This is a genomic window from Streptomyces sp. NPDC090106, from assembly GCF_044747265.1.
GTDB lineage: Bacteria > Actinomycetota > Actinomycetes > Streptomycetales > Streptomycetaceae > Streptomyces.
In genome coordinates, this window is the sequence record NZ_JBIVDS010000004.1 from 224818 (window position 1) to 279356 (window position 54539).

Annotated in this window: 60 protein-coding genes (2 of these 60 only partly in view); 13 read left to right on the forward strand and 47 right to left on the reverse strand. The window is 71.1% G+C overall.

The window, feature by feature from the left end:
* From ACIPSE_RS14705 to ACIPSE_RS14745, 9 genes are all read right to left on the reverse strand, one after another.
* Window positions 1-479 carry the 5' portion of a tryptophan 2,3-dioxygenase family protein gene (locus ACIPSE_RS14705; RefSeq protein WP_401662249.1) on the reverse strand. Its footprint begins 361 nt before the window's first position, so only the first 479 of its 840 coding nucleotides appear in the window; its start codon is at window positions 477-479; its stop codon lies beyond the left edge, outside the window.
* Between the two features lie 158 nt (window positions 480-637).
* Window positions 638-1051 carry a DUF3151 domain-containing protein gene (locus tag ACIPSE_RS14710; protein WP_401662252.1) on the reverse strand — a complete coding sequence of 138 codons (414 nt, stop codon included), beginning with the start codon at window positions 1049-1051 and terminating at the stop codon, window positions 638-640.
* 249 nt (window positions 1052-1300) lie between these two features.
* Window positions 1301-2749: an MFS transporter gene (locus tag ACIPSE_RS14715; RefSeq protein ID WP_401662254.1), complete on the reverse strand. Its 1449-nt coding sequence runs from the start codon at window positions 2747-2749 to the stop codon at window positions 1301-1303.
* 82 nt (window positions 2750-2831) lie between these two features.
* Window positions 2832-3854: a class II fructose-bisphosphate aldolase gene (gene fbaA, locus ACIPSE_RS14720; protein ID WP_401662257.1), complete on the reverse strand. Its 1023-nt coding sequence runs from the start codon at window positions 3852-3854 to the stop codon at window positions 2832-2834.
* Between the two features lie 165 nt (window positions 3855-4019).
* Entirely contained in the window at window positions 4020-4568 is a 549-nt protein-coding gene (pyrE, locus tag ACIPSE_RS14725) for an orotate phosphoribosyltransferase (RefSeq protein ID WP_401662259.1), read from the reverse strand.
* A gap of 10 nt (window positions 4569-4578) precedes the next feature.
* Window positions 4579-5367, reverse strand: a complete 789-nt coding sequence (locus ACIPSE_RS14730) for an aldose 1-epimerase (RefSeq protein WP_401662262.1) — start codon at window positions 5365-5367, stop codon at window positions 4579-4581.
* A 68-nt stretch (window positions 5368-5435) separates the two neighbouring features.
* A complete protein-coding gene (locus ACIPSE_RS14735; RefSeq protein ID WP_401662265.1) occupies window positions 5436-6383 on the reverse strand; it encodes an SRPBCC domain-containing protein in 948 nt (315 codons plus the stop codon).
* 79 nt (window positions 6384-6462) lie between these two features.
* The gene (locus ACIPSE_RS14740) at window positions 6463-7155 is read right to left on the reverse strand and encodes a response regulator (protein ID WP_401662268.1); all 693 of its coding nucleotides are present in this window, start codon (window positions 7153-7155) and stop codon (window positions 6463-6465) included.
* Complete coding sequence (locus ACIPSE_RS14745; protein WP_401662270.1) at window positions 7152-8348, reverse strand: sensor histidine kinase; 1197 nt, start codon at window positions 8346-8348, stop codon at window positions 7152-7154. The genes ACIPSE_RS14740 and ACIPSE_RS14745 overlap by 4 nt, the downstream gene beginning before the upstream one ends.
* A gap of 211 nt (window positions 8349-8559) precedes the next feature.
* On the opposite strand from ACIPSE_RS14745, the gene ACIPSE_RS14750 reads away from it, so the two are divergent.
* Window positions 8560-9114 (forward strand): peptidoglycan-binding protein, encoded by a 555-nt coding sequence (locus ACIPSE_RS14750; protein WP_401662273.1) that lies wholly within the window; start codon window positions 8560-8562, stop codon window positions 9112-9114.
* A gap of 93 nt (window positions 9115-9207) precedes the next feature.
* Here ACIPSE_RS14750 and ACIPSE_RS14755 read toward each other — a convergent pair whose 3' ends face one another.
* The 3 genes from ACIPSE_RS14755 to ACIPSE_RS14765 all read right to left on the reverse strand — a co-directional run bounded on the left by ACIPSE_RS14755 (window position 9208) and on the right by ACIPSE_RS14765 (window position 12260).
* On the reverse strand, window positions 9208-10851 hold the full coding sequence (locus ACIPSE_RS14755) for a polyamine aminopropyltransferase (RefSeq protein WP_401662276.1): 1644 nt from the start codon (window positions 10849-10851) through the stop codon (window positions 9208-9210).
* Between the two features lie 128 nt (window positions 10852-10979).
* Complete coding sequence (locus tag ACIPSE_RS14760; RefSeq protein ID WP_401662279.1) at window positions 10980-11498, reverse strand: DUF2617 family protein; 519 nt, start codon at window positions 11496-11498, stop codon at window positions 10980-10982.
* A 486-nt stretch (window positions 11499-11984) separates the two neighbouring features.
* On the reverse strand, window positions 11985-12260 hold the full coding sequence (locus ACIPSE_RS14765; protein ID WP_401662283.1) for a hypothetical protein: 276 nt from the start codon (window positions 12258-12260) through the stop codon (window positions 11985-11987).
* 128 nt (window positions 12261-12388) lie between these two features.
* Here ACIPSE_RS14765 and ACIPSE_RS14770 point away from each other — a divergent pair, with 128 nt between their 5' ends.
* Window positions 12389-13579, forward strand: coding sequence for a pyridoxal phosphate-dependent aminotransferase (locus ACIPSE_RS14770; protein WP_401662285.1), 1191 nt, complete (start codon window positions 12389-12391; stop codon window positions 13577-13579).
* Window positions 13580-13654: 75 nt separating this feature from the next.
* Here ACIPSE_RS14770 and ACIPSE_RS14775 read toward each other — a convergent pair whose 3' ends face one another.
* Entirely contained in the window at window positions 13655-14185 is a 531-nt protein-coding gene (locus tag ACIPSE_RS14775) for a YbjN domain-containing protein (RefSeq protein ID WP_401662287.1), read from the reverse strand.
* 127 nt (window positions 14186-14312) lie between these two features.
* Window positions 14313-16922 carry an ATP-dependent chaperone ClpB gene (gene clpB, locus ACIPSE_RS14780; protein WP_401662289.1) on the reverse strand — a complete coding sequence of 870 codons (2610 nt, stop codon included), beginning with the start codon at window positions 16920-16922 and terminating at the stop codon, window positions 14313-14315.
* 146 nt (window positions 16923-17068) lie between these two features.
* On the opposite strand from clpB, the gene ACIPSE_RS14785 reads away from it, so the two are divergent.
* Window positions 17069-17482 carry a pyridoxamine 5'-phosphate oxidase family protein gene (locus ACIPSE_RS14785; protein ID WP_401662291.1) on the forward strand — a complete coding sequence of 138 codons (414 nt, stop codon included), beginning with the start codon at window positions 17069-17071 and terminating at the stop codon, window positions 17480-17482.
* A gap of 185 nt (window positions 17483-17667) precedes the next feature.
* Here the strand turns inward: ACIPSE_RS14785 and ACIPSE_RS14790 are convergent, their stop codons facing one another.
* Both ACIPSE_RS14790 and ACIPSE_RS14795 read right to left on the reverse strand, forming a co-directional pair.
* Window positions 17668-18003 (reverse strand): hypothetical protein, encoded by a 336-nt coding sequence (locus ACIPSE_RS14790; RefSeq protein ID WP_401662294.1) that lies wholly within the window; start codon window positions 18001-18003, stop codon window positions 17668-17670.
* A gap of 1 nt (window position 18004) precedes the next feature.
* The gene (locus ACIPSE_RS14795) at window positions 18005-18208 is read right to left on the reverse strand and encodes a hypothetical protein (protein WP_401662296.1); all 204 of its coding nucleotides are present in this window, start codon (window positions 18206-18208) and stop codon (window positions 18005-18007) included.
* A gap of 177 nt (window positions 18209-18385) precedes the next feature.
* On the opposite strand from ACIPSE_RS14795, the gene ACIPSE_RS14800 reads away from it, so the two are divergent.
* Window positions 18386-19357, forward strand: a complete 972-nt coding sequence (locus ACIPSE_RS14800; protein ID WP_401663097.1) for a helix-turn-helix transcriptional regulator — start codon at window positions 18386-18388, stop codon at window positions 19355-19357.
* A gap of 22 nt (window positions 19358-19379) precedes the next feature.
* On the opposite strand, the gene ACIPSE_RS14805 is transcribed toward ACIPSE_RS14800, so the two are convergent.
* Entirely contained in the window at window positions 19380-20408 is a 1029-nt protein-coding gene (locus ACIPSE_RS14805) for a LuxR C-terminal-related transcriptional regulator (RefSeq protein ID WP_401663099.1), read from the reverse strand.
* 314 nt (window positions 20409-20722) lie between these two features.
* On the opposite strand from ACIPSE_RS14805, the gene ACIPSE_RS14810 reads away from it, so the two are divergent.
* Genes ACIPSE_RS14810 through ACIPSE_RS14820 form a run of 3 tightly spaced genes read left to right on the forward strand, consistent with a single transcriptional unit; the run spans window position 20723 to window position 24045 of the window.
* Window positions 20723-22270, forward strand: coding sequence for a circularly permuted type 2 ATP-grasp protein (locus ACIPSE_RS14810; protein WP_401662298.1), 1548 nt, complete (start codon window positions 20723-20725; stop codon window positions 22268-22270).
* Window positions 22267-23199 (forward strand): alpha-E domain-containing protein, encoded by a 933-nt coding sequence (locus ACIPSE_RS14815; protein ID WP_401662301.1) that lies wholly within the window; start codon window positions 22267-22269, stop codon window positions 23197-23199. Before ACIPSE_RS14810 ends, ACIPSE_RS14815 begins: the two co-directional genes overlap by 4 nt.
* Before the next feature lie 3 nt (window positions 23200-23202).
* Entirely contained in the window at window positions 23203-24045 is an 843-nt protein-coding gene (locus ACIPSE_RS14820) for a transglutaminase N-terminal domain-containing protein (protein WP_401662304.1), read from the forward strand.
* 89 nt (window positions 24046-24134) lie between these two features.
* On the opposite strand, the gene ACIPSE_RS14825 is transcribed toward ACIPSE_RS14820, so the two are convergent.
* Complete coding sequence (locus tag ACIPSE_RS14825; protein ID WP_401662306.1) at window positions 24135-25244, reverse strand: substrate-binding domain-containing protein; 1110 nt, start codon at window positions 25242-25244, stop codon at window positions 24135-24137.
* A 298-nt stretch (window positions 25245-25542) separates the two neighbouring features.
* Here ACIPSE_RS14825 and ACIPSE_RS14830 point away from each other — a divergent pair, with 298 nt between their 5' ends.
* The gene (locus ACIPSE_RS14830; RefSeq protein WP_401662308.1) at window positions 25543-27948 is read left to right on the forward strand and encodes a PA14 domain-containing protein; all 2406 of its coding nucleotides are present in this window, start codon (window positions 25543-25545) and stop codon (window positions 27946-27948) included.
* Between the two features lie 87 nt (window positions 27949-28035).
* On the opposite strand, the gene ACIPSE_RS14835 is transcribed toward ACIPSE_RS14830, so the two are convergent.
* From ACIPSE_RS14835 to ACIPSE_RS14855, 5 genes are all read right to left on the reverse strand, one after another.
* Window positions 28036-28497 carry a heat shock protein transcriptional repressor HspR gene (locus ACIPSE_RS14835; RefSeq protein WP_401662309.1) on the reverse strand — a complete coding sequence of 154 codons (462 nt, stop codon included), beginning with the start codon at window positions 28495-28497 and terminating at the stop codon, window positions 28036-28038.
* A 5-nt stretch (window positions 28498-28502) separates the two neighbouring features.
* Window positions 28503-29690 (reverse strand): molecular chaperone DnaJ, encoded by a 1188-nt coding sequence (gene dnaJ / locus ACIPSE_RS14840; protein ID WP_401662311.1) that lies wholly within the window; start codon window positions 29688-29690, stop codon window positions 28503-28505.
* 45 nt (window positions 29691-29735) lie between these two features.
* Window positions 29736-30395 carry a nucleotide exchange factor GrpE gene (gene grpE, locus ACIPSE_RS14845; RefSeq protein WP_401662313.1) on the reverse strand — a complete coding sequence of 220 codons (660 nt, stop codon included), beginning with the start codon at window positions 30393-30395 and terminating at the stop codon, window positions 29736-29738.
* Complete coding sequence (gene dnaK, locus ACIPSE_RS14850; protein WP_401662315.1) at window positions 30392-32227, reverse strand: molecular chaperone DnaK; 1836 nt, start codon at window positions 32225-32227, stop codon at window positions 30392-30394. The genes grpE and dnaK overlap by 4 nt, the downstream gene beginning before the upstream one ends.
* Window positions 32228-32321: 94 nt before the next feature.
* Window positions 32322-33263 (reverse strand): undecaprenyl/decaprenyl-phosphate alpha-N-acetylglucosaminyl 1-phosphate transferase, encoded by a 942-nt coding sequence (locus ACIPSE_RS14855; RefSeq protein ID WP_401662317.1) that lies wholly within the window; start codon window positions 33261-33263, stop codon window positions 32322-32324.
* A 201-nt stretch (window positions 33264-33464) separates the two neighbouring features.
* Between ACIPSE_RS14855 and ACIPSE_RS14860 the strand changes: the two genes are divergently transcribed.
* On the forward strand, window positions 33465-35747 hold the full coding sequence (locus ACIPSE_RS14860; protein ID WP_401662319.1) for a (Fe-S)-binding protein: 2283 nt from the start codon (window positions 33465-33467) through the stop codon (window positions 35745-35747).
* A gap of 119 nt (window positions 35748-35866) precedes the next feature.
* Here ACIPSE_RS14860 and ACIPSE_RS14865 read toward each other — a convergent pair whose 3' ends face one another.
* Window positions 35867-37129 (reverse strand): FG-GAP repeat domain-containing protein, encoded by a 1263-nt coding sequence (locus ACIPSE_RS14865; protein WP_401663101.1) that lies wholly within the window; start codon window positions 37127-37129, stop codon window positions 35867-35869.
* Between the two features lie 181 nt (window positions 37130-37310).
* On the opposite strand from ACIPSE_RS14865, the gene ACIPSE_RS14870 reads away from it, so the two are divergent.
* Together ACIPSE_RS14870 and ACIPSE_RS14875 are read left to right on the forward strand one after the other, a co-directional pair.
* Window positions 37311-38306 carry a phosphotransferase gene (locus tag ACIPSE_RS14870; protein WP_401662321.1) on the forward strand — a complete coding sequence of 332 codons (996 nt, stop codon included), beginning with the start codon at window positions 37311-37313 and terminating at the stop codon, window positions 38304-38306.
* Between the two features lie 64 nt (window positions 38307-38370).
* Window positions 38371-39342 carry a Yip1 family protein gene (locus tag ACIPSE_RS14875; RefSeq protein ID WP_401662323.1) on the forward strand — a complete coding sequence of 324 codons (972 nt, stop codon included), beginning with the start codon at window positions 38371-38373 and terminating at the stop codon, window positions 39340-39342.
* A 168-nt stretch (window positions 39343-39510) separates the two neighbouring features.
* On the opposite strand, the gene ACIPSE_RS14880 is transcribed toward ACIPSE_RS14875, so the two are convergent.
* The 5 genes from ACIPSE_RS14880 to ACIPSE_RS14900 form a co-directional block, all read right to left on the reverse strand.
* Window positions 39511-40098 (reverse strand): hypothetical protein, encoded by a 588-nt coding sequence (locus tag ACIPSE_RS14880; protein WP_401662325.1) that lies wholly within the window; start codon window positions 40096-40098, stop codon window positions 39511-39513.
* Window positions 40095-40274, reverse strand: a complete 180-nt coding sequence (locus ACIPSE_RS14885) for a hypothetical protein (RefSeq protein WP_401662327.1) — start codon at window positions 40272-40274, stop codon at window positions 40095-40097. The genes ACIPSE_RS14880 and ACIPSE_RS14885 overlap by 4 nt, the downstream gene beginning before the upstream one ends.
* A gap of 111 nt (window positions 40275-40385) precedes the next feature.
* Window positions 40386-40757, reverse strand: a complete 372-nt coding sequence (locus ACIPSE_RS14890) for a molybdenum ABC transporter substrate-binding protein (protein WP_401662329.1) — start codon at window positions 40755-40757, stop codon at window positions 40386-40388.
* Window positions 40754-41542: an adenylate/guanylate cyclase gene (locus ACIPSE_RS14895; protein WP_401662331.1), complete on the reverse strand. Its 789-nt coding sequence runs from the start codon at window positions 41540-41542 to the stop codon at window positions 40754-40756. Before ACIPSE_RS14895 ends, ACIPSE_RS14890 begins: the two co-directional genes overlap by 4 nt.
* Window positions 41543-41665: 123 nt before the next feature.
* Entirely contained in the window at window positions 41666-42313 is a 648-nt protein-coding gene (locus tag ACIPSE_RS14900; protein WP_401662333.1) for a hypothetical protein, read from the reverse strand.
* A gap of 185 nt (window positions 42314-42498) precedes the next feature.
* Here ACIPSE_RS14900 and ACIPSE_RS14905 point away from each other — a divergent pair, with 185 nt between their 5' ends.
* A complete protein-coding gene (locus ACIPSE_RS14905) occupies window positions 42499-43188 on the forward strand; it encodes a Crp/Fnr family transcriptional regulator (protein ID WP_401662335.1) in 690 nt (229 codons plus the stop codon).
* Between the two features lie 61 nt (window positions 43189-43249).
* Here the strand turns inward: ACIPSE_RS14905 and ACIPSE_RS14910 are convergent, their stop codons facing one another.
* The 18 genes from ACIPSE_RS14910 to ACIPSE_RS14995 form a co-directional block, all read right to left on the reverse strand.
* Window positions 43250-44038 (reverse strand): calcium-binding protein, encoded by a 789-nt coding sequence (locus ACIPSE_RS14910; RefSeq protein WP_401662337.1) that lies wholly within the window; start codon window positions 44036-44038, stop codon window positions 43250-43252.
* A gap of 298 nt (window positions 44039-44336) precedes the next feature.
* Window positions 44337-45758: a recombinase family protein gene (locus ACIPSE_RS14915; protein WP_401662339.1), complete on the reverse strand. Its 1422-nt coding sequence runs from the start codon at window positions 45756-45758 to the stop codon at window positions 44337-44339.
* A gap of 123 nt (window positions 45759-45881) precedes the next feature.
* A complete protein-coding gene (repSA, locus tag ACIPSE_RS14920) occupies window positions 45882-47309 on the reverse strand; it encodes a replication initiator protein RepSA (RefSeq protein WP_401662341.1) in 1428 nt (475 codons plus the stop codon).
* A complete protein-coding gene (locus tag ACIPSE_RS14925) occupies window positions 47306-48001 on the reverse strand; it encodes a DNA methylase (RefSeq protein ID WP_401662343.1) in 696 nt (231 codons plus the stop codon). The genes repSA and ACIPSE_RS14925 overlap by 4 nt, the downstream gene beginning before the upstream one ends.
* The gene (locus ACIPSE_RS14930; RefSeq protein ID WP_401662345.1) at window positions 47998-48252 is read right to left on the reverse strand and encodes a hypothetical protein; all 255 of its coding nucleotides are present in this window, start codon (window positions 48250-48252) and stop codon (window positions 47998-48000) included. Before ACIPSE_RS14930 ends, ACIPSE_RS14925 begins: the two co-directional genes overlap by 4 nt.
* Entirely contained in the window at window positions 48249-48587 is a 339-nt protein-coding gene (locus ACIPSE_RS14935; RefSeq protein WP_401662347.1) for a hypothetical protein, read from the reverse strand. The genes ACIPSE_RS14930 and ACIPSE_RS14935 overlap by 4 nt, the downstream gene beginning before the upstream one ends.
* A gap of 5 nt (window positions 48588-48592) precedes the next feature.
* Window positions 48593-48775: a hypothetical protein gene (locus ACIPSE_RS14940; RefSeq protein ID WP_401662349.1), complete on the reverse strand. Its 183-nt coding sequence runs from the start codon at window positions 48773-48775 to the stop codon at window positions 48593-48595.
* A gap of 94 nt (window positions 48776-48869) precedes the next feature.
* Window positions 48870-49088 carry a hypothetical protein gene (locus ACIPSE_RS14945; protein ID WP_401662351.1) on the reverse strand — a complete coding sequence of 73 codons (219 nt, stop codon included), beginning with the start codon at window positions 49086-49088 and terminating at the stop codon, window positions 48870-48872.
* A gap of 1 nt (window position 49089) precedes the next feature.
* Window positions 49090-49389, reverse strand: coding sequence for a SpdD protein (locus ACIPSE_RS14950; protein ID WP_401662353.1), 300 nt, complete (start codon window positions 49387-49389; stop codon window positions 49090-49092).
* Between the two features lie 14 nt (window positions 49390-49403).
* Window positions 49404-49559, reverse strand: a complete 156-nt coding sequence (locus ACIPSE_RS14955; RefSeq protein WP_401662355.1) for a hypothetical protein — start codon at window positions 49557-49559, stop codon at window positions 49404-49406.
* 16 nt (window positions 49560-49575) lie between these two features.
* Window positions 49576-49764 (reverse strand): mobile element transfer protein, encoded by a 189-nt coding sequence (locus ACIPSE_RS14960; protein ID WP_401662357.1) that lies wholly within the window; start codon window positions 49762-49764, stop codon window positions 49576-49578.
* Window positions 49765-49783: 19 nt separating this feature from the next.
* Window positions 49784-50455 (reverse strand): DUF2637 domain-containing protein, encoded by a 672-nt coding sequence (locus ACIPSE_RS14965; RefSeq protein ID WP_401662359.1) that lies wholly within the window; start codon window positions 50453-50455, stop codon window positions 49784-49786.
* A gap of 73 nt (window positions 50456-50528) precedes the next feature.
* The gene (locus ACIPSE_RS14970) at window positions 50529-50696 is read right to left on the reverse strand and encodes a hypothetical protein (RefSeq protein WP_401662361.1); all 168 of its coding nucleotides are present in this window, start codon (window positions 50694-50696) and stop codon (window positions 50529-50531) included.
* Between the two features lie 5 nt (window positions 50697-50701).
* Window positions 50702-52018: an FtsK/SpoIIIE domain-containing protein gene (locus tag ACIPSE_RS14975; RefSeq protein WP_401662363.1), complete on the reverse strand. Its 1317-nt coding sequence runs from the start codon at window positions 52016-52018 to the stop codon at window positions 50702-50704.
* Between the two features lie 2 nt (window positions 52019-52020).
* Window positions 52021-52353 carry a hypothetical protein gene (locus ACIPSE_RS14980; RefSeq protein WP_401662365.1) on the reverse strand — a complete coding sequence of 111 codons (333 nt, stop codon included), beginning with the start codon at window positions 52351-52353 and terminating at the stop codon, window positions 52021-52023.
* 181 nt (window positions 52354-52534) lie between these two features.
* Window positions 52535-53272, reverse strand: coding sequence for a GntR family transcriptional regulator (locus ACIPSE_RS14985; protein WP_401662367.1), 738 nt, complete (start codon window positions 53270-53272; stop codon window positions 52535-52537).
* 556 nt (window positions 53273-53828) lie between these two features.
* Window positions 53829-54101 carry a DUF3892 domain-containing protein gene (locus tag ACIPSE_RS14990; protein WP_401662369.1) on the reverse strand — a complete coding sequence of 91 codons (273 nt, stop codon included), beginning with the start codon at window positions 54099-54101 and terminating at the stop codon, window positions 53829-53831.
* Between the two features lie 46 nt (window positions 54102-54147).
* A complete protein-coding gene (locus tag ACIPSE_RS14995) occupies window positions 54148-54312 on the reverse strand; it encodes a hypothetical protein (RefSeq protein ID WP_401662371.1) in 165 nt (54 codons plus the stop codon).
* 159 nt (window positions 54313-54471) lie between these two features.
* Between ACIPSE_RS14995 and ACIPSE_RS15000 the strand changes: the two genes are divergently transcribed.
* Window positions 54472-54539: the start of a helix-turn-helix domain-containing protein gene (locus ACIPSE_RS15000; RefSeq protein WP_401662373.1), read on the forward strand. It continues 304 nt past the right edge of the window; the window shows 68 of its 372 coding nt (coding positions 1-68); it begins with the start codon at window positions 54472-54474; its stop codon lies beyond the right edge, outside the window.

Sequence of the window (54539 nt, forward strand, 5' to 3'; positions counted from 1 at the left end):
GCCTTCTCCAGCTCGGCGTGGACCCGGGGGGCACCGCGGTGGGGCACCAGCATGGAGGCGGACTTGTCGCCGAGCAGGAACTCCATGCGCCGGTACATCGCCGACTGGAAGCCGGAGCCCTCGCCGAGGGCGGCCCGGTAGGAGTTGAACTGGGCCGGGGTGAGCTGGCCGAGCGGCCTCCAGGAGGCGTTCAGCGCCTCCAGCTCCCGTACGGAACGCTTCAGGGCGTCGATCGCGACGGGCACGTCGTCGGAGCGCAGCGCGCGGGCCGCGGTCTCCCACTCATGGACGATGACGGTGAACCACAGCTCCATGACCTGGGTCGTGACCAGGAAGACCATCTCTCCGGGGTCCTCGGAGAGGGTGTGCTGGAGGTGGGTGAGCACATCCGCCTTGACGTAGTCCTCGTAGGGCGTCGTACCGGCGAAGTCGAGATGCGGGGTCTCGGGCTCCTGTATCTCATGAGCCGACTGGGACATCGCTGTCTCCTGTTGTGTATCCGGGTAGCGGTCCGCCCCTGCCGTTACCGACACGGGGGCCCCGGTCCCCACCGGCATCCTCGGCCGAGACCCCGAAGCGGCGCAAGCCCGGCCGGATCACACCGATCACGGCCGGGCCCGCACACGGAGCGTGCGCCCTAGCCCAGGGTCTGGGCCGCCACCGGCGAGGAGTCCTTCAGGAACTGCGAGCAGCGCTCGTACTCCGCCTGCTCGCCGATCGCGCCGGCGGCCCGGGCGAGGGCGTGCAGCGCGCGCAGGAAGCCGCGGTTCGGCTCGTGCTCCCACGGCACCGGCCCGTGGCCCTTCCAGCCGCTGCGGCGCAGCGCGTCCAGACCCCGGTGGTAGCCGGTGCGGGCGTAGGCGTACGACTCGACGACGCTGCCCCGCTCGAAGGCCTCGTCGGCGAGCTGGGCCCAGGCCAGCGAGGAGGTCGGGTACTTCGCGGCGACGTCGGCGGGCGCGGTGCCGCCGGCCAGCAGTTCGCGGGGCTCGGGGTCGTCGGGCAGGTGGGTCGGGGGCGGTCCCCCGAGGAGGTTCTCGTGAATCGACATGCCCCAAGTCTCCTCCATGCGCGGACGCCGTCCGGCGGATCGGGCCGCAGGGGGTGCGTGGGGACGCGGGTGAACCGGGGTCCGGTGCGTGCGGCAGCACTGCCGCAGGGGGCGGGGCCGATCAGTTGCTGTCGCGCCCGCGCGACGCGGTGGGGCGCCTCCCGGCCGAAGGCGCGGGAACGTCGGCGACCGACGGCAACGCCGCAGACGCACGCACCGGCGCCCGCCGCGCTGTCCGCCGGGCCGGGCCTACGCCAGTTTCCCCCGGGTCGGGCGGCCCTCCAGCGGCGGTGCCGTGACCGAGCCGTGGTGCAGGCACTCGGGGCGGGCGCAGTCCGGTGGGAGGGAGCGGACGGTCGCGAAGGCAAGGACTCCGCCCACCGTCAGCAGGCCGGCGCAGACGAGCATGGCCCGCCCGAAGGCGTCGTCGAAGGCGCCCGGGGTGCGGTACGCCTCCTCGCCCATCCCGACGACCAGGGGCAGCGCGGCCACCGCGATCAGTCCCGCCGCGCGGGCCGCCGCGTTGTTGATGCCGCTGGCCAGGCCCGCCCGCGCCACGTCCACCGAGGCCAGGACCGTCGAGGTGAGCGGGGCCACCAGGGTGACCATGCCGAGGCCGAGGACCAGCAGGGCGGGCAGGACGTCGGTGAGGTAGTCCGCGTCCGGGCCCACCCGCAGCATCAGCAGCATCCCGCCCGCGCACAGCAGCGGACCGGCGGTGAGCGGGACGCGCGGCCCGATCCGGTCGGCGAGCTCGCCGGAGCGGGCGGAGAACAGCAGCATCATGACGGTGGTGGGCAGCAGGGCCGTGCCCGCGCCGAGCGCGGAGTAGCCGGCCACCACCTGGAGCTGGAGCGCGGCCAGGAAGAAGAACCCGCTGAACGCCGCGTACACGCACAGGGTGACCAGGTTGACGGCCGTGAACTGGCGGGACGCGAAGATCCCGAGCGGCATCATCGGGTCGGGCCGCCGCTTCTCGACGTACACGAAGGCGACGCCGGCGGCCACGCCGGCGACGGCCGCGACCCACTCCGCCTCGATCAGCGCGTACGTCACGAGCGCGAGCGCCGCGGCCCCCAGGAAGGCCCCGAGGACGTCGAACCCGGCGTGCGCGCGCCCGTCGCCGGACTCCGGGACGTGCCGTACGGCGATGGGGGCGCAGAGCAGGGCGAGGGGGACGTTCAGCAGGAACACCCAGCGCCAGCCGGGCCCGTCCACGAGCCAGCCGCCCAGGAAGGGCCCCACGGCGGCCCCGATCCCGCCGAAGCCGGACCACAGGCCGACGGCCCTGCCCCGGTCGTCGGGGTGGAAGGAGGCCTGGATGAGGGCGAGGGAGCCGGGCGTCAGGAGCGCGCCGCCCACGCCCTGCAACGCGCGCGCGGCGATCAGCACCCCGGAGTTCGGGGCGAGCCCGCACAGCAGGGAGGCCGCGGCGAACCAGACGACCCCGACGACGAAGACCTTCCGCCGCCCGTACCGGTCCCCCAGCGATCCGCCGAGCAGGATCAGACCGGCGAGGGTCAGCATGTACGCGTTGACGGTCCACTGGAGCGCGCCGAGGTCGGCGTCGAGGTCACGGCCGATGCGCGGGAGCGCCACATTGACGACGGTCGAGTCCAGCATCGCCATGCTGGAGCCGAGGACGGTGGTGAGCAGGATCCACTTGCCCTGCGGTGAGGCCAGCCGGACGTCGGGCATGACCCCAGTAAACAGCGCCCCGGCGCAAACGGTGAGCCCGGTGCCGAGAGGCACCGGGCTCACCGCCGAGGAACGTGTACGGCTACTTCAGGCGGGTGCCCGCGGAGCGCAGGTGGGTGCAGGCCTCCGTGACCCGGGCGGCCATGCTCGCCTCGGCCAGCTTGCCCCAGGTGCGCGGGTCGTAGGTCTTCTTGTTGCCGACCTCGCCGTCGACCTTCAGGACGCCGTCGTAGTTCTGGAACATGTGGGCCGCGACCGGACGCGTGAAGGCGTACTGGGTGTCGGTGTCGATGTTCATCTTGACGACGCCGTTGTCCAGCGCGGTCGCGATCTCCTCGGCGGTGGAGCCGGAGCCGCCGTGGAAGACGAAGTCGAACGGGGCGGCCTTGCCGTACTTGGCGCCGACGCCCTCGTTCAGGTCCTTGAGCAGCTCGGGCCGCAGGACGACGTTGCCCGGCTTGTAGACGCCGTGGACGTTGCCGAAGGAGGCGGCGAGCAGGTAGCGGCCCTTCTCGCCGAGGCCGAGGGCCTCCGCCGTGCGCAGGGCGTCGTCGACGGTGGTGTAGAGGGAGTCGTTGATCTCGTGCGAGACGCCGTCCTCCTCGCCGCCGGTCGGGGTGATCTCGACCTCGAGGATGATCTTCGCGGCGTGGGCGCGCGCGAGGAGCTCCTGGGCGATGGAGAGGTTGTCGGCCAGGGTCTCGGCGGAGCCGTCCCACATGTGCGACTGGAAGAGCGGGTTCTCGCCGCGCGCGACGCGCTCCTCGGAGATCGCCAGCAGCGGGCGCACGTACCCGTCGAGCTTGTCCTTGGGGCAGTGGTCCGTGTGCAGGGCGACGGTGATGTCGTACTTCTGGGCGACGATGTGGGCGAACTCGGCCAGGGCCGTCGCGCCGATCACCATCTCCTTGCTGTGCTGACCGCCCAGGAACTCGGCGCCACCGGTCGAGATCTGGATGATGCCGTCGCTCTCGGCCTCGGCGAAGCCACGCAGTGCCGCGTGCAGGGTCTGGGACGAGGTGACGTTGATGGCCGGGTAGGCGAACTTGCCTGCCTTCGCCCGGTCGAGCATCTCGTTGTAGACCTCGGGGGTTGCGATGGGCATCTGTCCGCTCCTTGAAGTGTGCGGGTTGGCGTGACTACGTGCTCGGCCCTGACCTAGACCTTGTGTGGGGGTGTGTGACGTCGTCGTCGCGCCCCATCTTTCCAGACGAACCGGGATGGTCGGAGCGGCCGTGCGTCCCGGTTCTCCGGTGCTCGCGTACGGGCCTCAGTCGAGGCCGAGTTCGTCCTTGGAGTACGCGAACAGGTACGGAACGCCCGCGCCCTCCTGGATCTTCACGTCGGCGCCCGTGGCCCGGTCGACGATGGTCGCCACGGCCACGACCTCGGCGCCCGCCTCCCGTACCGCCTCGACGGCCGTCAGCGGGGAGCCGCCGGTGGTGGAGGTGTCCTCGACGACCAGGACACGGCGGCCCGCGATGTCCGGGCCCTCCACGCGCCGCTGCATGCCGTGGGCCTTGGCGGCCTTGCGCACGACGAACGCGTCGAGCCGACGGCCCCGGGCCGCGGCGGCGTGCAGCATCGCCCCGGCGACGGGGTCGGCGCCCATGGTCAGCCCGCCGACGGCGTCGAACTCCAGCCCTTCGGTGAGGTCGAGCAGCACCTGCCCGACCAGCGGGGCGGCCTCCCCGTCCAGCGTGACCCGCCGCAGGTCGATGTAGTAGTCGGCCTCGAGCCCCGACGACAGGGTCACCTTGCCGTGCACCACGGCCTTGTCCTTGATCTGCTGCAGCAGCGCGCCGCGTACGTCCGTCATGCGGGTCAGCTTAGATGTGCCGCCAGGTCCAGGTCGTGGCGGCTTCGAGGGGTTCGAGGGGCGTGACCAGCCGGGGCAGGGTGTTCAGTCCGTTCGGCGGCCCGGTCTGCGGCTCCACGCACACGGCCGCGGCCTGCTCGTCGTAGAGGACCACCCACTCCTCGCGGGAGGCGACCTTCAGCTCCAGTTGTCCCGGCCAGGTCAGGGTCACGTCGACACCGCCGGGCATGCCGAAGCAGTCGTCCCAGGGCCCGGGCTTCGGATCGACGCGCCGCCCGGTGGGCAGGTGGTCGTCGCCGCGCTCCTCCTGCCACGCGGCCTCGAAGGCCATTCGCACGTCCTCGCCGCCGAGGTTCCGGTTGAACCACGGGTGCCAGCCGATCTGGGCCGGGAACGACGAGCCGTACGCCTCGACGGCCATGGTCAGCGTGAGCGAGTCCGGCGTGAGCGCCACGCTCTGGGTGACCCGGCCGGGGTGCGGCCACGGCTCGACGAGGTCGTAGGTGATCACGGCCTCGTCGGCGGTGACCCGCGCGGTGCGCCACGCGGCGTCGCGGGCGGTGCCGTGGATCGCGTGCGGCGGGGAGTTCAGCGGCATCTGCCGCACGGTGGCCCCGTCCAGGAACCGTCCGTCCCTGGTCCGGCCGCACCACGGCACCATGGGGAAGCAGCCGAACCGCTCGCCCTGCCGCAGCAGTTCGGTCCCGCCGATCCGCAGCCCACCCACCCGGCCGCCGTTGCCCGGCAGCACGGTCACCTCCGCGTCACCCGCGGCCAGCACAATCGCTTCGTCACTCACGGGACGACCCTAGTCTTCCGGCCCGCCCGGCGTCCGTCCGGTGTCCTTCCGGCCCGGACGCGACACGCTCAGCGCCGTCGGCGCAGTGCCCGCCCCACCACGATCACCGAGGCCACCGCGAGGGCCGCCGCCGGGGCCGCCCAGCGCAGCGGGATGCCGGACGCGACGGTCTGCGGCGCGGGCACGGGGGCGTACCGGCCGCGCGGCGGGGCGTGGTCGACCTCCTCGGCACTGCGCCCGATCATCGTGCGGCGCGCGTGCGCGGCCTCGACGGGGAGTTCGGGCGCGTTCTGCGGCGCGGAGGCCACCGGCTCCTCGGGCTCCTCGGGCTCCACCGGCTCCTCGGGCACCTCCGGGGCCTCCCCGGGCATCTGAGCCGGGGCCTCCCCCGGCTCAGCGGGAGCTTCGCCGGGCGCCTGACCCGGAAACTCCTCGGGCACCACCGGAACCTCGCCGGGCGCCGCCGGGGATTCCCCGGGCATCTCCTCAGGGGACTCCCCGGGTGCTGCCGGGGATTCTCCAGAGGGCTCCGGGGCCGTGTCACGGGTGTCGGCGGGGGCCGCAGGGGTGTCGGCAGGGGCGGCAGAGGTGTCGGCGGGTGCCGCTCCCAGATTCTCCGCGAACCGTTCCAGCAACCGGGCGACGGCGGAGGCGACCGCGTCGGCGGGCAGCTCCGCGAGACGGCCGTCCACGGAACCGGTCCCCTCGACGGCGAGCGTGGACCCGCCCTCCGCGTCCCTCACCCGCAGGGTGAGCGCGACCTTGACCGCGCCGCTGCCCCGGGCCTCGGTGCCGTCGCCCTCGACCGCGAACGCGTCGCCGTCGCGCCGGGTGACCCGCAGGGACCCCCGGTACGTCACGGAGTGGCTGCCGACGCGGACCTTGAGCCGTCCGGAGACGGGCTCCGCGCCGGCGTCCTGCTGGAGTCCGGGCACCGCCCGGGCCACCCTCGCGGGGTCGGCGAGGGCGTCCCTCAACCGCGAGGCCGGAACCGGAACGAACACGTCATGCTCCATGTCGGCCGAGCCTACCCAGGCCGCCGGTTCCCGCACCCGCGTTGGAGGAAAGTGACGCGGCCCGTTCAGCCCCCCGGCTTCAGCCCCCCGGCGTGACGAGCCCCGTCTCGTAGGCGACCACCACCACCTGGGCCCGGCTGGCGAGCCCCAGCTTGGTCATGGTCCGGTTGAGGTGGGTCTTGACCGTGGCCTCGCTGATGAAGAGACGGTCGGCCGCCTCGGAGTTGGTCAGCCCCCGGGCGACCAGCTTGAGGACCTCCACCTCGCGCCCGGTCAGCGCCTCCAGCCCGGCGGGACGCCCGGGGGCGTCGGTGGCACGGGTGAAGGCCTCGACCAGACGCCGGGTGACGGCGGGCGCGAACAGGGAGTCGCCGCCGTGGACGGCGGTCACCGCGGCGAGGAGGCGTTCGGGCCCCGCGTCCTTGAGGAGGAACCCGGAGGCCCCGGCGCGCAGGGCGCCGTACACGTACTCGTCCAGGTCGAAGGTGGTCAGGACGAGGACGCGCGGCGGCGGGTCGCCGGCCTGGGCGAGGATGCGTTCCGTCGCCTCGATGCCGGTGGTGCCGGGCATGCGGATGTCCATCAGGACGACGTCGGGGCGGGTGCGCGCGGCGAGGGCGACGGCCTCCTCGCCGTCCGCGGCCTCGCCGGCCACCTCCATGCCGGGCGCGGCGCGCAGCAGGGCGACCAGTCCGCCGCGGACGAGGAACTGGTCGTCGACGACCAGGACCCTGATGGGCGCCGGGCCGTTGCCGGTGTCGGTGTCGGTCATTCCGCGACGGTGTCTCCCCGGCGTGCGGTCCGTACCGACGTCGGCAGGGTCAGGTGCACGCCGTAACCTCCCTCACCGCGCGGGCCGACGACGATCGTCCCGCCGTAGAGCTTGGCCCGCTCGCGCATCCCGATCAAGCCGTGGCCGCCGCGCTCCTGCCTTCTGGCCGGATCCGCCCCCTTGTTCACCCCCTTCCCGCCGTGGGGGACGCCGCCGGGGGCGCCGTCGTCGGTGACCGAGGCCGTCATCTCCCCGGCCCGGTAGGCGAGTTCGACGGTGGCGTGGGCGCCGGGCGCGTGCTTGAGGACGTTGGTGAGGGCTTCCTGGACGACGCGGTAGAGGCAGAGCTGGACCCCGGAGGGCAGGGGGCGCGGGTCGCCGCTGACGGTGAGGGTGACGGGGACGCCGCCGGCCCGGACGCGCTCGACCATGCCGGCGAGCTGGTCGAGTCCGGGGGCGGGGCCGCCGTCGGGGGCGCCCTGGACGCCGTCGGCCCGCAACAGGCCCAGCATGCGGCGCAGTTCGGCGAGGGCCTCGGCGCTCGCGCCCTCGATGGCGTCGAGGGCGCCGCGCGCGGTGGGGGCGTCGGAGGTGAAGACGAAACGGGCGAGGCCGGCCTGGACGTTGATGACGGCCATGTGGTGGGCGACCACGTCGTGCAGTTCGCGGGCGATGCGGACCCTTTCCCCGGCGACCTCGCGGCGGGCCCGTTCGGCCTGTTCGGCTCTCAACTGCCTGGTCAGGTCGGCCGTTCGGCGGGCGGTGTGGCCGAACCACCACAGGACCATGGGGTAGGCGACGGACTGGGCGAGCACCGAGGCCATGGAACTGCCCTCGGTGACCAGTCCCGCGTAGATCCAGCTGCCGGCCATCAGCGCGGCGCACGACGCGGTGGTGCGGGCGGGGCGCAGGGAGGCGACGGTGTAGAACGCGAGCATCGGGCCGAGGGAGTTGACCACGGGCCAGTAGCCGAGGCCGGCGTAGACGGTGGAGGCGCCGATGACGAACCCGCAGACGGGGACCGGGAACCGGGTGCGCAGCAGGGTCGGGAGGTTGGCGAGGGCGACGAGTGTCCAGCCGAGGGTGTCGAGCGCGGGCCGGCCCTGGTGGAGGGACTCCCTGCCGAGCAGGACGGCCACGGTCGTCTGCGCCGCGGTGATCAACCCGTCGACGACGAGGGGGTGGATCCGCATCGCCGCAGCGTAGCCCCCGTGCGCGGGGCGGGGCGTCCCCTTTCCGCGGTACCGCGGAAGTCGTAGAAACCGCCCGGCTGCCACGGGAGTTGGCGCCCGGATCAAACCGGTGGCGGATTCGGCGGGACGGCCGGCGCCCGTACGTTTTCGACCGCGGGGCACACGGGGCCCGACGGGGGGACCCCGGCCCGCGACCGAAAGGGGACACCTGATGTCACAGAGGACCTGGCACCGCAAGGCTGTCGCCGTCACCGTGGCCGTGGCCGCGCTGGGCGGGGGCGCGCTCACGTTCGCCGGACCGGCCTCCGCCACCGTCGCCCAGGGGTACGTTTCGGGCACGAACAGCCCGACGAACGACTGGGGCGACGAGGGCACCCTCTCCTCGACCAGCCACGCGAACAGCAACGCGACCGCGCTGGTGCAGATGGCGCTGTGGGCGGACGGCGCCAAGGAGAAGAACGGCACCACGTTCGACTGGGCGGACATCGACGGCCGGTACGGCTCCAACACCACGGCCGCGGTCAAGTCCTTGCAGAAGCTGTACAACAGCAGGCTGGGCGCCGGTCTGGTGGTCGACGGCAAGGCCGGAAAGCTCACCCTGGGGGTTGCCGACGATTCGCTGCTGGCCCACTCCGACGGGACCGTCACGTACTACGGGTGGAAGCACAACTTCACGCTCAAGCGCACCGCCGCCGGCAAGTACTACCTGAAGGTCGGCAGCAGGGGCTGGAAGCTCGCCTCGTACACCACGCTGAACGTCGTCTGAGCCACACCGCACCGCCGCGGGGGCGGCGGGGGAAGAACGGCGGTCCGTCCTCCACGGGGAAGGGGGCGGGCCGCCGCTCCGTGCGCGCGGCGGTCAGTCGGCGTACCGGGGGTGCACGAGGGTCGAGGGGGGCAGGCCGGTGAGGCGGTGGCGGCGGGCGTCGCGGGCGTCCGCGGCGAGGGTCGCCGCGGTCAGGGTGCGGGGGCGGGGCGCGTGCGGGTCCAGGCCGAGGGGCGGGGCGGCGCGGGCGGCGGCCAGGACGAAACCCCAGTCCTGCGGGGCCCGGCTGGCGTCGGTCGTGCGGTCGGGGCCCGCGGCGAAGGCGCCGTCCCGGCCGCCGACGCGGTAGGGGACGGTGCGCAGGCCGGCCGCGCGCAGGGTCGTCTCGACGGTCCAGAAGACCCGGGACCGGGTGCGGACCGGGCCGGCGTGGACGGCCAGCCGTCCGCCCGGGGCGAGCGCGCGCCGGGCGAGGCCGTAGAACTCCTGGGAGTACAGCTTCGTGCTCGCGGTGATGCCGGGGTCGGGCAGGTCGGTGACGACCACGTCGTACGCCGCGGGCCGTACCCCGCGCAGCCACTGGAAGGCGTCGCCGGTGACGACATGCACGCGGGGGTCGTCGTACACATGGCCGTTCAGGGCGGCGAGGGCCGGGTCGCGGCGGGCCAGGTCCACGAGGCCGGCGTCGAGTTCGACGACGTCGACCCGGTGCACGTCCCGGTGGCGCAGGACCTCGCGGGCGGCGAGTCCGTCGCCGCCGCCGAGGACGAGCACGCGCGCGTGGGGGCCGTTCATCACGGGGTGGACGAGGGCCTCGTGGTAGCGGCGTTCGTCGCGTCCGCTGACCCGGAGCCGGCCGTCGAGGAAGAGGTCGAGGGGCCGGCCGGCGGTGCCGCCGGTCAGCACGACCTCCTGGACGTCGGTCTGCACGGCGACCCGGATGTCGTCGCCGTAGACGGCGTGCCGGGCGGCGCGTTCGAAGTCGTCGGCGAGGACGGCGGCGGAGGCGAGGAGGCCGAGCACGACGAGGTTGGCGGCCAGCAGGCTCCAGCGGGCGCGGCGGGTGAGGTCGCCGCGGAACAGGCCGAGGACGAGGGCGCCGCCGACGACGACGTTGACCGTGCCGGTGATGAGCGCGCCGGTGAGCTGGCCGAGGAGCGGCAGCAGCAGGAAGGGGAAGGCGAGCCCGCCGACCAGGGCGCCCACGTAGTCGGCGGCGAAGAGGTCGGCCACGGCGCCGCCCGCGTCCTGGCGGCGGATCCGCTGGATCAGCTCCATCAGCAGGGGTACCTCGGCGCCGATGAGCAGGCCGATGGCCAGCGAGAACGCCACGAGCAGCCAGCGGGGCCCGGCCGCCCACAGTCCGCCCCAGCCGCCGGTCCAGGCGAAGACGGCGTACAGCGCGAGGGCGCTGCACCCGCCGACCAGGGCGAGCGCCGCCTCGATCGCGCCGAACCCGGCCGCCGCGTGCCAGCGCAGCCGCTTGGCCAGCAGCGAGCCGACACCCATCGCGAAGACCATGACCGACAGGACCACGGACGCCTGGGTGACGGAGTCGCCGATCAGGTACGAGGCGAGGGCGACCAGTTCCAGTTCGTACACCAGTCCGCACGCGGCGCAGACGAAGACGCCCGCGAGGACGAGGAACCGGCCGATCGACGGCCGCACGGGCAGCCGCGCGGGACCGGCCCAGGGCGGCGGTGCGCCGGGTGGGGCGGGCGCGTGCGGATCGATCACGTTGCGACCGTACGTCACTGGATCGGCACGCTTCGTCACCCACACGTGTGGAACTGACGCCCCTTGAGGCGACCCGGGTTTACGCCGGCCCGGGGTCCCGCGGCCGGGTCCCCAGGTGCGGGCCCGCCTCAAAGCGCCGCGGGCACCCGTACGCCGACGCGGGTTCTCGTGGCCACCAGCTGGCCGTCCTGCGGGTAGGCGTGCCAGGTCCGCCACAGGACCTGGCCCTCCTGACGCTGGGCGAGCAGCGCGGTGAACGCGTGGGGGCTGCCGGGGAAGACCCCGGCCAGGCCGTGCGGGTGGTCGCAGACGAGGGCCAGCAGTTCCTGGGCGCGGCCGGCGAACTGGCCCGGGGTCAGCACCTCGACCCGGGCCGCGAACTCGTACTCCCAGTCGCCGACCCGTTTGGCGACGCCGAGCGGCAACGGGGTGCTGCTGCCGGGGATGCAGGCGACCGTCTCCGAACAGGTGCCCCGCTCCTCCTCCAAGAGCACCTGGTGGGAGGCGCCGAGCAGCCTCAGCTGGAGTTCCGCCCCCGCCAGCTCCAGATCGAGGGTGGCCAGAGCGGGCAGCGGCTCACGCCCCAGGGCCCAGGCGAGGTCGGCCGCGCGCGTGTCGGTGTAGGAGGTTGTCAGGGTCGTGAGCATGGATCGGCTCCGCTAGCACGCAGAAGAAAAGGGGCTGTGTGGGGTCCGGCGCACCCGGGTCGACACCGGGGAACACGGTCCGGTCGGCCCAGTCGGGGGGTCACGGCTCGGGGTCACGGCAAGGAGTTTCCGATGGCACGTCCGAGGGGCCGCCTGGTGATTTAGAGGGAATCATGAACCATGGCGCCGCCACAGCGTTTTTACCCAACTTCGTGGGGTTTCCATCCCTCAGAGGGCTGCACAGTTCAACTGTTCAACCACGGCGTACGCCGGTCTCGCGACAGCGCGCGTCTCGGCCTCGCACATACGTGGGGACACCTCCCCGGAACAGGGGACATCGCGGCGGACGGCCGCGGACAGCCCAGGGGCCGGACCCCGTCGGTGCGGGCCCGGCCCCTCGGTCGCGCCGGACGCGTGCCGCACGGCTCGGCTGCCCCGTGTCAGCCGTCTCCGCCGCCGCGTCCGCCCCCGGTCTCCCGGTGCGGCTCAGTTGCCGCCCCCGCAGCCGCCGCCCCCGCCGCACGAGGACCCGCCGCCGCACGACGAGCTGCTGCCGCAGGAGGAACTGCTCCCGCAGGACGAGCCGCCGCCGCACGAGGTGCCGCTGTCGCCCCCGCCGCCGGCCCACCAGCTGCCGCCGCCACTGCTGTACGCGCCCCGGCGTCCGCGCCTGCGGCGGGCGGAGCTCCTGCTGGTCGCGGCAACGATGACCGCGATCACGAAGACGATGAAGACGAGAGCCAGGATGATGGCAATGGTCATGCGTCATCCTCCTTCCGTGTCCCCCGGAACGACCCCCCGTGGGCGTCCCGGGTCCTGCGTGCGAGGGAGATGCCCCGTCGTCTCACCTGCCAAAGCAGAGTTGAGGAAGTCCAGAGCTTCGGCGCAGGATGACCGGCATGACCTCCACCGCACGACCGCACCTCAACCGCCGGCTCGCCGAGTTCGGGACGACGATCTTCGCCGAGATGTCCGCCCTGGCCGTGCGGACCGGTTCGATCAACCTCGGCCAGGGCTTTCCCGACACGGACGGCCCCGAGGAGATCAGGGAGGCGGCCGTGCGGGCCCTGCGCGAGGGCCACGGCAACCAGTACCCGCCCGGTCCCGGCGTGCCCGAGCTGCGCACCGCGATCGCCGCGCACCAGCAGCGCCGGTACGGGCTGTCGTACGACCCGGACACCCAGGTCCTGGTGACGGCGGGCGCCACCGAGGCCATCGCCGCGACCCTGCTGGCGCTCCTGGAGCCGGGCGACGAGGTCGTCGCCTTCGAGCCGTACTACGACTCCTACGCGGCGTGCGTCGCGATGGCGGGCGGCACCCGGGTGCCGGTGACGCTGCGCCCGCACGAGGGGCGGTTCCGCCTCGACCTCGACGAGCTGCGCGACGCGGTCACCGACCGCACCCGGCTGCTGCTCGTCAACACCCCGCACAACCCGACCGGCACGGTCCTGACCCGCGAGGAGCTGACCGCGATCGCGGAACTCGCCGTCGAGCGGGACCTGCTGGTCGTCACCGACGAGGTCTACGAGCACCTGGTCTTCGACGACGCCGAGCATCTGCCGCTGGCGTCCTTCCCGGGGATGGCGGAGCGCACGGTCTCGATCGGCTCGGCCGGCAAGACCTTCTCCTTCACCGGCTGGAAGGTCGGCTGGGTCACCGGCAGCCCCTCCCTGGTCAGCGCGGTCCGCTCGGCGAAGCAGTTCCTGACGTACGTCTCCTCGGGCCCCTTCCAGTACGCCGTGGCCAAGGCCCTCGCCCTGCCGGACTCGTATTTCGACGACTTCCGCGCGGACATGCTGGCCAAGCGGGACCTGCTGGCGACGGGTCTCACGGAGGCGGGCTTCGAGGTCTACCGGCCGGCCGGCACCTATTTCGTCACCACCGACATCCGCCCCCTCGGCGAGAGCGACGGCTTCGCGTTCTGCCGCGCCCTGCCGGAACGCGCGGGGGTCGTCGCCATCCCGAACGCGGTCTTCTACGACCACCGCGAGGCGGGCGCCCCGTTCGTACGGTTCGCGTTCTGCAAGCGCACGGAGGTGCTGGAGGAGGCGGTGGGGCGGCTCAAGACGCTCGCGGGCTGAGCCGGCGGCGCAACGACGAGAGCCCGGCCCCCGTCTTCCGGGGCCGGGCTCTCGCTGTGGGGCGACCGGGGTCGGCTACTCCTCGTCGTCCTCGGGCTTCTCGGCGTCGTTGACGTCGTCCTCCAGGCCGAGCTGCTCCACGAGCCACTTGTCGAACTCGATCGCGGCCCGCACCCAGCTCACCGTGGAGGAGACGAAGTGCTCCAGGCTGACCCCGGTGCCGATCAGCATCTGCGCCTCACCGATGAGACGGACGGTGCCGTCGTCGTGGGTGTGCGTGTAGAGCTTGGGCCACAGGGTGCGCCGGTTCCAGTCGTCGATGGACTCCAGCAGCGCCGGCTTCTCCTCGATCTGGTGCGGCCGGTCGTAGAACGTCCGCACCGAGAAGACCTGCTGGTCGCCCTCACCGCGGAACATGAAATACGTACGGAACTGCTCCCACGGCGCCGCGAGGTCACCCTCGTCGTCGACGACGTACTTCAGCTCCATCTGCTCCAGGAGCTGCTTCACAAGGTCCTGATCCGGGACCACGGGGCCCGCAGGCCCTTGCGGCTGCGGCTCGGGCTGGCCCCCGAAGTTCGGAATCGAGGACGGGTCGATGCTCACCGTGTTTTTCCCTTCGTACGGATTCCGCCATCCTCTCCCATCCGGGGAGGGGGGTGGCAACCCCCGACGGGGCCTGTCAGCCGTGAGCTGACTCGATCCCGCCGCCGGGGGCCGCCGGGGCACCCGCTCAGAGGGTCTTGCCGGTCGCCGGGCCCACGATCAGGCCGTCGCCGAAGGCGTCGACGCGGACCGTGTCCCCGTCCTTGACCTCGCCCGCGAGGATCTCCCGGGCGAGCCGGTCGCCGATGGCGGTCTGCACCAGGCGGCGCAGCGGGCGGGCGCCGTAGGCCGGGTCGTTGCCCTCCTCGGCGAGCCAGGCCAGGGCCTCGTCGGTGATCTCCAGGGTGAGCCGGCGCTCGGCGAGGCGCCTGGCGAGCCGGTCGATCTGGAGCCGGGCGATCCGGCCCAGCTCCTCCTGGTTCAGCGCGGAGAAGACGACGAGGTCGTCCAGCCGGTTGACGAACTCCGGCTTGAAGGCGGTGCGGACCACCTCCAGGACCTGCTGCTTCTTCTCCGCCTCGGTGGTCACCGGGTCCACCAGGTACTGGCTGCCCAGGTTGGAGGTGAGGACGAGGATCGTGTTGCGGAAGTCGACCGTGCGGCCCTGCCCGTCGGTGAGGCGGCCGTCGTCCAGCACCTGGAGCAGGACGTCGAAGACCTCCGGGTGCGCCTTCTCCACCTCGTCGAGCAGGACGACGCTGTACGGGCGGCGCCGGACCGCCTCGGTGAGCTGGCCGCCCTCCTCGTACCCGACATAGCCGGGAGGGGCGCCCACGAGCCGGGCGACGCTGTGCTTCTCGCCGTACTCGCTCATGTCGATGCGGATCATCGCCCGCTCGTCGTCGAAGAGGAAGTCCGCGAGCGCCTTGGCCAGTTCCGTCTTGCCGACGCCGGTCGGGCCGAGGAAGAGGAAGGAGCCGGTGGGCCGGTCCGGGTCGGCGATGCCGGCGCGGGTGCGGCGCACGGCGTCGGAGACGGCCTGCACGGCTTCCGCCTGTCCGATGAGCCGGCGGCCCAGCTCCTCCTCCATGCGCAGCAGCTTCTGCGTCTCGCCCTCCAGGAGCCGGCCGGCCGGGATGCCGGTCCAGGCGGCGACGACGTCGGCGATGTCGTCGGAGCCGACCTCCTCCTTGACCATGGTGTCCGAGGCGGCCTCCACCTCGGCGGCGGACGCCTCCTCCAGGTCCCGCTCAAGGGTCGGGATCTCGCCGTAGAGCAGCTTGCTGGCGGTGTCGAAGTCGCCGTCGCGCTGGGCGCGTTCGGCCTGGCCGCGCCGTTCGTCGAGCTTCTCCTTCAGCTCGCCGACCCGGTTGAGGGACTGCTTCTCCTTCTCCCAGCGGGCGGTCAGGCCCCGCAACTCCTCCTCGCGGTCGGCGAGATCGCGGCGCAGCTTGTCCAGGCGCTGCCGGGAGGCGGGGTCCGTCTCCTTCTCCAGCGCCAGCTCCTCCATCTTCAACCGGTCGACGGAGCGCTGGAGTTCGTCGATCTCGACGGGAGAGGAGTCGATCTCCATGCGGAGCCGGGACGCCGCCTCGTCGACCAGGTCGATGGCCTTGTCGGGGAGGAAGCGGGAGGTGATGTACCGGTCGGAGAGGGTGGCCGCGGCGACGAGCGCGCTGTCGGCGATGACGACCTTGTGGTGCGCCTCGTAGCGTCCCTTGAGGCCGCGCAGGATCGCGATGGTGTCCTCGACGGACGGCTCCGCGACCAGCACCTGCTGGAAGCGGCGCTCCAGTGCCGGGTCCTTCTCGATCCGCTCGCGGTACTCGTCGAGGGTGGTGGCGCCGACCATGCGCAGTTCGCCGCGGGCCAGCATGGGCTTGAGCATGTTGCCCGCGTCCATGGCGGAGTCGCCGCCCGCCCCGGCGCCGACGACGGTGTGCAGTTCGTCGATGAAGGTGACGATCTGGCCGTCGGACTCCTTGATCTCGGCGAGGACGGTCTTGAGCCGCTCCTCGAACTCGCCCCGGTACTTGGCCCCGGCGACCATCGCCCCGAGGTCGAGGGAGACGAGCCGCTTGTTCTTCAGGGACTCGGGCACATCGCCCTTGACGATCCGCTGGGCGAGCCCCTCGACGACGGCGGTCTTGCCGACGCCGGGCTCGCCGATGAGGACGGGGTTGTTCTTGGTGCGGCGGCTGAGCACCTGCACGACCCGCCGGATCTCCTGGTCCCGTCCGATGACGGGATCGAGCTTGCCCTCCCGCGCGGCTGCCGTGAAGTCGGTGCCGAACTTCTCCAGGGCCTTGTACGAGCCCTCCGGGTCGGGTGTGGTCACCCGGCGTCCTCCCCTCGCCTGCTGAAAGGCGTCCTGCAACTTCCTGGCGTCCGCCCCTTGCGCGGAGAGTACGTCACCGGCGGCCCCGCCCTCGGCGGCGATGCCCATGAGGAGGTGCTCGGTGGAGAGGTACTCGTCACCGAGGGCCTTGGCGCGGGCGGCGGCGTCGTTGACCACCGCGAGCAGCTCGCGGCTGGGCTGCGGCGGCGCGACGGTGGACCCGGCCACGCTGGGCAGCGAGCCGAGCACCTTCTCGGCACCGGCGCGCACGGCGGCCTGGTCGGCCTCCACGGCGGCGAGAAGATCGACGATGTTCTCGTGCGCCTGCTGCGGGCCCTGCCCCTGCAGCAGGGAAAGCAGCAGGTGGGCGGGGGTCAGGTCGACATGCCCCGCGGCAGTGGCCTGCTTCTCGGCCGCGTTGATCGCGTCCCGGCTCCGGTTGGTCAGCTCGGCGTCCACGTTCGCTCGGTCCTCCTTGGCGCCCTGGGGTTCTTCCTCTGGGTCTTCCGGGTCTTCCTCTGTCTGACCCGTCCAGCGTACATAAAGTTGAGTCTATTCCGCTCAAGGTGCGAGCGGGGGGTCTTTCGGGGGTTACCTTCCGGACCATGGCGACCTACACCCAGGACCCGTCGGCGATCGACGCGGCCTACCTCGGTTTCTGGCGGGAGCGGCACCTGTGCACGCTGACGACCCTCCGGCCGGACGGCACCCCCCACGTCGTACCGGTCGGAGTGACATACGACCCGGAGGCCGGATTGGCTCGGGTGATCACGAACAGGGCGAGCGCCAAGGCGCGGCACGTGCGCGCGGCCGGGGCGGACGGGGCCCCGGTGGCGGTCTGCCAGGTGTCCGGCCGGCGCTGGGCGACGCTGGAGGGGCGGGCGCGGGTGCGCAGCGAGCCCGAGCGCGTCGCGGAGGCGGAGCGGCGGTACGCGGAGCGCTACGAGCGGGCGCCGCGCCCCAACCCGGACCGGGTGGTGATCGAGATCGAGGTGACCCGGGTGCTCGGGCGGGGCTGACGGGCGGGACGGGCGGGGCCGAGCGGGCTGGAGTGGCGATTTTCGGTCATGGCCGGATCACAGCCCAATACGGTCCATGGCGGGAAATGTCCCCAGAAACTGCAGCGGCGTCACCGTGTTCAGGTCACGGTGACGCCGCTGCGGGGGGAAGCACCTGAGCGATCTGTTACGACGGGGGAATCGCGTCAGGCACTGCGGGGGGTGGCTGAGATGGTCCGTTGAGTGGGGGATTCCGGTTCCACCAGCCGATGGTCTCGTTGGTCGAGATTCACAAAGATCATCCCGTACCGAATGGCACACCTCACAGGCTGCGGCGCCCCCCGAGGCCGCCGCAGACACCGGTATGCCCGTACATCCTCTTCTTCGTCCCTCGTCACGACGACCGGCTCACCGAAGACCGTCACCATCAGCGAGTCACCGGCGTGGGGGATGGCGGTGACCAGGTCGATGAAGTGCCAGCCGGAGCGGTAGGCGGTGGCCATTTCTCGGCGAAAGGACCGGTCGTCGGGGGGAGTGGTCATGTCAGCTCTCGACCGCCCAGGCGCTGTCGTCGGTGCCGTTGGCGACCACCCAGGCACTGTCACCCGGCACGGCGGCGTTCGTAACCAGCCATGCACTGTCCGCCTGAGCGTCACCCTTGGTACCGGAGGCGGCACTCAGCGCTCCGAAGGCGACAACGGCGGAAAAAGCGGCGGCAAGCACCGAGCGAAGCAATTTCTTCTGCATAGTCGGCTTCGTCCTCACTTGAATGTCCCCTCTTCACCCCGTCAGATAAGACGATGGCTCATTCGGGCACGTCGTGGCCACACAATCGATGCATCATGTTCCTGCACGTTCAGGACCCTGGGGGGTGGAGATTTGACAGCAAAGGGGACTAACAGGACACATCCGCACGCGGTGACCATGCTGTGTGAGGAGGGTGGCCTGCTTTATGCGAACGCTCTGCGCACGGGACGCATTGCACGCTCGGCCGTGGAGGCTGCTCCCTGCTTGATCGAGTTCGACCTGCTCCACCCCGATCCCGACGATCCGAGCTGGCTGCGCCCGGTTGCGCCGGCGATCGCGCTGGCCCAGCGGCTCAACCCCATAGAGCACGAGATCACCGAACGCAGGCGTCTGTCGATCGAACTGGCAGATGCTTTCAAGCCTTTCATGGCGCTCAGCGCCCAGACGTCGACGGCGACGCACTCCATCACCGTGCTGGAGGGCCGGGACCGCATCAACGCGGCGCTCAACCTGGCCGCGGACCAGTGCCAGAGCGAGATGCTCACGGTGCAGCCCAGCAACCGCCGCACCGAACGCAGCCTCGTCCAGGGACTCGAACGCGACAGAACGCTGATCGAACGTGGTGTGGGGATCCGCACGCTGTACCAGCACACCGCGCGCTACAGCCCGGAGAAGCTGGCCTACGTGGAACAGCTCTCCAAGGGCAAGGTGGAGTACCGGACCATCGACGAGCTGGTCGAGCGGCTCATCATCTGCGACGAGACCGTCGCCTTCATCCCCACCCGCGACGACCAGAACGTCGCCCTGGAGCTGCGCCACCCCGGTCTCGTCCGCTACCTCATCAAGGTGTTCGAGTTCATGTGGGGCCGCTCGGTCCCGCTGAGCGCCGGCGCCCCCTACGAGACGGCCCCCGACGGCATCACCGACATCCAGCACTCCATCGCCAAGCTCCTGGTGGAGGGCCATGTCGACGAGGCCATCGCCCGCCGCCTCGGGATGAACGTGCGCACCTGCCGGGCCCACATCGCCAAGCTGGCCGCGGCCCTGGGCAGCGGCAGCCGGGCCCAGCTCGGCTTCCTCATCGCCCAGTCCGGGATCCTCGACTCCGACCAGCCGCAGCCGGGACCGGGGGCGCCGGAGGGCTCCTGACTCCGTACCGGGCCCGGCCGCCTCACAGGGCGGTCGGCGACCCCTGGTCGGGAACGCTGAGGTAGGGGCCGGTGTCCCGGGGGCCGTCGAGGCCGACCTGGGCGATGCGCACGCCCAGTTGGGTGCGGCTCGCGGCGCCCAGCGTCTCCGACAGGCGCGCGATGTGCGACCGGCAGGTGCGCACGCTGATCCCGAGCCGCTCCGCGATCACCGCGTCCTGGTGGCCCTCCGCCAGCAGCGCGGCGATGGACTGCTCCCGGTGGGAGATGCCCTCGATGCCCGTGTCCGGCAGCGGGGCGGTCAGCGGGATCGCGAGCCGCCACAGCCGCTCGAAGGCGGTGAACAGATAGTCCACCAGCGCCGGATGCCGCAGTTCGAGAGCCAGCGTGCGGTCCGCGTTCGCCGGGATGAAGGCCACCGTGCGGTCGAAGAGGATCAGCCGGTCGATGACCTCGTCCAGGGTGCGGGCCTGGACGGCGCCGCCCATCAGCTCCAGGTAGTTGAGCAGGCCCTGTCCGTGCCGCGCGACATGGGTGTACAGGTCCCGCATCCGGACGCCCCGGCCGCGCAGCGCCAGCGCCCGGTGCAGTCCCTCGGTCAGTTCGTGCTCGGGACGGATACCGCCCGGCTGGACGGTCAGCACCTCGGTCGTGCACGCATCGGTCGCCGCGTCCATGGCGGCCTGGATCCGCGACAGCCCGTCCAGGACGCGGATCGACGAACCCTCGCCGCCCGCGCTGACCTGCGGCCCCAGACCGGCGTACCACTCGAAGGCGGCGACCGCCGAACCCATGCGCCGCTGGCTCGCGCTGACCTCGTCGTAGACCCCGCGCAGCAGCCTGGTCATGACCTCCTGCGGGGAGGTCGGCACCAGCCAGTCCATGTCGTCCGGGTCCGGGTGCAGCAGCGCCAGCTCCAGCAGGCACGGCACCGGTTCGGCGTCCTCGCGGCGCACCCGCCCGCGCCGTACGGCCCGGGAATACACGCGATCCCCGGCCCCGCACAGTCGGTCAGCACCGTGTGGATGCTCGTCCGTCCCGTGCCCGGCCATCGCCCAGTCCACCCCCGGTTCCAGCCTCTCGTGCCCGGTGGGCCGCGCTCGTGGCACAGGCACACCCCTTCGGCTCCGCAACTATGCGCGGACGGTACCTGCTCCGCAACACGGCTGCTGCCGCCGTGACCGTGGGAAACCACCGGTATGCACCACTATCCCCGCGCCTCCGCCCGTTGAATTGCAACAAGCTGATGGTGCGCCACCCTTCTCTGAAGCGAAGACGGCCTGCCGCGGACCCGGCCGTTCCGGGCGCCACCACGCGGAAATCTCCCGGTGATCACGTCGTTACGCACCGCCTCTAACGTCCCCTCATGGCGGACATATTTGACGCGTACGCGTTGGCCGACGCGTGGGACGAGATGTTTGTACGGCCGGGTGAGGTCAGGACCGCCTACGAGCCGGTACTGGCGGCGCTCCAGCCGATCGAACCGAGCGAACTGCGCTTCCGGGCCGACCAGATGGCCCGGGCGTTCACCGACCGGGGCGTGACGTACGCCTTCGCGGGCGAGGAACGCCCCTGGCCGCTGGACCTCGTGCCGAGGATCCTCGACGCCCTCGAATGGGACCTCGTGCAGCGCGGGGTGGCCCAGCGGGTCAGAGCGCTCGAGGCCTACCTCGCCGACGCCTACGGGCACTGCCGGGCCTTCGAGGACGGCGTCGTGCCCTGGCGGCTGCTCCTCAACTCCCCCCATTTCCACCGCGCCGCCCACGGCGTCGAACCCCCCGGCGGCGTCCGCATCCACGTCTCCGGCATCGACCTCGTCCGCGACGAGGCCGGTGACTTCCGGGTGCTGGAGGACAACGTACGGGTGCCCAGCGGGGTGTCGTACGTCATCGAGAACCGGCGCGCGATGACGCGAATCTTTCCCTCCCTCTTCGCCGAACAGCATGTGCTCCCGGTCGACGGCTACGCGCAGAAACTGCTCGCCGCGCTCCGCGCCGCCGCGCCCGACGGAGGCGGCCAGGACCCCCGCGTCGTCGTCCTGACACCCGGCCCGAGCAACGCCGCCTACTTCGAACACGCCCTGCTCGCACGGCTGATGGGCGTGCAACTGGTCGAGGGGCACGACCTCGTCTGCCGCGGCAACCGGGTGTGGATGCGCACCACCCGCGGCGAGATGCCGGTCCACGTCGTATACCGGCGACTCGACGACGACTTCCTCGATCCGCTCCATTTCCGGCCCGACTCGGTCATCGGCTGCCCCGGCATCATGGGCGCGGCGATGGCCGGAAACGTCACCCTCGCCAACGCCGTCGGCAACGGCATCGCCGACGACAAGCTGCTCTACACCTACGTCCCCGACCTGATCCGCTACTACCTCTCAGAGGAACCGATTCTGCCCAACGTCGAGTCCTTCCGGCCCGACGAACCGGGGCAGTTGGACGCCGTCCTCGACCAGCTCGACCAGCTCGTCGTCAAGCCCGTCGACGGAGCCGGCGGACAGGGCATCGTGATCGGCCCCAAGGCGGACCGCGCGACCCTGGAGCGGACCCGCGCGGCCGTCCTCGCCGACCCCCGCGGCTTCATCGCCCAGCGGCCCGTCGCCCTGTCCACCTCCCCCACCCTCGCCGGTGAACGCATGGCACCGCGCCACATCGACCTGCGCCCCTTCGCCGTCAACGACGGCACCGACGTCTGGGTCCTGCCCGGCGGCCTCACCCGGGTGGCGCTCCAGGAGGGCAACCTGATCGTCAACTCCAGCCAGGGCGGCGGCTCCAAGGACACCTGGGTGCTCGCCGAAGGGCCCGCCGAGCACCCCGCACCGCCCGCCGGCGACCCCCTCCCGGCCGTCGCGCCCCGCCAGCTGGGACCCGACGGCACCCCCACCCTCGTACAGGAAGGGGCGCACCAGCAGTGAACGACGTGATCCTCTCCCGCATAGCCGAGGCGCTGACCTGGACCGGCCGCTACGTCGAACGGGCCGACGCCACCGGGCGGATCCTCGACGCCTATCTGCACCGGATGCTGGAGGACCCCTGGCGCGACGAGGACGCGGCCTGCCGCTCGTTGTACGCGATCCTCGGGATGGACGCGGGCGCCGACCGCGTGGACATGCAGCAGGTCCTCGACCAGCTCGCCTTCGACTCCCGCTCCACCGGGTCCATCGAGGGCGCGCTCGGCGCGGCCCGCCTGAACGCGCGCAGCGCCCGTGAGGCCGTCTCCTCCGAGATGTGGGAGTGCCTCAACTCCACCTGGCACGCCCTCGCCGACCGGCGCCGCGCGGCCCGGCGCACCGGCCCCTACGCCTATCTGGAGCTCGTACGGGCCCGCGCCGCGCTGTTCTTCGGGCTCGCCGACTCCACGATGAGCCGGGACGACAGCTGGCGGTTCGTCGTCCTCGGCCGCAGCCTGGAGCGCGTCGACATGACCGTGCGGCTGCTGTCCGTGCGGGTCCTGGACGCCGCCCACGCGCCCGACTGGCCCACCCTGCTGAGCGCGTCCGGCGCCGACGAAGCGTACGCGCGCGTGCACAGCGGCTTCGGCGACAGCCCCCGGGTCGCGGAGTTCCTGCTCCTGGACCGGGACTTCCCGCGGTCGGCGCTGCACGCGCTGACCACCGCCGAGGAGTGCCTGAGCGCGCTCGGCCGGCCCCGCCAGGACCCCGCGCGCCGGCCCGTGGGACGCCTGCGCACCCGCCTCGAATACCTCGACTCGCACGCTCTGGCCGATCAGCTCCCCGCGCTGCTGGGGGATCTCCAGCAGGCCTGCATGGCCTGCGCGGAGGCGGTCGCGGAGCGGTTCTTCCCGTACCAGGGGCCCGTGGTCTGGGCCCAGGAAGGAGCGTGAGCCATGGCGCGCCGCCTCCGGATCGAGCACACCACCCGTGTCGCGTACGCCCAGCCCGCGGCCTCGTCCCACAACGAGGTCCGGATGACCCCGCTGACGCTGCCCGGCCAGACCACCCTGGACGCCCGGGTCACCGTCAGCCCGGCGGCCACGACCTGGGCGTACTGGGACTACTGGGGCACCCAGGTCACCGGCTTCGACCTGCTGGACCCGCACGAGCGGCTCACCATCACGGCCTCCAGCCTGGTGGAGACCTCCCCGCCGGAACCCCTGCCGCGGGCCCCCGCCTGGGACGCGATCGCCGACCGCACCGCCCGCTCCCGGCTGCTGGAGTTCGCGGGCCCCACCGGCCGTACGACGGTCCCGGCGAAGCTCGTGAAGAAGGCGCGCAAGGCGTCCGCGGGACTCGACCCGCACGAGACGGCGCTCGCCGTGTCCGCGCTGGTCGCCGACCGGGTCGCGTACCTTCCCGGCACGACCGGGGTGAACACCTCGGCCACCGAGGCCTGGGAGCAGGGCGCGGGCGTCTGCCAGGACATCACGCACCTCACCATCGCCCTGCTGCGGGGTGTGGGGCTGCCCGCCCGGTACGTCTCCGGCTACCTCCACCCCGAGCGGGACGCGGAACTGCACCGGCCGGTCGCCGGGCAGAGCCACGCCTGGATCGAGTACTGGGCGGGCGACTGGTGCGGCTACGACCCCACCAACCGCACCCGGGCCGACGAGTCGCACGTCGTGGTCGGCCGGGGCCGGGACTACGACGACGTCACCCCGCACAAGGGCGTCTACCGGGGTGTGGCGGGCGGACCGCCGGAGGTGACGGTGGAGTTCACCCGGGTGGTCTGAGCGCCGGTACGCCACCGCGGGACCGGACATGGTCCGGCCCCGCGGTGGGTGGAGGTCACTTCAGCTGGAACGTCACTTCAGCTGGAACGTCACTTCAGCTTGATGGCCGCGCAGGCGGCGGCGAACTTCGCGGTGCAGATCTGGTCGACGGTGAAGATGCCGTCGGCCACGACCGTGCCCTTGATGTTGGCCCGCGTCAGCGCCGACACCGACACGAGCTGCGCCGGGATCTCCTTGTCGGTGGGGCTGTCGACCCGGTCCTGGGTGAGCGAGTCGAACAGGATGTCCTTGCCCTGGACCTTGGCGACGGCCATCTCGGCGGCGGCCTCGGCCTCCAGCGGGTAGGACTTGTAGACGCTCATGTACTGCTCGCCGCTCACGATCCGCTGCACGGCGCTCAGTTCGGCGTCCTGGCCGGTGATCGGCGGGATGGTAGTCATGCCCGCCTCCTCCATCGCCTCGATCGCGGCACCGGCCATGGCGTCGTTCGCGGAGTAGACGGCGGAGATGTTGTCCTTGCCGATCGCCGCGATGGCCTCGGCCATGTCCTTCTTCGCGATCTCCGGCTTCCAGCCGTCGACGTCGTACCGCTGGGAGATCGTCACCTTGCCGTTGAGCTCGGAGAGGGCGCCCGCCTTGAACTGTCCGGCGTTCGGGTCGGAGGGCGAGCCGTTGATCATCACGATCTTGTCGGAGGTGTCGATGTCCGAGCCCAGCGACTCGATGAGGCTGCGGCCCTGGACCTCGCCGACGAGTTCGTTGTCGAAGGAGACGTAGGCGTCGATCGGGCCCTCGGCGAGCCGGTCGTAGGCGATGACGGGGATGCCGGCCGTCTTGGCCTTCTTCACCGTCGAGGCGATCGCGGTCGAGTCCACCGCGTCCAGGAGGATGACGTCGACCTTGTCGGCGATCATCTTCTCCATCTGCGAGGCCTGCTTCTTGGGGTCCGCCTCACCGTTCGCGTAGACGGTCTTGCCCTGCTTCGCGGTGAGCTCCTCGACCTTCTTCTGGATGATCGGGTAGTCGAAGTTCTCGTACCGCGTGTTCGTCGCCTCCGGCATCAGGACGCCCACGGTGATGTCGTCGCCCTTCGTCGGGCTCGCGTCGGCACTCGTGCTCGACGCACCGAGCGCGCCACAGGCGGTCAGCGAGAAGGCCATGGAGGACGCTGCCAGGCATATGGCGGTACGACGGCGCATTGAGGAGCTCACTTCTGGTGCCTTCCGGACGAGGGTGCGGCAGAGCACCCCCAGGTGTCTGAAAAAGCCAACGCGGCCCATGCCCGGGGCGTCAAGCGGAATCACTTAACGAGTGCGCAACGCCACTCTCCGCTGGAGTTGTGGAGACAACGCGGAACCGCCCTCAAACACTCTTTACGGACCCTCCATCCAGCAGGAGCCCGCGCGAAGACGAAGATCCGTACAACCAACTGCATTCGTCGCGAGTCGTGATCATGACGGCTCCCCTCTGCCCTTCCCACTTCGTTCAGAGGATCGAATGAACCCAGCCAGACGTACGACGGCGGCGACCGCTCTCGTACTGGCCCTCACCGGCCCGCTCCTGACGGTCACCCCCGCCTCGGCGGCGACGTCCTGCGCCTCCCCGGTGTTCAAGCGGCAGTTCTTCGCGAACACCGCCTTCTCCGGCACCCCGAAGAAGACGGACTGCGACAGCGCGATCGACCAGAGCTGGTCCGGCGCCCCCGCCTCCGGCCTCCCGTCCAACAACTTCGGCGTCCGCTGGAGCACGACCAGGGACTTCGGCTCCGGCGGCCCCTTCACCCTCACCGCCTCCGGCCTCGACGGCATCCGCGTCTACCTCGACAGCACCCGCAAGATCAGCCTCTGGAAGAACACCACCACAACGGTGAGCAAGACCCTCAACCTCACCGTCCCCTCCGGCAAACACACCCTCCGCGTCGACTACGCCAACTGGACCGGCGCCGCCAAGGTCAAATTCACGTACACACCCCGCACCTCCGCCACCGTCGACAAGGTCAAGCCCCTGACGCCGACCGGGGTGTCGGTCGCGTACAACAAGAGCACCCTTAAGACGAAGGTGAGTTGGGCGAAGAACAAGGAGATGGACCTCGCGGGTTACCGCGTCTACCGCCGTCTCAAGGGCAGCACCGCCTGGACGAAGCTGACGTCGGCCACGGCCGTCTCGTACTCCGACACCCCGCCCCCGACCGGGCAGACGTACTACTACGAGGTCCGCGCGTACGACAAGGCGGGCAACGAGTCGGCGGGGACGGCGGACCAGGCGGTCACGACCGTCGACAAGACGCCGCCGGCCGCGCCGTTCGTCGAGCAGGACGTGTGCGCCACCGACGACCGGCTCGCCGGTCCGGAGCTCGTCACCACGGCGGAGAACAAGGCGGACATCGCCCTCTACCAGGCGCAGCGCAAGGACGCGGCGACCGGTGCGTGGACCACGGTGTACGAGGGCACGAAGGGCCCCTTCTGCGACCCGGGCCAGCCGGCCGACGGCAGTGTGGCCACCTACCGGGGCCGGGCGCGGGACGCGGCGGGCAACTGGTCGGCGTACTCGGCCGCGACGACGTTCACCCTGTGGGACACGGTCCCGCCGAAGGCGCCCGAGGGCGCGCACATCACGTACGAGGGCGGCGTCCCGCACCTGCTGTGGACGGCGGACCCGGCGGCGGCGACGTACCAGGTGCTCCAGCTGGACCCCGCCACCGGCGCCTACGTCGACGCGACCGACACGGCCACCACCACGGCCACCGACGTGGAGCTGCGGCAGAGGGCGGCCGTCGCCGACACCTACCGGTACGCGGTGCGCGCGCTGGACGCGAAGGGCAACGCCTCCGCGCCGGCCGAGGTGACGCTCACGATGAGCGGGCGGGCCGAGGCCATCGCCCCGTTCCGCACCACCGCGAGCCGCTTCGACGAGGGGGTGATGATCGAGTGGAGCAGCGCCGACCCGTGGACGTTCGGCGAGGACGACCCGCTGCTGACCTACGCACTCGTCCGCACCGACCGGGCGACCGGCGTGAGCGGCGGGATCACCGCGTGCAAGCCCAACAGCTCGCAGGACCTGCCGCTGACCGACCCGGACACCTACTGGACCTGGAACACCGGTGACGCCCCCGGTTACGCCGGGGCCCGGCAGATCAACGGCGTCTGCTGGGACGTCTCCGGCGCCTCCGAGACGACGTACGACTACACGGTCGTGACGGTCGACCCGTACGGTCACACCTCGCGGCCCGGTCCCGCCGCGACCGCGACGACGCCGGACACCGTGCGCCCGGCCCCGGTGGAGAACCTGGCCGCCGAGACGGTCCCGCTCGGCGTACGGCTGACGTGGACACCGCCGGCCGACGACGACGTCCAGGGCTACCGGGTGTGGCAGTCCGTCACGGACCCTGAGACCGGCGAGACGCGGTGGGCGGAGAACTGCTGGACGGGCGACTCGCTGACCGGCACCGAGATCCTCTGCCCGACGGTCCCGGACGGCGCCGCGCACACCTACAAGGTGGCCGCCACGGACGGCTCGCCGCTCGTCGACTCCTACGCCGGGCCCGAGGCCTTCCACCCCGCCGAGCTCACCGTCACCCTGCCCGACACCCGCCCGCCGGGCTGGACGGGGACGGAGATCCGCGAGGACCAGTACCCGGAGCTGTACGTCGGCTGCTCCGAGAGCTCCGGCCTCGGCGACTGCGACCGCTTCGCGGACTACCGCGTGGAGCGCTGGGACCCGGCGACGGCCGCGTACGTCACCCTGAGCGAGGGCGCGATGTACGACGCCGTGTTCTTCATGGACGAGACGGTCCACGAGGACACGCTGGGCCTGTACTACTACCGCGTCGTCCGCCTGGACGCCGAGGGCGCGGAGCTCTCGGCCGTCTCCAGCGCGTACGGCGTCTGGGACTCCTGGCTCTAGCCCCGGCCGACCGGCGGACAGCCGACCGGCGGACAGGAGAAGAGGGGCCCGGGGATCTCTCCCCGGGCCCCTCTTCGGTACGCCTGTCTAGTCCTTGGGCTTCTTCGGCCGCCAGACCACCAGCGCGCTGCTCTGCTGCACTTCCTGGTACGGCACCAGGTCGCGCCGGTACGAGGCGTGCACCGCCGCTTCCCGCTGCTGCATGGCCGCCGCGGCGCCCTCGACGGCGGACTGGAGTTCGGCGACCCTCGACTGGAGGGCGGCGACCTGGTTCTCCAGCTCGATGATCCGCTTGATGCCGGCGAGGTTGATTCCCTCGTCCTGGGACAACTGCTGGACGGTGCGCAGCAGTTCGATGTCCCGGGCCGAGTAGCGGCGGCCCCGGCCCGCGGTGCGGTCGGGAGAGACCAGGCCGAGACGGTCGTACTGCCGCAGGGTCTGCGGGTGCAGACCGGAGAGCTGGGCCGCCACCGAGATGACGTAGACCGGGCTCTCCTCGGTCAGTTCGTACGGCCCGCGGAAACCGTCACTGCGTCGACGACCGTCCATCTGCGTCATGCTCCCTTCGCGGCCTGGAACAGCTCCGCCCGCGGATCGTCGTCCGCGGTCGCCTCGCGATACGCCTCCAGCGCTTCACGAGCCTTCCCCGTCACGTCCTTGGGGACACTCACCTCCACGGTGACGAGCAGATCGCCCCGGGTGCCGTCCTTGCGGACCGCGCCCTTGCCGCGGGCGCGCATCGTGCGCCCGTTGGGGGTGCCCGGCGGCAGTTTGAGCGTCACCGCCGGTCCGCCGAGGGTGGGGACACGGATGTCCCCGCCCAGGACCGCCTCCGTGTAGGTCACGGGGACGGTCACCGTGAGGTTGTCGTCCTTGCGGCCGAACACGGGGTGCGCGCCGACGTGCACGGTGACGTACAGGTCGCCCGCGGGGCCGCCCCGTTCGCCCGGGGCGCCCTTGCCGCGGAGCCGGATGCGCTGGCTGTCCGTCACCCCGGCGGGGATGCGGACCTGCATGGTGCGCGAGGACTTGGCGCGCCCGCTGCCCTTGCAGTCCGGGCAGGGGTGCTCGGCGATCAGACCGCGCCCCTTGCAGTCCGGGCAGGGGTCGGTGAGCGAGAACCCGCCTCCCGAGCCCCGTGCCACCTGGCCGGTGCCGACGCAGGTCGGGCACACGCGCGGTGTGCCGTTCTTGTCGCCGGTGCCCGAACAGGCCTTGCAGGGGGCCTGGGAGGACATCCGCAGCGGGACCGTGGCGCCCTCGATGGCCTCGGTGAAGCTCAGCGTGACCTCGGTGTCGATGTCCTGGCCGCGCCGCGGCTGCACCCGGGTGTTCCCGGCGCCGCCGCGGTTGAACAGACCACCGAACACGTCCCCGATGCCGCCGCCGAAGCCGCCCGAACCCTGGCCGCCCTGACCGCCCTGGCCACCGCCGAAGAGGTCGCCGAGGTCGAAGTTGAAGTTGCCGCCGCCCGCGCCGCCCGGCCCGGGGCGGAAACCCCCGTTGCCGAAGAGGGCGCGGGCTTCGTCGTACTCCTTGCGCTTCTTGGGGTCACCGAGGATGTCGTTCGCCTCGGAGATCTCCTTGAAGCGCTCCTCCGCCTTGGCGTTGCCCTTGTTGGCGTCCGGGTGGAACTCGCGGGCGAGCTTCCGGTACGCCTTCTTGATCTCGGCCTCGGTGGCGTCCTTGGGGACGCCGAGGACCTTGTAGTAGTCCTTCTCGATGAAGTCCTTGGTGCTCATCCTCGACGCCCCTCCTTCCGGTCGACCGTCCCGACCATCGTGACGTCAGCCCTCTTCAGAGCTGTTGTCCTTCTCCTCGCCGGCCTCGGAGGCGTCCTCGGCCTTCACCGGCTGCGCGCCCGGCTGCGGTTCGGCGACGGCCACCCGCGCGGGGCGGATGGTGCGCTCGCCGATGCGATACCCCGGCTGGAGGATCGCGACGCAGGTCGTCTCGGTGACGTCCGGCGCGTACGAGTGCATCAGGGCCTCGTGGATCGTCGGGTCGAAGGGCTCGCCCTCCTTGCCGAACTGCTGGAGACCCATCTTGGCGGCCACGGTCTCCAGCGACTCGCCGACGGACTTGAAGCCGCCGACGAACTCGCCGTGGTCGCGGGCGCGGCCGATGTCGTCGAGCACGGGCAGGAGTTCGGTCAGGAGGCTCGCGACGGCGATCTCCTTGACCGTGATCCGGTCCCGCTCCACCCGGCGGCGGTAGTTCTGGAACTCGGCCTGGAGCCGCTGGAGGTCCGTGGTGCGCTCTTCGAGCGCCTTGCGGGACTGGTCCAGCTGGGCCGTCAGGCCGGTGATCTGTGCTGCTGCTGCGTCCCCGGCCGGGGCCGCCCCCTCACCGCTGGGCGAGGTGGCGGCCTTCGACTCGGCGTCGTCGGGGGTGGCGCCGGAGGGGACGTCGGGCTTCTCCTCGAAGCCCGGGGTCTCCTCCGTCACGCGGCACCGTCCTTGCGGTCCTCGTCGACGATCTCGGCGTCGACGACGTCGTCGTCGGCCTTCGGGGCCTCGGCACCGGCGCCGGCGGCCTGCCCGGCCTGGGCGTCGGCGTACATGGCCTGACCGACCTTCTGGGAGACCGCGGCGACCTTCTCGGTGGCGGTGCGGATCTCGGCGGTGTCCTCGCCCTTGAGCGCGGTCTTCAGCTCCTCGACGGAGGCCTCGACCTCGGTCTTGACCTCACCGGGGACCTTGTCCTCGTTGTCCTTGAGGAACTTCTCCGTCTGGTAGACGAGCTGCTCGCCCTGGTTGCGGGTCTCGGCGGCCTCGCGGCGGGCGTGGTCCTCCTCCGCGTACTTCTCGGCCTCCTGGCGCATCCGGTCGACCTCGTCCTTCGGCAGCGAGGAGCCGCCGGTGACGGTCATCTTCTGCTCCTTGCCCGTGCCCAGGTCCTTCGCGGTCACGTGCATGATGCCGTTGGCGTCGATGTCGAAGGCGACCTCGATCTGCGGGACACCGCGCGGGGCCGGCGGCAGACCGGTCAGCTCGAACATCCCGAGCTTCTTGTTGTACGCCGCGATCTCGCGCTCGCCCTGGTAGACCTGGATCTGCACGGAGGGCTGGTTGTCCTCGGCGGTGGTGAAGATCTCGGACCGCTTGGTCGGGATCGTCGTGTTCCGCTCGATGAGCTTGGTCATGATGCCGCCCTTGGTCTCGATGCCGAGGGACAGCGGGGTGACGTCGAGGAGCAGGACGTCCTTGACCTCGCCCTTGAGGACACCGGCCTGGAGGGCGGCGCCGATGGCGACGACCTCGTCCGGGTTCACGCCCTTGTTGGCCTCGTTGCCACCGGTCAGCTCCTTGACGAGCTCGGCGACGGCGGGCATACGGGTCGAGCCACCGACCAGGACGACGTGGTCGATCTCGCTGAGGGAGATGCCGGCGTCCTTGATGACGTTGTGGAACGGCGTCTTGCAGCGCTCCAGGAGGTCCGCGGTGAGCTGCTGGAACTGCGCGCGGGTCAGCTTCTCGTCGAGGTGCAGGGGGCCCTCGGCGGAGGCGGTGATGTACGGCAGGTTGATCGAGGTCTCGCTGGAGGAGGACAGCTCGATCTTCGCCTTCTCGGCGGCCTCGCGCAGACGCTGGAGCGCCATCTTGTCCTTGGCGAGGTCCACGCCGTGACCGGCCTTGAACTGCTGCACCAGGTAGTCGACGACGCGCTGGTCCCAGTCGTCACCACCGAGGTGGTTGTCACCGTTGGTCGCCTTGACCTCGACGACACCGTCGCCGATCTCCAGCAGCGAGACGTCGAACGTGCCGCCACCGAGGTCGAAGACCAGGATGATCTGCTCGTCCTTGTCGAGGCCGTACGCGAGGGCGGCGGCGGTCGGCTCGTTGACGATGCGCAGGACGTTGAGGCCCGCGATCTCACCGGCCTCCTTCGTCGCCTGGCGCTCGGAGTCGTTGAAGTACGCGGGGACGGTGATGACCGCGTCGGTCACCTTCTCGCCCAGGTACGACTCGGCGTCGCGCTTCAGCTTCTGCAGGATGAACGCGGAGATCTGCTGCGGGTTGAACGGCTTGCCGTCCAGCTCGATCTTCCAGTCGGTGCCCATGTGGCGCTTCACGGAACGGATGGTCCGGTCCACGTTGGTGACCGCCTGGCGCTTGGCGACCTCGCCGACCAGCACCTCGCCGTTCTTCGCGAAGGCGACGACGGACGGCGTGGTCCTGGCGCCCTCTGCGTTGGTGATGACGGTGGGCTCGCCGCCTTCAAGAACGCTGACGACGGAGTTAGTCGTGCCCAGGTCGATGCCGACCGCACGTGCCATGGTTGATTCCTCCAGATGACTTGAGTGGAACGGACTCAAGTGTGCACGACGTCCGCGTTTGGTGCAACAGACCTGAGTCGGCAGCGCTCAACTCTTATCCGTTCCTTACACGCAACCGGGCTCCGACCTGCGGCGATTCCGTACGGCGAGGCCGCTGTGACCTACCGCGCAGCAGCAGGAGGACGGCGATCAGCGCCCCGGCGGCCGTCCACAGCCCCCCGGACCCCGCCACCCACCCCAGCCGCACGAGCACCCCGAGGGCCACCCCGGCGCACGCCACCGCGCCCAGCACGACGGCCACGCCCTGCGCGGTGAGCCCCAGCCGCCGCACCCGGCGCACCAGGAGGACCCCGACGCCCAGCACACCGGTCAGGGCGAGCGGCACCGCCACGCTCCCGGCGCTCGCCCGCACGGCCACCGTCGCGGGCACGAACCCCGCGAACAGCGCGCCGCACGCGCCGAGCCCCACGCGCGCGGGCGGCCAGTTGTGCATGAGGAAACCGGTCAGCGCCGCCGCCAGCACGCTCAGCAGCACGGCCGGCCCGTCCAGCACCTCGGCCGCGGCGCAGACGCCGACCCCGAAGGCGGCGACGACCCCGACGGTCCCGGCGACCCCGTCGGCCCGGTCCAGCGCCCGGAACCCGACCGCCACCGCGGCCACCCACAGGGCGCCGAGCACCCCGCCGGCGACGCCGACCTCCTCGTACGGCATCACGCAGGCCGCCGCCACCGCCGTACCGGCGTACAGCACCCGCGCGCGCAGCCGCCGGGCGTCGGCCGCCCAGCCGAGGAGGGCCACCGCGCCCCCGGCCACCAGCAGCCGCCCGGTCCCGCCGAGCGGCACGGCCCCGCTCCACTGCCCCGCCGCGACCACCGCGCACGTGGCGAGCACGACCGCGGGCCCGCCGCACAGCGGCACCCGGCGCCGGGGCCTCCGGCCGACGAGTCCCAGGCGGAGCGCGGGGGTGCGGAGCAGGGCCGTCAGGGCGGCGGCGAGCAGAAGAGCGGCCGTGGCGGCGGCGATCCCATAGAGCACGCGTCTTAAATTAGTGACGAATGTACCAATTTGGTACGAATAACACGTTCGGATTGCCCAGCCCCTCTTAAGGCAACCCTCAGCGACACAGATCACCGCACCGCTGGCTACAGTGCGATCGAGGATGCGGGTACCCTCAAGAGGACTGCATAAGTTACCGCTTAGTAATCTCGCCCCGCCCAGGCCCGAGGAGCCCCCGACATGCAACTCGCAGCGATCATCGTGTCGCTGGTCCTGACCGTGGTCGGTGCCGCACTCTTCGTACGCGTCATCGCGCAGTTCGTCCGTTTCTTCATGCTCGGACAGCCGCTGCCGGCCGGTACCCGGATCGACAACCCGTACCAGCGCAGCGTGACCCTGGTGAAGGAGTTCCTGGGTCACACGCGGATGAACCGCTGGGGCGTCGTGGGCGTCGCCCACTGGTTCGTCGCGATGGGCTTCCTGACCCTGATCCCGGTGCTCGGCCAGGCCATGGGCCAGCTCTTCCAGGCCGACTTCCAGCTCCCCCTCATCGGCGGCTGGCTGCCCTGGGAGATGTACGTCGAGTTCATCACCGTCATGACGGGTGTCGGCATCGCCGTGCTCATCGCCATCCGGCTGCTGAACCTGCCCTCGCGCCCCGGCCGCAAGTCCCGCTTCGCGGGCTCCAAGGCCTGGCAGGCGTACTTCGTCGAGTACGTCATCCTCACCATCGGCGTCGTCATCTACGTGCTGCGCGGCCTGGAGGGCGCACTGCACCACGTCGACCACTACGAGGCCGCCTACTTCGCCTCGTACCCGCTGGTCACCGCCCTGCGCGGGCTCGACGTCTCCACGCTCCAGACCCTGACCTACCTGTTCGCGGGCATCAAGGTCAGCGTCTCGTTCATCTGGATGATCGTCGTCTCGGTCAACGCCAACATGAGCGTCGCCTGGCACCGGTTCCTGGCGTTCCCGAACATCTGGTTCAAGCGTGACGCGAACGGCGGCACCGCGCTGGGCGCGCTCCAGCCGATGACCTCGGGCGGCAAGCCGATCGACTTCACCGACCCCGGTGACGACGACGTCTTCGGCGTCTCCCAGGTCGAGCAGTTCTCCTGGAAGGGCCTCCTGGACTTCTCGACCTGCACCGAGTGCGGTCGCTGCCAGTCGCAGTGCCCGGCCTGGAACACGGGCAAGCCGCTCTCCCCGAAGCTGCTGATCATGTCGCTGCGCGACCACTCGCACGCCAAGGCGCCCTACCTGCTCGCGGGTGGCGGCAAGACCATGGAGGGCGAGGAGAAGGCGTCCGAGGAGCAGCTGGCCGGGGTGCCCGCCGCCGCCCTCGCCGAGGCCGAGCGCCCGCTGATCGGCACCGTCGAGGAGAACGGCGTCATCGACCCGGACGTCCTGTGGTCCTGCACCACCTGCGGCGCCTGTGTCGAGCAGTGCCCCGTCGACATCGAGCACGTCGACCACATCGTCGACATGCGCCGCTACCAGGTGATGATCGAGAGCGCGTTCCCGTCCGAGGCGGGCACCATGCTCAAGAACCTGGAGAAGAAGGGCAACCCCTGGGGCCTGGCGAAGAAGCAGCGCCTGGAGTGGCTCAAGGAGGTCGACTTCGAGATCCCGGTCGTCGGCAAGGACATCGAGGACCTCACCGAGGTCGAGTACCTCTACTGGGTCGGCTGCGCCGGCTCCCTGGAGGACCGCGCCAAGAAAACGACCAAGGCGTTCGCCGAGCTCCTCCACATCGCGGGCGTCAAGTTCGCGATCATGGGCGGCGACGAGAAGTGCACCGGCGACTCCGCCCGCCGCCTCGGCAACGAGCCCCTGTTCCAGGAGCTCGGCATGGAGAACGTCATGGCGCTGAACATGGCGTTCGGCGAGGAGACGGACGAGGACGGCAAGGTCACGCCGGAGTCGGCGAAGCCGAAGTCGGCCAAGAAGATCGTCGCCACCTGCCCGCACTGCCTCAACACCATCGGCAACGAGTACCCGCAGCTCGGCGGCGACTACGAGGTCATCCACCACACCCAGCTGCTCCAGCACCTCGTCGACGAGGGCAAGCTGGTCCCGGTGACCCCGGTCGAGGGCATCATCACCTACCACGACCCCTGCTACCTGGGCCGCCACAACAAGATCTACACGCCCCCGCGCGAGATCATCGCAGGCGTCCCGGGCCTCCGGAACGAGGAGATGCACCGCCACAAGGAGCGCGGCTTCTGCTGCGGCGCCGGCGGCGCGCGGATGTGGATGGAGGAGCGGATCGGCAAGCGCATCAACAACGAGCGCGTCGACGAAGCCCTCTCCGTCAACCCGGACATCGTCTCCACCGCCTGCCCGTTCTGCCTGGTCATGCTCACGGACTCGGTCAACGGCAAGAAGAACGAGGGCAAGGCCAAGGAGTCCATCACCGTCGTCGACGTCGCCCAGCTCCTGCTGGAGTCGGTGAAGACCCCGGCGGACCCCGCGGACGCGGCGGAGACGGAGAGCGAGCCGGAACCGGAACCGGTGAAGTAACCCGACGGTCCCCGCCGTCCGCGGGGTCCGCACCGTTCATCCGCACCCTTCACGCGAAGAAGCCCCCTGGTCCAGGGGGCTTCTTTCGTCTTCCTGCCCGGGCGGGCGGCCCGGCTCCGTCAGCCGCCGCCGAGGAACGCGGACGTCGAGAAGGTGACCCGCGGCTCGGCGTCCACCAGCCCCTTCCCGGTCCCCGCGTACACCGAGACGCTGTCGCGCGTCTCGCCGCGGTAGGTCCGTACGACGAGGTCCGCGCGGCCGTCGCCGTCGAAGTCCCCGACGCCGACGACCCGGCTGGTGCCGACGGCCTCGGGCCGGACGGTGACCGTCCCGGACGTGGACAGGCCCTTCGCCCGCCCCCGGAAGAACTTGATGCCCGAACCCCCGCTGGAGACGAGCTCGCTCCACCCGTCCCCGTCGAAGTCGGCGGCGTCCAGCATCGACCCGGGCGAGGCGAGCGTGGCGCGGGAGGCGCCCGGCAGGTCGTAGCGCAGGGCGGTGCCGCCCATGGCTCCGATCGCCGCGTCCAGCGCCTTGCCCCTGCCGAACCGGCCGAGGGCGACGTCGATACCGGCGGGCAGCTCCACGCCGGTGCGGGTGGGGCCGTCGGGCCCGCCGAGGACGATCGCCGAGGGGGCGCTCGCCTCCGCCGCGCGGACCACGAGATCGTCGTACCCGTCGAGGTTCACGTCCACGGCCGGTCCGGTCGGCGCCTCGCCCGGCCCCGGGATCGGGGCGGTGGCCTCGTGCGCCGCGCCCTTCCTGCTGAACGGCCCGCGCAGATAGGTCAGCCGGCCGCCGCTGGCGTGCAGGACGAGGTCCTGCTCCCCGTCCCCGTCGAAGTCGCCGCACACCGGCTGGTCGGACCAGTCGTTCCCGGCGCGGGCGGCGCCGGGCACGACCAGCTTGACGGCCTTGCCGGTGAGCCCGGCCGGTGAGCCGAACAGGAGCTGGAGCGGCACCGGGGGCCGCCCCTGACCGTCGTAGGGCGGATCGGTGGAGACGACCAGGTCCGTGAACCCGTCCCCGTCGAGATCGCAGCTCGCCTCGGCGTCGAAGACGGCGGGGAACTGCCCCTCGGTCCTCGCGCCCTGCTTCTCCGGGCTCACCAACTGCCGTACGGCCGGGGTGAGTCCGCGGGCGCTGCCGTAGACGATCCCGACCCCGGCGTCGTCGGTGTGACTCTCCGCCTTGACCAGGTCGTTCAGTACGAGGTCACGGTGGCCGTCGCCGTTGAAGTCGTCCGGGACGCGGCTGCCATCGCCCCGGGGCACGGGCAGGAGGGCGGGGGCGTCGTTGGCCCGGACCGGTGCGCCGGTGGGGTGCCCGGCGCTCCCGGCGTGCTGGTCGGGTCCGCAGGAGACCCCGAGCAGCAGCACCATCCCGGCGGCCACCCCGCTCCCGGCTCTTCGCAGGCGCACCGCTCACCTCGTCCGTGTCATCGGCATCGTCAGCACCCTCGGCAACGACCCCGCAATGATGCACGTGTTCGACGCCCGGGTTAAGGGGGGAGCCCGCGAAATGGTGTGGTGACCCCGCCGTCCGTGATGCTGGGATGGGCCCATGACGGTCGTGGAGGTCGTGGACCGGGGACGGTACGCGGACACGGTGACGCCCTGGGAGTCACGGGAATGGCGGGCGGACGCGCTCGGCTGGGCCGAGGCCGCGCTGTCGGCGCGGGGCCTGCGCCCCACGGGGCACCGTGCGGTACGGCTGCGGCCGTGGTCGGTGCTGGTACGGATCGGGGTGGCGGACGCGACGGGCGGAGCCGTCTGGTTCAAGGCCAACCCGCCCGGCAGCCGCTTCGAGGCCGCGCTGACCGGCGCGCTCGCCGGGTGGGTGCCCGGACGGGTGCTGGAGCCGCTGGCGGTGGACGCCGGGCGCGGCTGGTCGCTGCTGCCCGACGGCGGCGCCCTCTTCCGTGACGTCCTGGACCGCGGCGACGCGGGCCCCGGCGACTGGGAGGAGGCACTGCGCCAGTACGGGGCCGTGCAGCGCGCGCTGATCCCGCACACCGCCGCACTCGAACGCCTCGGCGTCCCCGCCCTGCGCACGGCGGCCTTCCCCGCCGCCTACGACCGGCTCCTCGCGTCCAACCCGGCGCTGACGCCGGACGACCGCGCCCGGCTGCACGCCCTGCGCCCCCGCCTGCTCGACCGGTGCGCGGAGCTGTCCTCCCTCGGCGTCCCCGACTCCCTCGACCACGCCGACCTGCACGACGGCCAGCTCTTCCGCCCCGCCCCGGGCCGCTTCACCTTCTTCGACTGGGGCGACGCCAACGTCTCCCACCCCTTCTGCAGCTTCACCGTCGCCGCCCGCCGCGTCCGCGAACGCCACGGCGAGCGGGCGGTGCCGCGGCTGCGGGACGCGTACCTGGAACCCTGGACGGACCTCCGCCCCCGCGCCGACCTGCGCCGCGCCCTGACCCTGGCGACCCACCTGGGCGCCCTGGCCCCCGCCGGCGCGTGGGACCGCCTGTTCCCGGGCGTGCCGAACCCGGACGACGGAACGGCCGCGGCGGAGTGGCTGCGAGGGCTGGCCGGGGAGCCGCAGGAGTGAACCGGCGGCGGCTTCCCGGACCGGCGCCGGACCCTCATGGCCGTCGGGGGCGGTCCCTTAAGGGATGTCACAGCTCGGCAGCAAAGCCGGGTCCGATCGCCCGGGCCCGGCACGCGGCTCGCCCGGACCAGGTACGTTCGAAGGCGTGGCAGGATTCAGGATCGGACGCGGCCGGAACGACGGCGCTCCTCATACGCGACCGCAACAACCTCCGTACGGGCAGCAGCCGCCGCCGGGACCGTCGTACGGCGGCTACCCCTCGCGGCCTCAGCCCCAGCAGCCTCCGCACGCCCAGCAGTACGGGGGCGGCTACGACGAGCCCGAGTACTTCGGCGACGGCGGCCACCAGGGCGGCGGCTACGGCCAGCACGCCGGCCACGATCCCTACGCGGCCAACAACCCGGGCCACACCCAGGCCTTCTCCACCGGCGAGGACCCCTACCACCAGGGCGGCACGTACCGCGCCGGTTCCACGGCCCCCGCGGGCCCGATCGGCCCCCGCCTGCACTGGAAGGACCTGCTGAAGGGCATCGTCACCGCCCCCGCCCAGACCTTCCTGCGGATGCGGGACTACACGATGTGGGCCCCGGCCGTCATCGTGACCTTCCTCTACGGTCTGCTCGCCGTCTTCGGTTTCGACGGCGCCCGCGAGGAGGCGATCAACGCCACCCTCTCCAACGCGGTGCCGATCGTCCTGACGACGGCCGTCGCGATGGTCCTGGCCGCGTTCGTCCTCGGTGTGGTCACCCACACCCTGGCCCGCCAGCTCGGCGGCGACGGCGCCTGGCAGCCCACGGTCGGCCTGTCGATGCTGATCATGTCCCTCTCGGACGCCCCCCGCCTCGTCTTCGCCATGTTCTTCGGCGGCGACGCGACCTTCGTCCAGGCCCTGGGCTGGGCGACCTGGGTGGCCGGCGGCGCCCTCCTGACCCTCATGGTCTCCAAGTCCCACGACCTGCCGTGGCCGAAGGCCCTGGGGGCGAGCGCGATCCAGCTGATCGCTCTGCTGTCGATCGTGAAGCTCGGCACGTTCTGATCCCCGTACGGGGACGACTCTGCTCCCGTACGGGAAACGACGACGACATCCGCGTGGCCTCTGCGGCCACGCGGATGTCGTCGTACCGGGGATCATCGGACGATGACGGCCGTCATTCCGGGACCGGTCCCGGTACCGGTCCCGTCCTGATCTCGATCCCGGCGCCGGTCAGTCCCTGACGGCGGGCTCGGGGCGGTCGCGGACGACGAGCCGAAGGCCCGGGTCCACGGCGCGCAGCGCCTGCTCGACGTCCTCCCGGAGGCGGCGCATCACGCTCACCCCCATCGCGACCCCGTCCGCCAGGGTCCAGTTGAGGATGCTCCACCTGGCGTCCACCCGCCCGGTGCCGGACCCCGGCTGCCCCGCCTCGCCCGCCGCGCTCAGGGAGAGCCGTGCCGTGAAGCCACCACGGGCCACGGCGCTGCCGAACTCGACGACGATCTCGGTGTCCGTCGCCGAGACCAGATACGCGTCGGCCAGGACGGCGGGGCACTTCGGTGCGAGCCGTACGGACGACAGGAACGCGTCCCGGATCTGCCTCGGCCCGGCCGCCACGGTGAAGTGCAGTTCCTCTGCGACGAGTTGCTGCCCGTCCCGGTGATCACGACGGGCGAACACATGCTGTTTCGCCTTCGCCCTGGCGTAGTCCTTGGCCTTCCCCCACAGCACGGCGAGGACGACGAACGCCGCCAGCAGCAGGATCCCCAGCAGCACCCCGGGGACACCGTCCGAGGCCCCGGACGAGGTGCCGTTCACCGGATCCGGCTCTGGTCGCGCATCTTCTTGCCGAAGGCCGCGGCACCGGCGCCGGCCATCGCGAGGACGCCGTACGTGATGAACAGGCCCATGCTCGTGGTGCCCACCTTCAGGAGCACCGCCATGACCACGAACAACGCCGTGCCCGCCACCATCAACACTTTCTCGAAGCTCAACTGACTTCCCCTCCTGGTCACTTGCCGATCACTGCCGCCCGCCGCCCGCCGGCCCGTGGAGCGCCTGCGCGGCCCCGTCACGGGTCACGAACACGGGTCACGGAACACGGGTCACGGGTAGGTCGAGCCGATCCCGAGCGGATGGCCGCACAGGGCGGAGACGTTCTCCGTCGCCGCGCTCAGCTCCACGGTGGACGTCTCGTCCGCGTCCGCGATGCTGCCCAGCCGCTCCGCGTCGGACGAGAGGTCCTCGGGCCCCTCGTAGCGGTCGGCCACGTCCGCGAGGTCGTCCGCCGCCGAGAACACCGGGTTCCCGAAGACGGCTCCGATGCCGAGCCGGTCCCCGAGGGCGTCGTACTTCTCGCAGACCTCCGCCTTGGCCGTCGGCCCCGTGGCGCACGCGGCGGTGCCCCAGCCGAGCAGCGCCGCCGCCGCGACGACCGCCGCCCTCCGCCTCAGGACGGCCCTGTTCCGATGTGTCATCCCCTGCCCCCTTCCTGACCACGCCACCAGCGGAACCGCGAGGCCCGAGGGTGCGGCGCACCCAGGTGGACGTCACCGCCCGCGACGACCGCACCGTCCATGCGGACGTCGCGGCCCGCGCTCACGGACACCCCCGCGCGCGGGGCGGACGGCCCGTCCCGCGTCCCCTCCGCCCCGGGGGCCGCCGCCGCGGCGACGCGCAGTGCGCAGGCGTTGTCGCCGGCCACGTGCAGCCAGGCCCTGGCGTGGGTCTCCTTGACCCGGAACGCGACCGGGTGGAACGTCGTCGGGTCCACCGTCCGCAGCCCCGCCCGCACCACGGCGTCATGGATGACCTCGGACACCAGCAGCGCCGTGTCGCTCCTGGCCTGGTCGATGGCCTGCCGCAGCGGCTCACCGTCGCACAGGCGGAAGACGTGGTTGACCGCGTTCCCCACGAACCCGTGCCGGTCACGGTGGACCGCGCCCGCGTGCACGGCCATCCGCAGCCGCAACGGCGGGTCGCCGCGCCGCCTGTCCCCCAGGCCGCGCTCCAGCCGGGGCAGCACGTCGGTGAACAGCCCGTGCAGCGGCAGCTCCGACGGCAGCACGACGAGCACGCCGTCCCCCCGGTCCTCGTGGACGCACGTCTCCCACAGCGCGTCGGTGAACGCCGCGCGTAACTCGGCGTACAGGTCCTCCCTGCTGCGCAGTTGCTCACGGTCGCTGCGGGAGCTGAACCCCTTGATGTCGGTGAAGAGGACGGGAAGGTGCGCGGACCGGATCCGCTCGGAGGGGACGAGCACGCTGGGCATCACTTTCTGTGGCGTTACGGCGGTACGGCGGTACGACGGGACGGCGGCGGCGGAGCCGGGACGGCGTCGGTACGGAGGCGGCGCAGCCCGGACAGCGGCACGGAGGCGGCCTCTCTAGGACGTGGTCGGGATCTTGAACATCCCGCACTGGAGCTCCTGACTCCGCGCGTCGACCAACGACAGGAACACCCCGGCGCTGCAGAGCTTCAGCCAGCCGTAGTCGGTGGAGTTCAGCTGCCAGCGCCCACCGGAGCGGACCAGCCGTACGGTGCCCTGGTCCTCGCCCTCCCAGCGGAGCATGGTCTGGACACCGGAGTCCGTCTCCTCGGGCTCGCCGATCGCGACGTCGTCCACCCGGCTCCGGTACGCCGCCGACTTCGCGGCGAACACCGTGCCCACGTTCTCCTCGCACGCCTCGTCACCGGGCTGGGTGAGATAGCACCAGGAGGCCGCGTCCCCGATCCGCTCGGCCGACCTGATCTGCTGGACCGTGTGGAGGGCGCCGCCGGGCCCCGCCTCGTCGACCACGGACCGGTCGACGCCGCCCCCGCCCGATCCCAGGGAGACCCCGGTCCAGATCGAGCCGGACAGCACGGCGACCGCGAGACCGCCGGCGAGCAGCGGATTCGCGAACGCCCAGCGCTGCGCCTTCCGGACGACGGTGATCTTGTCGCCGTGCACGACGTCACCGACATGGGCGTCACCGCCGGCCACGACGGCGCCCTGCCGGATGGTGGTGCTGCGTCCCGAGTGGATGTTCACCTGGTGCGATCCGCCCCGCGCGTCCCGCGCGGGGGGCGTGTCGGGGCCGTGCCCCGGTCTCCGTTCAGCGGACATCTGTCATGCCTGTCTGCTCATGTGCCTGGAGGGGACATGGAAGCAACACGGAGACGAACAAAATGATGCAAGTGCCTCACTACGGGAGCTGAGTTGGAGAAAGTCTGCGAGTGAGACACGAAACGTTCTGGGAGAGCCTCGACGCCGATGAGCGCAAGGCCATGGAGCGGGCCGGGCGGGTGCCCCGGAATCCGTTCGAACCCGGCGACAGGATCTTCCGGCAGAGCGACGACTCCGACCGGGCCGCCGTGATCATCAGCGGCAGATGCCGTGTGCTGTGGCACGGCGCGAACCAGCGCACGACCTACCTGGCCTCCCGCCGCGACGGCGAACTCATCGGCGAGATGGGCCTCCTGGACCACGGCCCGCGCAACGCGACCGTGACGGCGCTGGCCCGGACGTACACCCGCTGGTACGGCCGGGAGGTGTTCGAGGGGCTGCTCCTGGAGCACCCGGGGATCCTGCGGAAGGTGTCCTTGACGATGTGCACCCGGCTGAAGGAGTCCGACCACTACCGGGTCGTCGTCGCGGGCGCCCCGTCCCGGCTCCGCCTGGGCCGGCTGCTGCTGCGCCTGGCCGAGGCGGAAGGCGTCACCACCCCGCTCGGCGTCGAGATCAGGGAGGTGACCCAGGAGAACCTCGGCGACTGGCTGGGCATGGGCCGCGAGGCCGCCGGACGCCGTGTACGGGAGTTGCAGGCCCGGGGATTCCTCCATGACTCCCCGTCACGGTCCCGGATCGTCATCACCGACACGGCGGGCCTGCGCCGGCACGCGTTCGCCGCGGAGAAGGCCCCGTGAGGCCGCAGCCCAGACGGCGCCCTCCCCGCTCTCCCCGCTCTCCCTGCCCTCCTTGCCCTCGCTACCGGACGTCGACGAAGTCCCCGGCGGCGCTGATCGCCGGGGTGGTCGCCGTGCCGGCGAAGCTGTAGCGCCAGTAGCCGTCGGTGGAGGCGGTGACGGTCGTCTTGAGGGCACCGGTCGAACTGGCCTTGACCGTCTTCACGGTGGTGTAGGTGCTGCTCCCCTTCTTGCGGAACTGGAGCTTGACCGACTGGTTCGCGTAGCCGTGGTAGAGGTTGTCCTCCCAGTTGGCCCGGGAGAGCTTGCCGGTGACGGTGAGGGTCTTGCCCTTCTTCACCGGCTCCGGCGCGGCGTTGACGGTGAGCTTCGAGGCGCGCTGCACCTTGAAGGTGGTGGCCGCGTCGCGGTGGATGTAGTCGTAGTCGTTGGCGGAGACCGACGTGCCGAGGTTCCAGGTGGCCGCCGCGGCGTTGTCGACGAAGCCGGTCGTGGCCTGCGGGTCGAACGTCACCGTGCCGGTGCAGGTCGAGGTGGTGGCGCTCGCCTTCACACAGGTGATGTCGCCGTCGTCGTACCAGATCAGGTCGAAGTTGACGCCCGGGCCGTCGGCGTAGATGTACGTCGTCCTGGCGATCCCGGAGTCGTCCGACGCGGTCACGCTGACCTTCGCGTACACCGTCTTCGTCGTCCCGACCACGACCGGCTTGCCGCCGTTGACGACGACCTTGCCGATCGTGATGTTCCCCGAACCACCGTCGTCCGCCTGAGCGGCACCGGCACCCCCGACCGCCGTGGCGACGAGCGCACCGGCGGTGCCGAGCAGAGCGAGACGCGTGAATGCGCGCATAGGTGTTGCCCCCGTGAAGTCCATGACCGACGAGGGGGACCCTAGACCCTTGGCCAACACCTCGTCACACGGTTATCCCGCGCATCGCACGCCCCGCGGTTCAGACCGCTTCCGTGTTCTCCCTGGGCGCCTCGCCCGACCTGCTGACCGGAGGCAAAACGCTCCAGGCGTACTTGACCGGATGAGGGTAGTTCCAGAAGAGGCATAACCCCAGGTCAGCGCCATGACATGACGAACGCGAGGCCAGCAGATGCACGGCCTCGCGTTCAGTGTCAGCAGCAGCTCGTTGAGTTGGCGCTCAGCGCCATACGGGCTCGATCAAACGGGGATCGAACTTGCGCCGCCCTCTCCCGGCAGGGTGGATCAGCACTGCCGAGAGACTGTGGAGGATCAGCGCCTGCTGGCGCTCGATCGGAAGGACGAGGAAGTCCTCAAGCGAGTCGACTCCCAGGGCAGCAGTCTGCTGCCGCGCCTTGCTGAAACGGCCACGTTCGAGCTTCAGCTCATCCCGCCGGCGCTCCAGATCCGGTAGCAGTTGGAGCAGCGTGGAGACCGTGATCTCTTTGGCCTTGGCAGCCTGAGTGAGGTCGGCAATATCCTTCTCGACGTCGGCAAGTTCCGACGCGTTGGCCCACGGCTCGACCTCTTCAACTGTGGCGCCGGCAGCCCTTTCCCGCTGCTCGGCGAGGACGAGGCTGATGACGAACTCGTCGACAGGCCCACCAACACGTGCCACCTTGCCGCAGCCTCCGTTCACGACAGAGCACTGGTAACTGAACTTGGCTGCAACGGAGTCCGGATTCCGTGGACGGACCACTTGACCTCGGATCTTGCTGTGGCAGAGGCCGCAGCGAGCGATTCCCGAAAGCAGGTACTTCCGAGCCAACGAGTGCCCGGGGTACTTCTGCTTCCGTTCCGCTACGACAGCGCAGACCGCCTCCCACTCTTCAACGGTGTTGATCCGTTCCCACTCACCGATGACCGGCGTTCCGTCGTCCGCGAGGAGGATCTCCCCGCGGTAGGTGCGGTAGCCGCACAGGCGCGGGTTGGTGAGCATGCGCTCCACAAGGTGATGCGGAAGCCGGGTGACGCCCTCCCGCGGGTGCCCCAAGCCCCGACGCTGCCAGTCCGTGCGGATGGTTCCGATACGAACGCCGGCCAACAGCAGTTGCTGAGCGGCACGGATGTGCTCCGCAGCAACGACGTCGACCGTGCGTCCGTCCTTCTGCCATCCGTAGGGTGCCGGGCCACCGTTGGGCTTCCCCTGGCGTGCCAGTTCGAGGTGCTTGCGCTGGATGCGGCGTGACGCGTCGTGCGAGGACTTGTTGGCGAACGCCACCATCACGCGCGCCATGGTGCGGCCGTCAGCCGTTCCCAGGTTCACGTCGTTGGTGACGGTGGCGAACACCCGCCGCTTGCGCTCGTCGTACAGGTCGATGAGCCGCTCAAGGTCTTTGGGCTGTCGAGCGAGCCGGTCAAGGTCGTACGAGACAACACCGTCGACCAAGCCGTCCGCCAAGTCGCTCAGCATCAGCTCGAACTCGGGCCGCCGGACGTTCCGTTTGTAGGCGGACACGTCGTTGTCCTGATAGATCTTGGCGACAGCCCACCCCCGAAGGTCTGCCAGCCGTTCACAGTCCTCTCGCTGCCGTGCGACCCCAAGACCATCACCCTCGTCGTCCCGGGAAATGCGTGTGTAGACCGCGACCTTGAGAGCCACGGTCAGGCCCTCCCTTGCAGAACGAGAAGGCGGTGCACCCACTCCTCATCCCGAGCAGGCGCACGACGAAGATGCTTCGCGATCCACTCGTCCTTCGTCATCATCGGCTTACAACTCGTCCGTTCAGCCTTCTGCGCCATCGAGGCACCCTCCGTCCCAGTCAGTGAGCGCTTCGCGCGCGGTCTCGCGGTTGAGCTGGATGTCCCGGCGGATGTTGGCGGCGAGCCAGGATTCGCCGGGGGTGTGGCCGTGGCCGGCGTAGGTCCAGTGGGCGAGGGTCAGGGTGGTTGCCTCTTCGTCGTCGGGGTCGGGCAGGCCGAGGGCTTGGCGTTGCTGCTGCGCGCGGTAGTCAGCGCGGACCTGACGCAGGGCGCCGAGGGTGGTGGAGTACTGGCGGGACTTGGTGGAGAAGTGGCCGCGGAAGCCGAGCATGTGGGCCCAGTCGCGGAGTTTGCGGTCCGGGTAGAGGGCGTGCAGGTCGAGGCACGCCGTGATGAGCCGGGCGGGGTGGTCGGGCACGTCGAGGAGGACGAGGGCCTCTTTGTTGCCGATCCGGCGGTCAACCGTGCCGGTGGTCTCCGCGGCTTTGGTGGCGTACTTGGCGAGGTAGGAGGCGACGGCCTGTTCGGTGATCTCCTCGCCGTCGCCGAAAGCCCGGATCGTGCGGACGTCGAGCTGTGTGCCCCAGCGCAGGGTGCGGGCCGGCTGCGTGATCGCAGGCTTCTTCGGGTCTGGCTGGTACCGGGCCGCCTTGACGTCGACTGCCACACGCGCGGCAGCGGCACGGATCGCCGCGGTGAGGAGGTCGAGGGTGGCCCAGGGCGGGGGCGGGGAGTCCGGTCCGGCGGGTCCGTCGAAGCGGATCACTGCGTGGAAGTGGACGGCTCCGCGCTTCTGGTACTCGGCGACCTTGCCGAAGGAGACCCGGGACTCCTCACGGGCGGCTTTCTGTGTGAGGCCCGCCTGTCTGGCGATCTCGCGGCGGAGGTAGATCGTGAAGTAGCGCCACAGGTCGGAGGCGTGGTTGTTCCACAGCACGGCGCCGGCGTAGTCGTAGGTGTCGGGGTCGAGCGGGGTGCCGAGTTCGGGCGCGTCCTCGGGGTGGCGGTCACCGCAGCGGCAGACCCGGTTGCCGGGTCGGTTGTGGACCGGGCCGAAGGAGGGCGCGGTGAGGGTGGCGAAGACCCGGGGGTGATCCCGGATGGTGTGCGGGGTGCCCTTGGCGGGGTCGCCGGTCAGGCCCGCGCGGATGAGGTGGTAGGTGTCGCCAGCGTAGGTCCAGGCGCAGGCCGGGCAGCGCGAGGCACGGCGGTTGCCGCACGCGATGCGGAGCATGCCGCCGGGCTCGTGCTCGGTCGTGTACGCGTGGAGCACGGTCTTGGTGGCCGGGTCGATGGTCTTGGTGCCGCCCATGAGACGGATCGGGTCGGAGCAGCCGCCCGTGCGCTTGATCTGTTCTTGCCAGCGGTCGAAGCCGTCAGACCCGGCCACCCTCAGCACGTCGGTGAGGGTGGCCGGGTCCAGGCCCGCCAGGGTGGCGGTGTCGGTCACGCGAACACCTCCTGCCGGCAGGTCAGGAAGGCGGTGGCGATCCATTTCGTGTAGGCGGGCGGGATCGCCTCGGTGAGTTCCTCGGGGATGTCGGTCCAGGTGATCCCCATGGCCGCCTGCATCTCGGCGACGGTGGCCTTGCCTCCGCCTTCTCCGTACGCGGCGACGTAGGGACCGTCGCGGTAGATGCCGTGGCGCCAGCCGCGCACGTAGCCCCGGTGCCGGGGGTGGGCCGGCTTGGCGGTGGCCCAGCGGCCGAGTTCGAAGTTGCGGTGGCGCAGGACGTCGAGGCCGAACATCTCGCCGCACAGCGACAGGTCTTTTCGGATCACGGCCTTGCCGTTGGGCTGCTCGATCACGTACGGCAGTCCGGTCGCGTCGAGGAGTTCCCGGGTGGGGGCGACGAGATCGGTGTGGGCGCCTCCCCAGCCGCGTGAGGCGTTGGTGCCCACGGTCAGCGCGCAGCCGGCCTGACAGGGCGGGGAGGCGTGCACGAGGGCGTACCGGGCGATCTCACCGGTGGCGATCAGGTCGGCGAGGTACTCCAGAGCGTCGCCGCGGTGGCGGGGGAACGGGTAGCGGGGGCGGTCGGCGATGTCACAGCCGTCGACGTCGAACCCGGCGAGGTGGTAACCCCAAGCGGCCCCGCCGGCGCAGCAGAACAGGTCCAGGACACGCGGCGCGGTGCTCATCGGGCACCGCCCTTGCTCTTCTTCTCGCGGGGCGGGTCGGAGTGGAAGCGCTGGGTGCCCAGGTCGCGTCCCTTGTGCTCGTAGCGGGCCGCGGCCGGGTTGTTGTCGTTCCAGTCCTCCGCGCACACCTTGTGGACGGGCTCACCCGCGTGGGAGCGCATGGGGGTGGTGATCTCGCACTGTGTGCAGGGACGGGCCCCGTTGTCCGCTTCGTCGAAGTGGCGGCGGTCGCGCCAGTCGAGGAGGCTCATGACCGCCCCCTCTTGCGCGGGGGAAGCGGCATACCGCGACGCTCCCAGGGCTGGCCGGCCGGGTCGGGGCAGTCGTTGACGTGGTCGTTCCAGCCCTTGACGACGTCCTGCACGCCGCGGACTCCCGAGCCTTCGGCGGTGGCGCCGCAGCGGCAGGCGTAGGAGGCGTGCGGGCAGTCGCCGAGGGTTTCCGGGACGATGCCGGAGACCTCCGACCAGCTAGGCAGTGTGGGGTAGCCGGGGGCACGTTCGTCGGAGGAGGGGGCGTAGATGTGCAGGCCGGGTGACTGCTGCGTCGGCTCAAGGTTGCTCTTGGGCTTGCGTCCGAAGGCCATGGCGGTCACCTCCCGCTCTGCACGAGCGCCGAGGCGGGAAGGGACTTTCCGGTGCCGTGGCAGGCGGGGCAGTCGACGCGCAGCGTGGTGCGGGTGCCGTCCGGGGCGCGCAGACCGGTGGTGACCATGGCCGAGGCGAAGCCGTCGCAGACGCGGCAGACGGGCGTGTTCGGGACGTGCTGGGGCATGATGGGGCTTCCCTTTCGGGTCCGTTGGATCTGGAAGTGGTCCAGGCGCCCGGAGCGGCGGAAGTTTGGCGACCGAGGCCGCTCCGGGAGCCGTTTAGCGGCGGCGGGAGTACCCGTGGCCGGGCGGCGGGTAGGCGTCGTCCTGGCCGCAGTCGTCGGCCAGTCCCTGGGCGTTGGCCGTCTCGAACAGGGACCCGGCGACCACGACGGTGAAGTCGTCGTTCCTGCCCGCCTTCAGGTCGACCGTGATGTCGGTGATCATGCGTTGGGTCAGCTCGCGGTCGTTGCTCTTGGGGCTGCCGAACAGGGGCATGTCAGCGGTTCCTTTCGTCTTTGAGGAGCGAGCGCAGGACGACGGCGACCACGGCGACGGACATGCCGGTGATGGCGACCGCGAGGAGCAGGGAGACCAGGACCGCGCCGACCACGAGGACCACGGCGCCGCCGCCGGCCGCGAGGGCGAGCGCGCTGCCCGGGGTGAGCTGGACGGTGGGCCGGTTCGACAGCGGAGCAACCGGGGCCGACGGCTGGACCGGCGCCGTGCCGGCAACGGTCGGCGCGGTGGCCGCGACCGGGGGTGCGGTGTCCGGGGGCGGGTACTTCGGGGTGAACACGACTCGTTTCCCTTCTACTTGAGGACGGTGGCGAGGGCGGGGGCAAGGAAGCTGTCGGCGACGAGGTAGCCGCCGAGCAGGAGCAGCGCGACCAGCCACAGGGGCGGACGGGCGAGCTTGATGCCGAGCCAGCCGACGACGATCACGGCGAGCCAGAGAGGGACGTCCATGACGAGGTGATCCCTTCTACGCCTTGCAGCGGTGGGTGTTGGCGGCGAGTTCGGCGGCGGAGCGGTCGGTGTAGTCGGCGGAGAAGCCGCAGCCCGGCGCGGTGCACGCGGCGGTGTGCTTGTCGCGGCCCCGGCCGTCGTAGTAGGTGCCGACCTGCACGGGGCCGAAGCGGCGGCGGTCACGGAAGCGGCGGTAGGTGGACACGGGCGAACTTCCCTTCTTCTCAGGTGAGTTGGAGTTGCTCGGTGATCGCTGCCGCCATCGGGGCGGGCAGTTGGAGGCGGGCCGACAGGGCGTCAGCCGGCATGGGTGAGCCGGTGGTGGCCCGGTGTGCGTCGGCGATCTTCCGGGCGTGGTCCAGCAGTGCGGCCGGCACGGTGGGTCCGTTGGCCGGGGGCGCAGGGGGTGCGGCTGTCAGTTCGGGCACCGGCTCCGGAGTCGGGACCGGGGCGGGTTCGTCGGTGCGTTCCACAGCGACGGACGGTGCCGCGATGTCGTCCACAGCCTGTGCAGGGACGGCCGGTTCGGTCGGCTGGTTCGGGGCGTGCACCAGGAGCGTGCCGCCGAGGAAGGCGAGCGCGGGCCAGCCGGCGACGAGGATGCGCAGCCAGTCAGGCACGTGCTTCAGGTCCAGGAGCCCGGCGGTGGCGATGTTCGCGCCGAGTGAAGCGAACAGGGCGATCGTGAACCAGGTCCAGGCCGATCGGTCCCGGCGCGCTGCGCGTAGCCGGTGCCAGGCGGCGACCAGCAGCAGGTCGACGCTGATCGGGTAGGCCCAGGCTTTCCAGCCTGTCTGCCCGGCGGCTTCGGCCAGGTCGTGCAGGTGGGCGAAGGACAGCGCACCGGCGATGACGGCCTGGATCAGGACCGCGTCCGGGCGGATCGTGCGGTTCATGGTCTGCGCCTCCCTTCAGGGAATTGAGCCGGAAGCGGGCGGGGATCTTGTCCGGCCGCCCGGTCCCGGCGGTTCAGTCGGTGGCTTCGCCGGAACCGAGGCAGGCCAGGCAGAGTCCGGTCTGCTCGCCGGCGGCACGGCGCTTGCGGCCGACACGGACAGTGCGGGACACCTCTCCGGTGCCCTTGCAGGCCGGGCACTTCGCCGGATCGGTGGACGCGGTCGTCTTGGGCTCGGCCATGGCGATCACTTGACCAGCGAGAGAGGGCCGGCAGGTGCGGGAACGCGGGGCCGGAAGGCGTCGAGGAACGGCAGGTCCGGCACCAGGTGTTCGAAGTCCCGGCAGGTCGCGGCGACGTCATCGCGGGAGATCTGCGGGGTGCGTACCCTGCACCAGCCCCCGTCCGCGTCGGTGGCCACAGCCGTGCCAGGACGGTTCGCGGGGATCACGCACGCGGCCGGCACAGCGGTCGGGGCGACGTCCTTGAGCCCCATCTCGGCCGTCTCCTTGTCGTTGACCCGGTGCACCACCCGTCCGGTGAGCTGAGCGCGGAGCATGGTGGCGCCCTTGCCGAGGTCGGAGCCGAAGCGCTGCCCGCAGATCTCCAGGTAGATGCCGACCGCGCGGGCCATCTGCGCGAGGCGGATCAGTGCCGTGACGATCCGCGTGCGGCGCTCCTCGTCCTCCTTGCGTGAGATCAGGAAGAGTTCGGCGATCTCGTCGACCAGGACCACCACCGGGGCCGGCCGCACGTCCTCCGGGAGTTCCCAGATGTCCGAGGCGCCGTGCAGGTTCAGCAGGTCGAAGCGGTCTTCCATCTCCGTGACCAGCACATCCGCGAGCGAAGCGGCATCGTCCGGGGTGGTCGCCAGGGCCGACAGACGCGGCGCGAAGGAAGACTGTTCCACCCCGCGCTTGCAGTCCATCCCCACCAGCGCGACCGGCAGTTGAGCCAACCCCTTGATCAGATTGCGCTGATACATCGACTTGCCCGAGGAATTGGCACCCAGGGTGAGTGCCATCGGCGCCTTGCGGTAGTCCCGCTCGAACACGGTCCCGTCATCGCGCAGAGCGACAGGCACGGCCATGTCGTGCGGCTGTGCCGTACGCGGCATCCGCACCCGACGCAGAACGTCGTAGCCCGTCATCCGCAGTTCGACGACACCGGGCTTGGTCACCACGACCCGCACCGCGTGCACACCCCAGGCGTGCCGAAGACGCTCCGTGGAGGCGATCAGGTCGGCAGGCTCCAGGCCGGCCGGAAGCCGCAACGTCACGCGCAGCCCCGTCGACGTGGGGCGAATCCGCCGGATCTTCGGCGCGACCGGCTGCACCTCACGGTGAGCCACGTTCCGCGCCATGAACGCCCGTAAGCCGGACGGCTGCACGGTCAGCCCGCACACATCCATCGTCGACCGGTACGAGTACGAGAACCGCCCCCACGTTGCCGGCAGACCGACCAGCGACCAGTACACGCGCGGAGCGCGAACCTTCGCGTAGCCCAGACCGCCGGCGCCCGTCAGGACGCTCGCCCCCTCCAGCCACACCGTCAGGTCGGTCATGATCAGGCCCCCAGCGGGGTGACCGCGACCGCGCGGAACGAGATCCCGTGCCGCTTCTGACCGTTGAACTCGTTCTCCCAGTCACGCGCCTTCAGTCCGATGACCTGCACCGGCATACCCGGCACCAGACCCTCGGGGAGGCCCGTCTCGGGAACGGTCACCTGGTAGAGGTTGCCCTCCCCCTCGTCCGAGACCAGCAGACCCACGGTCGAGAGGCTCGCGTTCGTCTCCCGGTCCACGGCCCGCTCACCGGTCTTCTTGTTGACCATCTTGGGTTCCGGCGCGGTCGCCACGAACACCACGGCGGTAGAAACGTCGATCTTGAAGGACGGCATGCGGATGCTCCTCAGAGCCGACAACGGGAGTGGAATCAACCTCCCTAGGGAGATTGAACCCCACCTCCCTAGGGAGGTCAAGGAGGGTGCCGCCAGGGTCGGTCGACAGACACTTCCGCGCACAGCAAAAAAGCCCACCGAAGTGGGCTTTCGCTTTCTGGGACTATTTTTTGACGAGTCGTCAGCTATCGAAGCTGTACCGCAGTGCGTACGCACCAGCGTCGAGCAGCATCCGGTTCACCTCGACCGCCTTGCCTTCAGAGGTGTACGCCGTGCGACAAATCTCGATCACCGGCGTGCCGGGCAAGACCGCCAAGGCGCTCGACTCCTCCGAGCTGGGCATCCTCGCCCGAAGATCCTCGCTGAAGTGCACCGGTGCCGCGCCCAGCTCTGCCAGCCGCTTGTAGATCCCACCAGGGCCCGCGTCGGGCACGGCGACCTGAGAGTCACGCGTGAGGTCGGCTGGAAGGTAGGAGGTGGCCATCTGCACCGGCTCACCTTCTACGAGGTACCGCCGACTGCGGACGATGACGCGGTCGCCATCTCGCAAACCGAGAGTGCGCGCTACCCATCGCGGCGCATCGTCCTCATACACCTCAAGATCAGCAGGGGTCATGGGCCGCTCGCCGACGTCCGCCGCCCAGATTGACTTGCCAGTTGCCCACTGGCTGTGAGACAGGCGCTTCGTCGCATCCCGCAGGATCGGCTTGAACTCCCGGACGTACGTCCCGGAGCCAGGACGGGATACCGCGACCCCTTCGGCGACCAGCAACTTCAGGGCGCCACCTGCCGTCATCTTCGCAACGCCGTAGTCCCTGACGAGCGCGGGTTCACCCGGCAGTCGGGCGCCGGGCCCAAACTCACCGTCATCGATCCGTGCCCGCAGGTCATCGGCGATCTGCCGTGCCGTTTCGGGCATCGATCAGCCTCCAGTTCCCTAGGGTGCTTCCAGGCTAGTGGGTACCCACGACACGTGCGAACTCCCGTCCGAGGCGGGGGCCGGGTTGTTACAGGTTTCCCTACCTCATCAAGCCGGCTGCGCTCCGCTCCGCCGGGCGCGCTTCCCGGCTCTGGCTGCGCCCGCGCTCCTGCCTCCGGCCCGCTCGGCGCTGCCGACGCCGACGCGCGCCCACATGTGGACAGGGCCGGAAGCCATGAGTCGATCACCGCATAGAGCGGCCCACGGTCAAGACGATGCCTCCGGCGGGGGATCGGCCGACACCGGGATGGAGGGGGCGCCGTTCCCGCCCGCGGGCCCGTAGGGGCGTGCGCGGGGTGCTCCCATCCCGACCACCATCGACCCAGGCAGAGCCGAGCAGACGCGGCCCATGGCGTCCAGGTCGTTCGTACAGTGGCGCGCTCCACCTGGACGCCATGAACCACGCCCGCTCCACGGTGTATGGGTCGACGGCGGACGGGATGGGAACTGAGTTGTGGGGACGCAGGTGGATAAAGACCTCACTGCACCCCCACCATCAGTAACGAGGCAGCGCGAGCAGGTTGTCGGTCCAGATGCCGTCCGCGTACGTCCTGATGTACGGCGGCGACGCCTTGACCACGCCGACCCGCACGTAGCTCGCGCCGTTGCGCACACGAGCCTCATTGGCCTTGTCCTTCTCCAGCCACTCGACGATTCCCTGCTTGCTGCTCTCACCCGTCTTCTTAGTGACCGGGTTCTCCCAGCGAACGCTCTCGATGTGCTCATGCTTGTCGCCACCACTGAGGTGGATGGCCGTGATGTAGATCATTTCTCTCTCTTTCGCTTGGCTACTGCCCGTGGGCTCCAGAGGCCGCTCAGCGCTCTCGGCGGACACCCTTGAAGGGCGTTCCATCCGATTTGCCGTCCATAAAGCGCCCGTCCGCTCCCCGCTTGGTCCAGATGCGCGTGATCGGGTTCTGCGCCTGACTCCGCCCGCTGACGCTGCCCTGCCGGAAGCCCTTGCCCGTGTTCTTAGCCATAGCTGGTACCTCTTACCTGTCGAGTGATCGGAGCGATCACAACGGAATTGCAAGTTCGACATCAGTATCGATCTTGCAACTGGGCCTAGGGTAGAGCGTGCGGTTCGACTTTCGCAACTGGTTCCCGTCGTGCAACACTGGCGCCGAAGGGAGGAGATCGTGAGCGAGCGGAATGCAGCAGGACGCTTCGATGCAGCCGCGTTCCATGCGGCTCTAGATCGAACACG

What these genes read in the sequence shown, in the direction of transcription:
- ACIPSE_RS14875 (WP_401662323.1), top strand. Translation starts at nt 38,371, where the DNA reads ATGTCACAGCTCGGCAGCAAAGCCGGGTCCGATCGCCCGGGCCCGGCA.
- ACIPSE_RS14990 (WP_401662369.1), bottom strand. Translation starts at nt 54,101, where the DNA reads ATGATCTACATCACGGCCATCCACCTCAGTGGTGGCGACAAGCATGAG.
- ACIPSE_RS14805 (WP_401663099.1), bottom strand. Translation starts at nt 20,408, where the DNA reads ATGGCCGGGCACGGGACGGACGAGCATCCACACGGTGCTGACCGACTG.
- ACIPSE_RS14715 (WP_401662254.1), bottom strand. Translation starts at nt 2,749, where the DNA reads ATGCCCGACGTCCGGCTGGCCTCACCGCAGGGCAAGTGGATCCTGCTC.
- dnaK (WP_401662315.1), bottom strand. Translation starts at nt 32,227, where the DNA reads ATGGCACGTGCGGTCGGCATCGACCTGGGCACGACTAACTCCGTCGTC.
- ACIPSE_RS14870 (WP_401662321.1), top strand. Translation starts at nt 37,311, where the DNA reads ATGACGGTCGTGGAGGTCGTGGACCGGGGACGGTACGCGGACACGGTG.
- ACIPSE_RS14795 (WP_401662296.1), bottom strand. Translation starts at nt 18,208, where the DNA reads ATGCAGAAGAAATTGCTTCGCTCGGTGCTTGCCGCCGCTTTTTCCGCC.
- ACIPSE_RS14985 (WP_401662367.1), bottom strand. Translation starts at nt 53,272, where the DNA reads ATGCCCGAAACGGCACGGCAGATCGCCGATGACCTGCGGGCACGGATC.
- ACIPSE_RS14765 (WP_401662283.1), bottom strand. Translation starts at nt 12,260, where the DNA reads ATGACCATTGCCATCATCCTGGCTCTCGTCTTCATCGTCTTCGTGATC.
- ACIPSE_RS14935 (WP_401662347.1), bottom strand. Translation starts at nt 48,587, where the DNA reads ATGGCCTTCGGACGCAAGCCCAAGAGCAACCTTGAGCCGACGCAGCAG.
- ACIPSE_RS14925 (WP_401662343.1), bottom strand. Translation starts at nt 48,001, where the DNA reads ATGAGCACCGCGCCGCGTGTCCTGGACCTGTTCTGCTGCGCCGGCGGG.
- ACIPSE_RS14975 (WP_401662363.1), bottom strand. Translation starts at nt 52,018, where the DNA reads ATGACCGACCTGACGGTGTGGCTGGAGGGGGCGAGCGTCCTGACGGGC.
- ACIPSE_RS14820 (WP_401662304.1), top strand. Translation starts at nt 23,203, where the DNA reads ATGGCGCGCCGCCTCCGGATCGAGCACACCACCCGTGTCGCGTACGCC.
- ACIPSE_RS14785 (WP_401662291.1), top strand. Translation starts at nt 17,069, where the DNA reads ATGGCGACCTACACCCAGGACCCGTCGGCGATCGACGCGGCCTACCTC.
- ACIPSE_RS14890 (WP_401662329.1), bottom strand. Translation starts at nt 40,757, where the DNA reads ATGACACATCGGAACAGGGCCGTCCTGAGGCGGAGGGCGGCGGTCGTC.
- fbaA (WP_401662257.1), bottom strand. Translation starts at nt 3,854, where the DNA reads ATGCCCATCGCAACCCCCGAGGTCTACAACGAGATGCTCGACCGGGCG.
- ACIPSE_RS14980 (WP_401662365.1), bottom strand. Translation starts at nt 52,353, where the DNA reads ATGCCGTCCTTCAAGATCGACGTTTCTACCGCCGTGGTGTTCGTGGCG.
- dnaJ (WP_401662311.1), bottom strand. Translation starts at nt 29,690, where the DNA reads ATGAGCACCAAGGACTTCATCGAGAAGGACTACTACAAGGTCCTCGGC.
- ACIPSE_RS14945 (WP_401662351.1), bottom strand. Translation starts at nt 49,088, where the DNA reads ATGCCCCTGTTCGGCAGCCCCAAGAGCAACGACCGCGAGCTGACCCAA.
- ACIPSE_RS14770 (WP_401662285.1), top strand. Translation starts at nt 12,389, where the DNA reads ATGACCGGCATGACCTCCACCGCACGACCGCACCTCAACCGCCGGCTC.
- ACIPSE_RS14810 (WP_401662298.1), top strand. Translation starts at nt 20,723, where the DNA reads ATGGCGGACATATTTGACGCGTACGCGTTGGCCGACGCGTGGGACGAG.
- ACIPSE_RS14790 (WP_401662294.1), bottom strand. Translation starts at nt 18,003, where the DNA reads ATGACCACTCCCCCCGACGACCGGTCCTTTCGCCGAGAAATGGCCACC.
- ACIPSE_RS14930 (WP_401662345.1), bottom strand. Translation starts at nt 48,252, where the DNA reads ATGAGCCTCCTCGACTGGCGCGACCGCCGCCACTTCGACGAAGCGGAC.
- ACIPSE_RS14800 (WP_401663097.1), top strand. Translation starts at nt 18,386, where the DNA reads ATGCTGTGTGAGGAGGGTGGCCTGCTTTATGCGAACGCTCTGCGCACG.
- ACIPSE_RS14955 (WP_401662355.1), bottom strand. Translation starts at nt 49,559, where the DNA reads ATGGACGTCCCTCTCTGGCTCGCCGTGATCGTCGTCGGCTGGCTCGGC.
- ACIPSE_RS14735 (WP_401662265.1), bottom strand. Translation starts at nt 6,383, where the DNA reads ATGGAGCATGACGTGTTCGTTCCGGTTCCGGCCTCGCGGTTGAGGGAC.
- ACIPSE_RS14760 (WP_401662279.1), bottom strand. Translation starts at nt 11,498, where the DNA reads ATGCTCACGACCCTGACAACCTCCTACACCGACACGCGCGCGGCCGAC.
- ACIPSE_RS14830 (WP_401662308.1), top strand. Translation starts at nt 25,543, where the DNA reads ATGAACCCAGCCAGACGTACGACGGCGGCGACCGCTCTCGTACTGGCC.
- ACIPSE_RS14825 (WP_401662306.1), bottom strand. Translation starts at nt 25,244, where the DNA reads ATGCGCCGTCGTACCGCCATATGCCTGGCAGCGTCCTCCATGGCCTTC.
- ACIPSE_RS14710 (WP_401662252.1), bottom strand. Translation starts at nt 1,051, where the DNA reads ATGTCGATTCACGAGAACCTCCTCGGGGGACCGCCCCCGACCCACCTG.
- ACIPSE_RS14910 (WP_401662337.1), bottom strand. Translation starts at nt 44,038, where the DNA reads ATGCGCGCATTCACGCGTCTCGCTCTGCTCGGCACCGCCGGTGCGCTC.
- ACIPSE_RS14750 (WP_401662273.1), top strand. Translation starts at nt 8,560, where the DNA reads ATGTCACAGAGGACCTGGCACCGCAAGGCTGTCGCCGTCACCGTGGCC.
- ACIPSE_RS14940 (WP_401662349.1), bottom strand. Translation starts at nt 48,775, where the DNA reads ATGCCCCAGCACGTCCCGAACACGCCCGTCTGCCGCGTCTGCGACGGC.
- ACIPSE_RS14835 (WP_401662309.1), bottom strand. Translation starts at nt 28,497, where the DNA reads ATGGACGGTCGTCGACGCAGTGACGGTTTCCGCGGGCCGTACGAACTG.
- ACIPSE_RS14745 (WP_401662270.1), bottom strand. Translation starts at nt 8,348, where the DNA reads ATGCGGATCCACCCCCTCGTCGTCGACGGGTTGATCACCGCGGCGCAG.
- ACIPSE_RS14860 (WP_401662319.1), top strand. Translation starts at nt 33,465, where the DNA reads ATGCAACTCGCAGCGATCATCGTGTCGCTGGTCCTGACCGTGGTCGGT.
- ACIPSE_RS14740 (WP_401662268.1), bottom strand. Translation starts at nt 7,155, where the DNA reads ATGACCGACACCGACACCGGCAACGGCCCGGCGCCCATCAGGGTCCTG.
- ACIPSE_RS14970 (WP_401662361.1), bottom strand. Translation starts at nt 50,696, where the DNA reads ATGGCCGAGCCCAAGACGACCGCGTCCACCGATCCGGCGAAGTGCCCG.
- ACIPSE_RS14995 (WP_401662371.1), bottom strand. Translation starts at nt 54,312, where the DNA reads ATGGCTAAGAACACGGGCAAGGGCTTCCGGCAGGGCAGCGTCAGCGGG.
- ACIPSE_RS14965 (WP_401662359.1), bottom strand. Translation starts at nt 50,455, where the DNA reads ATGAACCGCACGATCCGCCCGGACGCGGTCCTGATCCAGGCCGTCATC.
- ACIPSE_RS14865 (WP_401663101.1), bottom strand. Translation starts at nt 37,129, where the DNA reads ATGGTGCTGCTGCTCGGGGTCTCCTGCGGACCCGACCAGCACGCCGGG.
- pyrE (WP_401662259.1), bottom strand. Translation starts at nt 4,568, where the DNA reads ATGACGGACGTACGCGGCGCGCTGCTGCAGCAGATCAAGGACAAGGCC.